This is a genomic window from Streptomyces sp. NPDC038213, from assembly GCF_055600495.1.
Window position 1 is genome coordinate 113502 of record NZ_JBVJYM010000001.1, and the last position, 54901, is coordinate 168402.

General features: G+C 73.6%; 54 protein-coding genes (2 of these 54 only partly in view). 22 read left to right on the forward strand and 32 right to left on the reverse strand.

Features of this window, described 5'->3' with window-relative positions; genetic code table 11:
* A protein-coding gene (locus tag ACZ7JZ_RS00490; RefSeq protein ID WP_470932413.1) for an isoprenyl transferase crosses the window boundary here: on the reverse strand, window positions 1-401 show its 5' portion. The gene continues 361 nt to the left of window position 1, outside the view; only the first 401 of its 762 coding nucleotides appear in the window; the start codon lies at window positions 399-401; its stop codon lies off the left edge, out of view.
* Between the two features lie 128 nt (window positions 402-529).
* Between ACZ7JZ_RS00490 and mgrA the strand changes: the two genes are divergently transcribed.
* On the forward strand, window positions 530-1567 hold the full coding sequence (gene mgrA, locus ACZ7JZ_RS00495; protein WP_470931631.1) for an L-glyceraldehyde 3-phosphate reductase: 1038 nt from the start codon (window positions 530-532) through the stop codon (window positions 1565-1567).
* 145 nt (window positions 1568-1712) lie between these two features.
* Here mgrA and ACZ7JZ_RS00500 read toward each other — a convergent pair whose 3' ends face one another.
* Entirely contained in the window at window positions 1713-2459 is a 747-nt protein-coding gene (locus ACZ7JZ_RS00500; protein WP_470931633.1) for a prepilin peptidase, read from the reverse strand.
* 188 nt (window positions 2460-2647) lie between these two features.
* On the opposite strand from ACZ7JZ_RS00500, the gene ACZ7JZ_RS00505 reads away from it, so the two are divergent.
* The 3 genes from ACZ7JZ_RS00505 to ACZ7JZ_RS00515 all read left to right on the forward strand — a co-directional run bounded on the left by ACZ7JZ_RS00505 (window position 2648) and on the right by ACZ7JZ_RS00515 (window position 5282).
* The gene (locus ACZ7JZ_RS00505; protein WP_470932415.1) at window positions 2648-3034 is read left to right on the forward strand and encodes a DUF192 domain-containing protein; all 387 of its coding nucleotides are present in this window, start codon (window positions 2648-2650) and stop codon (window positions 3032-3034) included.
* A 138-nt stretch (window positions 3035-3172) separates the two neighbouring features.
* Window positions 3173-3790, forward strand: a complete 618-nt coding sequence (locus ACZ7JZ_RS00510) for an SMI1/KNR4 family protein (protein ID WP_470931635.1) — start codon at window positions 3173-3175, stop codon at window positions 3788-3790.
* A gap of 208 nt (window positions 3791-3998) precedes the next feature.
* A complete protein-coding gene (locus ACZ7JZ_RS00515) occupies window positions 3999-5282 on the forward strand; it encodes an extracellular solute-binding protein (RefSeq protein WP_470931637.1) in 1284 nt (427 codons plus the stop codon).
* A gap of 100 nt (window positions 5283-5382) precedes the next feature.
* On the opposite strand, the gene ACZ7JZ_RS00520 is transcribed toward ACZ7JZ_RS00515, so the two are convergent.
* The 5 genes from ACZ7JZ_RS00520 to ACZ7JZ_RS00540 all read right to left on the reverse strand — a co-directional run bounded on the left by ACZ7JZ_RS00520 (window position 5383) and on the right by ACZ7JZ_RS00540 (window position 8823).
* Complete coding sequence (locus ACZ7JZ_RS00520) at window positions 5383-6045, reverse strand: DUF4328 domain-containing protein (protein WP_470931639.1); 663 nt, start codon at window positions 6043-6045, stop codon at window positions 5383-5385.
* Between the two features lie 121 nt (window positions 6046-6166).
* Window positions 6167-6796: a hypothetical protein gene (locus ACZ7JZ_RS00525; protein WP_470931641.1), complete on the reverse strand. Its 630-nt coding sequence runs from the start codon at window positions 6794-6796 to the stop codon at window positions 6167-6169.
* 88 nt (window positions 6797-6884) lie between these two features.
* Window positions 6885-7211 carry a nuclear transport factor 2 family protein gene (locus ACZ7JZ_RS00530; protein ID WP_470931643.1) on the reverse strand — a complete coding sequence of 109 codons (327 nt, stop codon included), beginning with the start codon at window positions 7209-7211 and terminating at the stop codon, window positions 6885-6887.
* Between the two features lie 162 nt (window positions 7212-7373).
* The gene (locus tag ACZ7JZ_RS00535; RefSeq protein ID WP_470931645.1) at window positions 7374-8162 is read right to left on the reverse strand and encodes a polysaccharide deacetylase family protein; all 789 of its coding nucleotides are present in this window, start codon (window positions 8160-8162) and stop codon (window positions 7374-7376) included.
* A 148-nt stretch (window positions 8163-8310) separates the two neighbouring features.
* A complete protein-coding gene (locus tag ACZ7JZ_RS00540; protein ID WP_470931647.1) occupies window positions 8311-8823 on the reverse strand; it encodes a hypothetical protein in 513 nt (170 codons plus the stop codon).
* Window positions 8824-9075: 252 nt separating this feature from the next.
* Between ACZ7JZ_RS00540 and ACZ7JZ_RS00545 the strand changes: the two genes are divergently transcribed.
* Together ACZ7JZ_RS00545 and ACZ7JZ_RS00550 are read left to right on the forward strand one after the other, a co-directional pair.
* On the forward strand, window positions 9076-9498 hold the full coding sequence (locus ACZ7JZ_RS00545) for a nuclear transport factor 2 family protein (protein ID WP_470931649.1): 423 nt from the start codon (window positions 9076-9078) through the stop codon (window positions 9496-9498).
* A gap of 218 nt (window positions 9499-9716) precedes the next feature.
* Window positions 9717-10574: a hypothetical protein gene (locus tag ACZ7JZ_RS00550; RefSeq protein ID WP_470931651.1), complete on the forward strand. Its 858-nt coding sequence runs from the start codon at window positions 9717-9719 to the stop codon at window positions 10572-10574.
* A gap of 78 nt (window positions 10575-10652) precedes the next feature.
* Here ACZ7JZ_RS00550 and ACZ7JZ_RS00555 read toward each other — a convergent pair whose 3' ends face one another.
* Window positions 10653-11177 carry an ATP-binding protein gene (locus ACZ7JZ_RS00555; RefSeq protein WP_470931653.1) on the reverse strand — a complete coding sequence of 175 codons (525 nt, stop codon included), beginning with the start codon at window positions 11175-11177 and terminating at the stop codon, window positions 10653-10655.
* Between the two features lie 279 nt (window positions 11178-11456).
* Here ACZ7JZ_RS00555 and ACZ7JZ_RS00560 point away from each other — a divergent pair, with 279 nt between their 5' ends.
* Both ACZ7JZ_RS00560 and ACZ7JZ_RS00565 read left to right on the forward strand, forming a co-directional pair.
* Window positions 11457-12308, forward strand: a complete 852-nt coding sequence (locus tag ACZ7JZ_RS00560; protein WP_470931655.1) for a helix-turn-helix domain-containing protein — start codon at window positions 11457-11459, stop codon at window positions 12306-12308.
* Between the two features lie 10 nt (window positions 12309-12318).
* Complete coding sequence (locus ACZ7JZ_RS00565) at window positions 12319-12510, forward strand: hypothetical protein (protein ID WP_470931657.1); 192 nt, start codon at window positions 12319-12321, stop codon at window positions 12508-12510.
* A gap of 62 nt (window positions 12511-12572) precedes the next feature.
* Here ACZ7JZ_RS00565 and ACZ7JZ_RS00570 read toward each other — a convergent pair whose 3' ends face one another.
* The 14 genes from ACZ7JZ_RS00570 to ACZ7JZ_RS00635 form a co-directional block, all read right to left on the reverse strand.
* Window positions 12573-13211, reverse strand: coding sequence for an OmpA family protein (locus ACZ7JZ_RS00570; RefSeq protein WP_470931659.1), 639 nt, complete (start codon window positions 13209-13211; stop codon window positions 12573-12575).
* A 4-nt stretch (window positions 13212-13215) separates the two neighbouring features.
* On the reverse strand, window positions 13216-13797 hold the full coding sequence (locus tag ACZ7JZ_RS00575) for a hypothetical protein (RefSeq protein WP_470931661.1): 582 nt from the start codon (window positions 13795-13797) through the stop codon (window positions 13216-13218).
* A gap of 24 nt (window positions 13798-13821) precedes the next feature.
* Window positions 13822-14427 carry a pilus assembly protein TadG-related protein gene (locus tag ACZ7JZ_RS00580; protein WP_470931663.1) on the reverse strand — a complete coding sequence of 202 codons (606 nt, stop codon included), beginning with the start codon at window positions 14425-14427 and terminating at the stop codon, window positions 13822-13824.
* Window positions 14427-14651, reverse strand: a complete 225-nt coding sequence (locus tag ACZ7JZ_RS00585) for a hypothetical protein (protein ID WP_470931665.1) — start codon at window positions 14649-14651, stop codon at window positions 14427-14429. The genes ACZ7JZ_RS00580 and ACZ7JZ_RS00585 overlap by 1 nt, the downstream gene beginning before the upstream one ends.
* Window positions 14652-14767: 116 nt before the next feature.
* The gene (locus tag ACZ7JZ_RS00590) at window positions 14768-15586 is read right to left on the reverse strand and encodes a response regulator (protein ID WP_470931667.1); all 819 of its coding nucleotides are present in this window, start codon (window positions 15584-15586) and stop codon (window positions 14768-14770) included.
* Window positions 15587-15621: 35 nt separating this feature from the next.
* Entirely contained in the window at window positions 15622-17118 is a 1497-nt protein-coding gene (locus ACZ7JZ_RS00595; RefSeq protein ID WP_470931669.1) for a sensor histidine kinase, read from the reverse strand.
* Between the two features lie 4 nt (window positions 17119-17122).
* Window positions 17123-18037 carry a DUF5936 domain-containing protein gene (locus ACZ7JZ_RS00600; RefSeq protein WP_470932417.1) on the reverse strand — a complete coding sequence of 305 codons (915 nt, stop codon included), beginning with the start codon at window positions 18035-18037 and terminating at the stop codon, window positions 17123-17125.
* A gap of 124 nt (window positions 18038-18161) precedes the next feature.
* Window positions 18162-19100, reverse strand: a complete 939-nt coding sequence (locus ACZ7JZ_RS00605; RefSeq protein ID WP_470931671.1) for a type II secretion system F family protein — start codon at window positions 19098-19100, stop codon at window positions 18162-18164.
* A gap of 104 nt (window positions 19101-19204) precedes the next feature.
* Window positions 19205-20542 (reverse strand): CpaF family protein, encoded by a 1338-nt coding sequence (locus ACZ7JZ_RS00610; RefSeq protein WP_470931673.1) that lies wholly within the window; start codon window positions 20540-20542, stop codon window positions 19205-19207.
* 5 nt (window positions 20543-20547) lie between these two features.
* On the reverse strand, window positions 20548-20973 hold the full coding sequence (locus ACZ7JZ_RS00615) for a TadE family protein (protein ID WP_470931675.1): 426 nt from the start codon (window positions 20971-20973) through the stop codon (window positions 20548-20550).
* A 1-nt stretch (window position 20974) separates the two neighbouring features.
* Window positions 20975-21277: a pilus assembly protein gene (locus ACZ7JZ_RS00620; RefSeq protein ID WP_470931677.1), complete on the reverse strand. Its 303-nt coding sequence runs from the start codon at window positions 21275-21277 to the stop codon at window positions 20975-20977.
* Window positions 21278-21384: 107 nt separating this feature from the next.
* Window positions 21385-22725 (reverse strand): AAA family ATPase, encoded by a 1341-nt coding sequence (locus tag ACZ7JZ_RS00625; RefSeq protein ID WP_470931679.1) that lies wholly within the window; start codon window positions 22723-22725, stop codon window positions 21385-21387.
* Window positions 22726-22732: 7 nt separating this feature from the next.
* Window positions 22733-23431: a Flp pilus assembly protein CpaB gene (gene cpaB / locus ACZ7JZ_RS00630; protein ID WP_470931681.1), complete on the reverse strand. Its 699-nt coding sequence runs from the start codon at window positions 23429-23431 to the stop codon at window positions 22733-22735.
* Between the two features lie 40 nt (window positions 23432-23471).
* Window positions 23472-24374 (reverse strand): hypothetical protein, encoded by a 903-nt coding sequence (locus ACZ7JZ_RS00635; RefSeq protein ID WP_470931683.1) that lies wholly within the window; start codon window positions 24372-24374, stop codon window positions 23472-23474.
* A 405-nt stretch (window positions 24375-24779) separates the two neighbouring features.
* Here ACZ7JZ_RS00635 and ACZ7JZ_RS00640 point away from each other — a divergent pair, with 405 nt between their 5' ends.
* Window positions 24780-26477: a chitinase gene (locus ACZ7JZ_RS00640; RefSeq protein WP_470931685.1), complete on the forward strand. Its 1698-nt coding sequence runs from the start codon at window positions 24780-24782 to the stop codon at window positions 26475-26477.
* Window positions 26478-26618: 141 nt separating this feature from the next.
* A complete protein-coding gene (locus tag ACZ7JZ_RS00645) occupies window positions 26619-27965 on the forward strand; it encodes a M14 family metallopeptidase (RefSeq protein WP_470931687.1) in 1347 nt (448 codons plus the stop codon).
* A 110-nt stretch (window positions 27966-28075) separates the two neighbouring features.
* Here ACZ7JZ_RS00645 and ACZ7JZ_RS00650 read toward each other — a convergent pair whose 3' ends face one another.
* Together ACZ7JZ_RS00650 and ACZ7JZ_RS00655 are read right to left on the reverse strand one after the other, a co-directional pair.
* A complete protein-coding gene (locus tag ACZ7JZ_RS00650) occupies window positions 28076-28483 on the reverse strand; it encodes a RidA family protein (protein WP_470932419.1) in 408 nt (135 codons plus the stop codon).
* 14 nt (window positions 28484-28497) lie between these two features.
* Window positions 28498-29361: an IclR family transcriptional regulator gene (locus ACZ7JZ_RS00655; RefSeq protein ID WP_470931689.1), complete on the reverse strand. Its 864-nt coding sequence runs from the start codon at window positions 29359-29361 to the stop codon at window positions 28498-28500.
* Window positions 29362-29491: 130 nt separating this feature from the next.
* On the opposite strand from ACZ7JZ_RS00655, the gene ACZ7JZ_RS00660 reads away from it, so the two are divergent.
* The 3 genes from ACZ7JZ_RS00660 to ACZ7JZ_RS00670 all read left to right on the forward strand — a co-directional run bounded on the left by ACZ7JZ_RS00660 (window position 29492) and on the right by ACZ7JZ_RS00670 (window position 33536).
* Window positions 29492-30817, forward strand: a complete 1326-nt coding sequence (locus ACZ7JZ_RS00660; protein ID WP_470931691.1) for an alanine racemase — start codon at window positions 29492-29494, stop codon at window positions 30815-30817.
* A gap of 10 nt (window positions 30818-30827) precedes the next feature.
* The gene (locus ACZ7JZ_RS00665; RefSeq protein ID WP_470931693.1) at window positions 30828-32411 is read left to right on the forward strand and encodes an N-acyl-D-amino-acid deacylase family protein; all 1584 of its coding nucleotides are present in this window, start codon (window positions 30828-30830) and stop codon (window positions 32409-32411) included.
* Between the two features lie 102 nt (window positions 32412-32513).
* A complete protein-coding gene (locus ACZ7JZ_RS00670) occupies window positions 32514-33536 on the forward strand; it encodes a YdcF family protein (RefSeq protein ID WP_470931695.1) in 1023 nt (340 codons plus the stop codon).
* Between the two features lie 109 nt (window positions 33537-33645).
* Here ACZ7JZ_RS00670 and ACZ7JZ_RS00675 read toward each other — a convergent pair whose 3' ends face one another.
* Together ACZ7JZ_RS00675 and ACZ7JZ_RS00680 are read right to left on the reverse strand one after the other, a co-directional pair.
* Window positions 33646-34992, reverse strand: coding sequence for a carbohydrate-binding protein (locus ACZ7JZ_RS00675; protein WP_470931697.1), 1347 nt, complete (start codon window positions 34990-34992; stop codon window positions 33646-33648).
* Between the two features lie 133 nt (window positions 34993-35125).
* Window positions 35126-36067 carry a LysR family transcriptional regulator gene (locus tag ACZ7JZ_RS00680; protein WP_470931699.1) on the reverse strand — a complete coding sequence of 314 codons (942 nt, stop codon included), beginning with the start codon at window positions 36065-36067 and terminating at the stop codon, window positions 35126-35128.
* Between the two features lie 639 nt (window positions 36068-36706).
* Here ACZ7JZ_RS00680 and ACZ7JZ_RS00685 point away from each other — a divergent pair.
* Window positions 36707-37918 (forward strand): pyridoxal phosphate-dependent aminotransferase, encoded by a 1212-nt coding sequence (locus ACZ7JZ_RS00685; RefSeq protein WP_470931701.1) that lies wholly within the window; start codon window positions 36707-36709, stop codon window positions 37916-37918.
* A gap of 115 nt (window positions 37919-38033) precedes the next feature.
* A complete protein-coding gene (locus ACZ7JZ_RS00690; RefSeq protein WP_470931703.1) occupies window positions 38034-38429 on the forward strand; it encodes an SCO4983 family protein in 396 nt (131 codons plus the stop codon).
* A gap of 64 nt (window positions 38430-38493) precedes the next feature.
* On the opposite strand, the gene ACZ7JZ_RS00695 is transcribed toward ACZ7JZ_RS00690, so the two are convergent.
* The gene (locus ACZ7JZ_RS00695; protein WP_470931705.1) at window positions 38494-38955 is read right to left on the reverse strand and encodes a hypothetical protein; all 462 of its coding nucleotides are present in this window, start codon (window positions 38953-38955) and stop codon (window positions 38494-38496) included.
* A gap of 157 nt (window positions 38956-39112) precedes the next feature.
* On the opposite strand from ACZ7JZ_RS00695, the gene ACZ7JZ_RS00700 reads away from it, so the two are divergent.
* From ACZ7JZ_RS00700 to ACZ7JZ_RS00715, 4 genes are all read left to right on the forward strand, one after another.
* On the forward strand, window positions 39113-40210 hold the full coding sequence (locus tag ACZ7JZ_RS00700) for a hypothetical protein (RefSeq protein ID WP_470931707.1): 1098 nt from the start codon (window positions 39113-39115) through the stop codon (window positions 40208-40210).
* 4 nt (window positions 40211-40214) lie between these two features.
* Complete coding sequence (locus tag ACZ7JZ_RS00705) at window positions 40215-41420, forward strand: toxic anion resistance protein (RefSeq protein WP_470931709.1); 1206 nt, start codon at window positions 40215-40217, stop codon at window positions 41418-41420.
* 89 nt (window positions 41421-41509) lie between these two features.
* Window positions 41510-43075, forward strand: coding sequence for a substrate-binding and vWA domain-containing protein (locus ACZ7JZ_RS00710; protein WP_470932421.1), 1566 nt, complete (start codon window positions 41510-41512; stop codon window positions 43073-43075).
* Window positions 43062-43664: a hypothetical protein gene (locus ACZ7JZ_RS00715; protein WP_470931711.1), complete on the forward strand. Its 603-nt coding sequence runs from the start codon at window positions 43062-43064 to the stop codon at window positions 43662-43664. The genes ACZ7JZ_RS00710 and ACZ7JZ_RS00715 overlap by 14 nt, the downstream gene beginning before the upstream one ends.
* 118 nt (window positions 43665-43782) lie before the next feature.
* On the opposite strand, the gene ACZ7JZ_RS00720 is transcribed toward ACZ7JZ_RS00715, so the two are convergent.
* A complete protein-coding gene (locus ACZ7JZ_RS00720; protein WP_470931713.1) occupies window positions 43783-45609 on the reverse strand; it encodes a phosphoenolpyruvate carboxykinase (GTP) in 1827 nt (608 codons plus the stop codon).
* Between the two features lie 230 nt (window positions 45610-45839).
* On the opposite strand from ACZ7JZ_RS00720, the gene trhA reads away from it, so the two are divergent.
* Window positions 45840-46490: a PAQR family membrane homeostasis protein TrhA gene (gene trhA / locus ACZ7JZ_RS00725; RefSeq protein ID WP_470931715.1), complete on the forward strand. Its 651-nt coding sequence runs from the start codon at window positions 45840-45842 to the stop codon at window positions 46488-46490.
* Window positions 46491-46515: 25 nt separating this feature from the next.
* Here trhA and ACZ7JZ_RS00730 read toward each other — a convergent pair whose 3' ends face one another.
* Window positions 46516-48609 carry a thioredoxin domain-containing protein gene (locus ACZ7JZ_RS00730; RefSeq protein WP_470931717.1) on the reverse strand — a complete coding sequence of 698 codons (2094 nt, stop codon included), beginning with the start codon at window positions 48607-48609 and terminating at the stop codon, window positions 46516-46518.
* A gap of 199 nt (window positions 48610-48808) precedes the next feature.
* Between ACZ7JZ_RS00730 and ACZ7JZ_RS00735 the strand changes: the two genes are divergently transcribed.
* Complete coding sequence (locus ACZ7JZ_RS00735) at window positions 48809-52252, forward strand: tetratricopeptide repeat protein (protein ID WP_470931719.1); 3444 nt, start codon at window positions 48809-48811, stop codon at window positions 52250-52252.
* Between the two features lie 282 nt (window positions 52253-52534).
* Here the strand turns inward: ACZ7JZ_RS00735 and ACZ7JZ_RS00740 are convergent, their stop codons facing one another.
* Entirely contained in the window at window positions 52535-52804 is a 270-nt protein-coding gene (locus ACZ7JZ_RS00740; RefSeq protein ID WP_470931721.1) for a hypothetical protein, read from the reverse strand.
* A gap of 2 nt (window positions 52805-52806) precedes the next feature.
* A complete protein-coding gene (mca, locus tag ACZ7JZ_RS00745; protein WP_470931723.1) occupies window positions 52807-53688 on the reverse strand; it encodes a mycothiol conjugate amidase Mca in 882 nt (293 codons plus the stop codon).
* A 172-nt stretch (window positions 53689-53860) separates the two neighbouring features.
* Between mca and ACZ7JZ_RS00750 the strand changes: the two genes are divergently transcribed.
* On the forward strand, window positions 53861-54265 hold the full coding sequence (locus ACZ7JZ_RS00750; protein ID WP_470931725.1) for a DUF4307 domain-containing protein: 405 nt from the start codon (window positions 53861-53863) through the stop codon (window positions 54263-54265).
* 40 nt (window positions 54266-54305) lie between these two features.
* Here ACZ7JZ_RS00750 and ACZ7JZ_RS00755 read toward each other — a convergent pair whose 3' ends face one another.
* A protein-coding gene (locus ACZ7JZ_RS00755) for an FG-GAP repeat domain-containing protein (RefSeq protein ID WP_470931727.1) crosses the window boundary here: on the reverse strand, window positions 54306-54901 show its final stretch. Its footprint extends 919 nt past the window's final position; the window shows 596 of its 1515 coding nt (coding positions 920-1515); its start codon lies beyond the right edge, outside the window; the stop codon is at window positions 54306-54308.

Consider the following 54901-nt stretch of genomic DNA (forward strand, 5'->3'; position numbering starts at 1 on the left):
GCCTCCTCGGCCTCCTTCAGCACCGACTGGGTCTGCGCGGGGAGGATGTCGAGGTTGCCGACGTGGTGGACCCGCCAGCGGCCGTCGGCGGCGAGCCCGCGGACGGTGTTCTCGATGATGTTCAGGAGGGGGCGCAGCTCGACCTCGGGCCGGTCCAGGTTGTCCGTGGAGAGCATCCACAGGGTGACGACCTCGACGTCCGTCTCGTCGCACCAGCCCAGAAGCTCGTAGATCTTGTCGGCGCCGGCCTGGTGGCCCTGCTCCGTGGTGCCGCCGGACATCTTTGCCCAGCGCCGGTTGCCGTCCAGGATGACGCCGATGTGCTTGGGTGCCGCTTCGTGGTCGAGGCGGCCTTCCACCCGGCGTGCGTACAGCCTGTACACCAGGTCGCGCAGCTTCACGATCTTCAAGCCCCTCCGTGCAGTGCCCCCGTGCGAATTGCGGTGTCCCCCCGACTGCGCCACATTACTGCGCGCCGGGAGACCTGACCCAACTCGGTCTGTCACAAGTCCGTGATAGGGAGGACAACGTGACTGATAACAATCCCTATCGGGCGGATGCCTCGCGCTACGACTCCATGGAGTACCGGCGCACGGGCCGCAGCGGCCTCAAGCTCCCCGCCGTCTCCCTCGGCCTCTGGCACAACTTCGGCGACGACAAGTCCCTGGAGTCCCAGCGGGCCATCCTGCGCCGGGCCTTCGACCTGGGCGTGACCCACTTCGACCTGGCCAACAACTACGGGCCGCCGGCCGGCTCGGCCGAGCTGAACTTCGGCAAGATCTTTGCGCAGGACTTCTCCTCCCTGCGCGAGGAGCTGGTGGTCTCCACCAAGGCCGGGTACCTGATGCACCCCGGGCCGTACGGCGAGTGGGGCAGCCGCAAGTACCTGCTGGGCTCGCTGGACAGCTCGCTGAAGCGGATGGGCCTCGACTACGTCGACATCTTCTACTCGCACCGCTTCGACCCGGAGACCCCGCTGGAGGAGACCATGGGCGCGCTCGCGTCCGCGGTCCAGCAGGGCAAGGCGCTGTACGTCGGCGTCTCCTCGTACTCCGCGGCGCAGACCGCCGAGGCGGTGGCGATCCTGCGCGGGATGGGCGTGCAACCGCTGATCCACCAGCCCTCGTACTCCATGATCAACCGCTGGACGGAGGAGGACGGCCTGCTGGACACCCTGGAGGAGGCCGGCATGGGCTGCATCTCCTTCGTGCCCCTCGCGCAGGGCCTGCTCACGGGCAAGTACCTGAAGGGCATCCCGGAGGGCTCGCGGGCCACGCAGGGCAAGTCCCTCGACCCGGGCCTGCTCTCGGACGAGGTCGTGCGCCGCCTCAACGGGCTCAACGACATCGCGGCCCGCCGGGGCCAGAGCCTGGCGCAGCTGGCGCTGGCGTGGGTGCTGCGGGACGAGCGGATGACCTCGGCGCTGATCGGCGCCTCCAGCGTCGCCCAGCTGGAGGAGAACGTGGCCGCGCTGTCGGGCCCGCCGCTGACGGACGGGGAGCTGGCGGAGATCGACTCCTTCGCGGTCTCCACCCCGGGGACGAACATCTGGGCCCAGCGGGGCTGAGGCCCTCCCGAGGGGCCCGCGAGGGGGCCGGACCGGCCCGGGCACGAAAAACGGGCCGGTCCGTGGGGGGGATACGGACCGGCCCGAGGGGGGGGTTCCACCATAACCCTTCGTAAAGCGTCCTGCGTGCACCGGCGCGCCGCGACTACGCTCCGAATCCGCCCAGGAGCACTCCGGTGAGGGCCCCGGCCGCCATGAAGGGGCCGAAGGGCAGGGCGGTCCTGCGGCCCGCCAGCCCCCGTGCGACCAGGGCGAGCCCGTACAGCGCGCCGTAGAGGAAGCCGAGGAAGGCGCCGGCGGCCCATACCCCCCAGCCGTACCACCCAAGAGCGACCCCCAGCGCGAGCGCCAGCTTGACGTCCCCGAAGCCCATGCCGTTCGGGTGGACGAGGAACAGCAGGAGGTAGCCCCCGCCGAGGGCGAGCCCGCCCAGCAGCCCGAGCCGCCAGTCGCCCGCGGCCCGGCCGGAGAGCGAGGCCAGGCCGAGCAGGGCCGTGACGGCGGCGGCCAGGGGCAGGGTGAGGACGTCGGGCAGCCGGTGGACCGCGCGGTCCACGAGGGCGAGCAGCAGGACGAAGGGCGCGAGCAGCACCCACACGGCGGCCTCGGGGGCCCCGCCCGCGGCCGCGGCGAGCAGCCCGCACACGAGGGCCGCGGGCAGTGCGGCGGAGAGCGGCGGGGGGCCGTAGCCGGAGGCGCAGGGGGTGCAGCGGGCGCGGCCCAGCCAGCCGGCCGCGGGGCCCGGGAGGCCGTGCCCGGCGGGGCAGGTGCGCCGCCACGGCTCGCCGGGGGCGACGGACAGCCGGTAGACGGCGCGCGGCAGCAGCAGTCCGGCCCCGGCGCCGTAGGCGACGGCGGCCGCGGTGGTCAGGAGGATGCCGGCGGTGCCCACGTGCCGACCCTAGGCAGCGGCCCGTACGCGGTCATGGGTCCGGGGGCCCAATCGCCCGCGGCCGCCCCCGGCGGGCCTGGGCACGGCCTAGCCTGGCGGCCACGGGCCGGGGCCGGGCTCGGGGCTCGGCTCGGGCTCGGCTCGGGGTCGGGGTCTCGTGGCGGGACTGGGGAGGGGTGCGGGTGCGGGTGCGGGGACGGCGGTGGAGGGACGGGGCGGGGGTCCTCGTGGTGGCGGCCGGGACCGGGGGGCCGGGGGTGCGGGTGCCGCTGGAGGTCGCGGCCTCGTACCGGGCGCGGACCCGCGGGCTGCTCGGGCGGGACGGGATCGAGGGGGCGCTGCTGCTGACCCCGGCGGGGAGCGTGCACACCTTCCGGATGCGGTTCGCGATCGACGTGGCGTACCTCGACCGGGGGCTGCGGGTGCTGGCGGTGCGGACGATGCGGCCGGGCCGGCTGGGGCTGCCCCGGCTGCGCTCGCGGCACGTCCTGGAGGCCGGGGCGGGGGCACTGGCCCGGTGGGGGGTGCGGCCGGGGGACGTGCTCGCGGTGGAGCCGGGGCCCGAGGGCTCCTGACGGCCGCTCAGCGGGTCCGGACGGGCCCGGCGGGCGCCCCGCGCGGGCGCCCCCGTCCGCGGGCCGGAAGGCGTCTGGGCGGGCCGGTCCGGCCACGGTAAGTTGGGGCGGTTGGGCACGGGCGTCAGGGGAGCGGGCATGGCGGAGAACGCGCGGATCGCGGCGCTGGAAGAGATCATGCCCGCACGCCACGGGGCCGACGAGCAGGTCGACTGGGCCGCCGCCGAGGCCGCCTGGGGTACGCGCTTCCCCGCGGACTTCGTCGCGTTCATGGCCCGGTACGGGGCCGGCCGGATCAACGCCGAGGCGAGCATCCTCGTACCGCTGCCGACGCCCGGACCGCAGTGGGACCCGGCCGACATGGTCGAGGAGACGGACAACGCCCGGCACACCTGGGCGGCCGGGGGCGGCCCGGCGGTGTTCGCCACCGATCCGCAGCACATCCTCGCCTGGGGGGTCACCGCGGGCGCCGACATACTGTGCTGGCACACCGGGGACCCGGATCCGGACCGGTGGCCGGTGCTGGTCTGCGGGCGGCACACGGCGGATCCGTTCACCGTGTACCCGTACGGCATGGCGGAGTTCCTGCACCGGCTCTTCTCCGACGAATTCGACGTGAACCCGGTCAGCATCACCTTCTGGGACGGCGGCCCGCTGAACTTCGTGCACTGGCGCGAGGCCCAGCGGCGCTGGCAGACCGGGCACAACCCGGAGACGGGCGAGCCGGACCCGTACGCGGGCGAGTTCACGGGCTGAGACGCCCGCCCGCACCCCCGTACCCCCTCACCTGTCGCGGTAGCCCTGTCTACGCGCGTCCGAATTGCCGTACCCATATCGGAAAACACCAGTCGGAAAAGCCGCAGTTGGAGCAAGGGCCATAACTGGGGTTCACCCGGGCCCATCCGGCGGAAAAGGAGCGAGAATTCCGGACGCAGTGTCCGAAACAAGATCAAGAGGAACGCACGTGCGACGAAGACACTCCGGCGCCACCGCCTCGGCGGCGGCGCTCGCCCTTCTCGGCACCCTGTCCGGCTGCGGCGGCTCCCCCGGCGCGGACGACGGCTCCACGCTCCGGCTCGTGGCCGCCGAGTACGGCACCGGTCCGGCCACCAGCTCCGCGAAGTACTGGGACGAGGTCTCCGCGGAGTTCTCCAAGGCCCACCCCGGCCTGAGGGTGGAGGTGCAGCTCTACCCCTGGGAGGACGTGGACCGCGAGGTCACGCGGATGGTGAAGGCCGGCGAGGCCCCCGACGTGGCGCTGATGGGCGCGTACTCCGACTTCGCCGCCGAGGGCCGCCTCTACGAGGCCGGGGACCTGCTGTCGGTGGCGGCCGAGGCGAACTTCCTGCCGCCGCTCGCCGATGCCGGATCGCTCGGCAACAAGCTGTACGGGCTGCCGTTCGTGGCCAGCACCCGGCTGCTCTTCTACAACGAGGAGCTGTTCGAGGAGGCCGGGGTCGGGGCGCCGGAGACCTGGTCCGACCTGCGCCGCGCGGCCGAGGCCCTCAAGGAGGACGGGGTGCGGACCCCGTACGCCCTGCCGCTGGGGCCCGAGGAGGCCCACGCCGAGGCCATGATCTGGGGGCTCAGCAACGGCGGCGGCTACGCCGACGGCACGGGCGGGTACAGCATCGCCTCGGAGCAGAACGCCCAGACCTTCACCTGGCTGAAGGACAAGCTGGTCGGCGCCGGCCTGACCGGCCCGGTCCCGCCGGGGAAGCTGAACCGGCAGGACGCCTTCGACGCCTTCCTGCGCGGCGAGGTCGGGATGCTGAACGGCTACCCGTCGCTGGCCCACGCGGCCAGGGCGAAGGGCATCCGGGTCGGCACGGTGGCGATGCCGGTGGCGGACTGGCTCGCGGACGGCGAGACCCCGCCGACGATGGGCGTGGCCGACTGGATGATGGCGTTCAAGCAGAACGGCAAGCGCGAACAGGTCGGCAAGTTCCTGGAGTTCGTCTACGGCGACAAGCCGCTGAAGGAGTTCGCCGAGCGGTACCACATGCTGCCGTCCACCGTCAGCGCCGCGCGCTCGCGCACGGGCGGCGGCGGTCTGGACGCGAGCGACCAGCAGTTCCTGACGGCCCTGTACGGGGCCCAGCTCTACCCGGTGAACAAGCCGTCCTGGCTCCAGGTCAGCGACACCATCAAGCGGAACATCGGCAAGGCCGTGGAGCCGGGGGCGGACCCGCGGGCCGTCCTGGAGGACATCGCCGAGCGCTCCCGCGAGATCACCCGCACCAGCTGACCCGCCCCGCCTCCCCTCCTGCCGGGGCATCGACCCGACCACCCGGCAAGGGCCCGCCCGACCCGCACCCACAAGGTGCCCGGGGCGGCCCCCCGCCCCCTCAGCCGGCTGCGACGGCCCGCCGGGCGCTGCGCGCGGCGATGACCAGGCTCTGCATTGCACTGAGCTTCCAGACGACCACGGCGGTGGTGGCGAGCGCGAGGAGGTCCATGGCTCCGATCCCGACGAGGACCAGGGCCCCTGACTGACCGCCGATCCCCGCTTCCAGCTCCGCGGCGCTGCCGTCCGCGAGGAAGAGAACGTCGTGCACGAGCGAGCGCGCTCCTGCACACACCCACCAGACCGTCACCGGCCGCGTGGACTTGAACGGTGCGGAGGCCCGCCAGACCTCCCGGGTCACCTGGAACGCCAGCCACAGGTTGAGCAGGGGGACGAGCCAGAAGACGATGCCCCAGCTCAGGCTGCACCAGAAGAAGCGCGGCCGGAGCGCCTCGGCGTTGATGCGTACCCTCATGAACCAGACCAACAGCAGCCAGAAGCTCGCGGAGTGCGCCGCGACGTAGTAGTTCTCGGCTTCAGCCGGGAGCAGCTGCGCCATCCACCCTGTTGCGCTCCGGAGGGTCTGCGGTTCCAGCAGGTACAGGAGCAGACCGGCCACCAGGAGGCACGCGCTCGTGAAGAGGGCCGCGGCCAGCCCCAGCAGGGCGGCGGCGGTGGCGACCCACGGCGAGCGCAGGTCCTCCTCGGTCGGTCTGATCTTCACGGCGGTCCCCCGGGCGCGGCGGTGCAGCGCGGTGCGCTGCGGGATACCTGCACGCGGAGCGGTGGAACAGGCGTGCGGGCACCTTATGCGACGCGCCCGGGAGGGCCGCCGGGGGGCCCGGTCAGTGGCTGAGGGCGTCGCGGAAGGACGTGCAGGAGGAGTTCCAGCGGAGCTCGCCGCCGACCGAGGCGGCGTCGCCCGCTCCGCCCGTGCGGGCGATCTGCCACCGCACGGTGTACGTGCCGGTGTCGCAGCCGACCGTGCGGCCGAGCGGGACGGTCTTCTCGCCGGTCGCGGCCCGGTCCGGCTTCGGCTCGTGGAAGCGGGCGACCTCCGCGCCCTTCGGGTCGCGCAGCACCGCGTGGAGGGTGACCGGGTGCCTGCCCTTCTTCTCGGTGATCCCCTTCTTGAGGATGGCCGAGGTGGCGACCTCGTACGAGAAGACGAACTTGGGCCGGTAGACCAGGGTGTCCAGGTCCGGGGTCTTGCCCGCCCACTCGGGGGCCGCGGACGGGCCCGGCTTGTCCTTGAGCTTGTAGTCCATGCCCGGGTGGAAGCGGAACTGCCCGCTGAGCTTGTGCCGGTCCCCCTCGGTCCACGCGGACTTCATGGCCTGCCCGCCCCCGGACGGGTCCTGGAGGTACGAGGTCCCGGGCCCGGAGGGGCCGCCGGCCGCCTGCGAGAGGGCGGCGGGGACGAGGGCCGACAGGGCTGCCGCGGTGACGAGCGCGGCGCTGCGGATGCGGTTCATGCCCTGGCTCAACGGCTCCGCGCGGCGCCGTGCAACGACGCCGCGCGCGCATTCACCCGTACGGGAGGCCCGGCCGCGGGGTGCGGCGTCAGGCCTGGCCGGTCTCGAAGCGGCTGATCCTGCCGTCGCCGTCCACGGTGAAGGACCAGCGGGTGCGCATGGCGCCCCAGGTGTCGTTGCGGTAGTCGACGACCAGGGAGCGGCCGCCGTCCGCCTCGCTCTCGACGTCCATGTGGCCCGCGGAGGAGAACACCTCGCGGTCCGTCCAGTCCTTCACGTCCCGGTCCGAGCCGTCGTCGGACATGGTGGCGCCCGGGGTGAGGAGGGCGAAGAAGGCCTCCTTGTCGTGGGCGTTGACGGCGGTGACGAAGGCGGCGACGGCCGGGTCGGACAGGTTCTCGGGCGCGATGCTCACGGGGGCTCCGGGGGGGGCGGGGAGGGAGGACTGCTGCCGGGATCAGGGAACACCCCGGGGGCGGTGCACCGTACGACCCTCACCCGTTCGCCCGCCGCCGCGTGTCCCGTCGCCCCCTCCGCCCGTACCGCCGCGCCTCCCCGTACCTCCGGAGCCCCCGGCTCAGGGGGTGGTGCGGACCGGGAAGCCGGTCGCGTAGCCCTGCTCCTTGAGCCAGGGGACGACCCGCTCCAGCGCCGCGACGGTCTGGCTGCGGTCGCCGCCGCCGTCGTGGAAGAGGATGGTCGGGCCGTTGCCGATCTCGTTGCGGACGGTGTTGACGATCGCGTCCGCGCCCGGCTTCTCGAAGTCCTTGGTGTCGACGTTCCAGCCGAGGGGCCGCATCCCCGCCGCGGCGGCGATCCGCCGGCTGTCGGGGGTGAAGGCCCCGCCGGGCGCCCGGTAGTACTCGACCTTCGCCCCGCCCCCGGCGGCGTCCTCGATCATCTTCTTCGCGGCGAGGATCTGCTGCTGCTGGTAGGCGACGGGCTTCTTGTCCATGCCGGTGTCGTGGGACACGGTGTGGTCGCAGAGCCGGTGGCCCTCGGCGACGACCCGCTTGACGAGCTCGGGGTGGGCCCGCGCCTGGGGTCCGACCATGCAGAAGACGGCCTTGACCCCGTTCTCCTCGAGGAGGTCGAGGACCCGGGGGGTCCAGCGGGGGTCGGGGCCGTCGTCGATGGTGAGGTTGACGGCCTTCCCGGCGGTCTCGGAGGCGTGCGCGATCCCCTCGGGGACCTTCGCCGGCTTCCCGCGGGGCGCGGCGGCGGGCGGGGCCGCCTGCCGCTCCCGCACCACGGGCCCGTGCACGACGCCGTTCCCCGTCAGCTCCGCCGCTCCCCATACCGCACCGGTCAGCGCCAGCGCCGAGGCGAGGACGGTCAGGTGCGCGCTGTACTGCTTCAGTCCCATGAGGTCCCACTCCCCGCTGACGCTCTGACAACTCCCGGAGAAGAGGACGTTATGCGCAGCAGGAAGGTTTCCCCCAATTCGGACTTAACGCGGGCCATAGGGACGTTGGACCCGTCACACCGGGGAGGCGGCGCGCTCGGGCCCCGGGTCAGGCGTGGTCGATGCGGTAGGCGACCGGGCCGGAGGCGCCCGCCTCGCCGGTCAGGCTGAGGTCGAGGACCTCCGGGATGCCGGTGACCACGCGGCGCGAGATCCGGCCGCGGCACTCCGCCGTCCACTCGGCGTCCGGGACGGCCTCGATGCGGATGCGGACCCGGCCGCCGCCGAGGCAGGCCACGGTGACCTGGTAGGGGCCGGGGAGCCAGGACTCCTTGACCGTGGTGCTGCGCTGGGACAGGTCGGCCACCCCCGCCATGACGTGCGGGTCGCCCTCGCCGCGCACGGCCGCCATCCGGTCCACTCCGATCAGCCGCTCCACCTGCTCCTTCGCGGCCGAGTCGAGGGCCGCGGAGCCGCCCGCCCCGGACTTCGCGCGCGGGGTGCCGGAGGCCCCGGCGGTACCTGCGGCGGACCCGGCGGGCGCCGGCTCCGGGGCCGCGCAGCCGGTGAGTACGGCCGCGAGGAGGGGGACGGCGACGCGGAGGACGAAGAACGGGGCCATGGGGGAAAGCTAGGGGCGATCGGCGCCGGGCGGGAGGGTGCGGGCGATCTTCTGAGGAGGATCTGAGGGAGGGGGCGGGGAGGGAGGGCCCGGGGGTCGGGGCGGGAGAGCCCGGGGGCTCCGGAGGGAGGTACCGGGGGGAGGGACCGGACCAGCCTGAGAGGGGTCGAGTCCGGGGCGGACTTGGTCAAGCCGCTTGCTCACGTGGCGAGTTGGGGGGGCGTACGGGTCCGGGCTCGCTAGCGTGGCGGCATGATGACTGGACCCGAGCTCGTCCGGGCCTACCTCGACGGCCTGGCGGCCGGGGACGAGGAGGCCGTCCTGAAGCTGTTCGCCCCGGGCGCGGTGGTGCATTCGCCGCTCTACGGGCCGACACCCGCCGAGCTGTTCTACCCGGCCCTGTTCGCCGACACCCGCAAGTCCGAGCTGGTCCTGCTGGGGGTGATGGAGGGGCAGACCACGGACGGCAAGCCGATGCTGTCGTTCCTCTTCCGCTTCGGCTGGATCCTGGCCTCGGGCCAGAACATCCCCTTCGACTGCGTGGACGTGGCCGAACTCGCCCCGGACGGCAGGATCTCCTCCCTGCGCCTGGTCTACGACACCGCGAACGTCCGCCCCGCCTTCGAGCAGGTCACCGGATCCTCCTGGCGCCCGGTGACCACCGGGGCGGCTTGAGCGGGTCCGGGGCGGACCCGGGTGCGGACTCGGGGTGGCGGGGGCCCTGCTTCCGTACCGGCGTCCCTGAGCCGTAGCCGCACACCGCTCCACCGCACCGCCCCTTCCCGGCAAGGCCGTTGAGCGGCGGGGGCGTTCGCGGGGCGCGGCGGCCGGGCCGCCGCTATCGTCAGTCCGGACCTGCGGCCGAGGGGGCACGGGCGGCGGAGGAGCCGGGGGTGGCGGTGGCCGGGAGTTCGCGTCGCGGCGGTGGGGGCGGGGGCGGCGGGTGCGCCTCCCTGCTCGGGTTCCTGTTCGCCGGGTACATGCTGTGCCTGCCCGCCTGCATCCCGCTGCTGGCCGAGCTCCCGGCGGACGGCGAGCGGCCCGTGCTGCACCCGAGCCCCGCGCTGTGGGTCGTCTCGGTGCTCACCGCCGTCCTGCTCGCCTGGATGGCGGCCGGGCGCGGCACCCCGAAGCCGGGGCGGCTGCTCCTGCACACCGGGCTGTTCCTCGGGACGGCGGCCCTCGCGGTGCTCGGCGGGCACGTGCTCGGGGGGCTGGTCGAGGAGAGCATCGCGGAGGGGCTGGGGAAGGACGTCGACGCCGAGGGGCGGGAGTTCCTCTCGAACCTCGTCACCGCGCTGTTCGAGATCTGCGCGGCCGGGATCGCCGCCGCGGTGGTCTTCGGCGCCGTCCGCCGCCGGTTCCCGCTGCCGGCCCCGTCCTGGCCGGTGGACGGCGGCCCGTACGACCGGCCGCGCACCCTCCATCCGCAGCCGGGGGAGGTCTGGCTGGCGCACGTGCCGTTCCGGGAGAACCCTTCGGAGGGCAGCAAGCACTACTGCGTGGTCGTCCAGACGCACCCCGGGCACGCGGACGTCCTGCAGATCACCTCGAAGGACAAGGACGGCAAGCCCGAGTACCTGCGGATGCCGAACGACGGCTGGGACTTCCACTCCGGCCGGCGGCACTGGGTGGAACTGCGCCGGGCGCCGCGCGCGGTGCCGTACGGGATGTTCATGAAGGCGCGGCCGCAGGGGAGTTGCCCGGAGCGGGTCTGGTGGGAGATCTCGCGGGTGCACCTGGGGGGCTGAGCCGCCGGCGGGTGGGGCGAGGCCCGCCCGCCCCCTCCAGTGCGCCCGTCGCGCCGACCCCCGTCTCGACCGTCGCCCTTACGCCCTGAAGTCGTAGAGGACGGCACCGGTACGCGGAAGATCCACCCACGTACGGGTCCCCGCCGCCGGACCGGACGCCTCCCCGTACCCCCACTTCCCCCGGCACTCCCGCACCACGCACCCGAGGAACCTCAGCGCGGCCCGCCGCCGCAGGTCGCAGGCCGCGGCCAGCCGGGGGTTCCCGTGCACCCGGTGCGCGTCGTACGCGGTCAGCCGCAGGGCCTCGCCGCGGTAGCGCACGGAGAGGTACAGCTCCTCCCCAGGACTCATCTTCCAGGCGGCCGCGACGAGTTCACCGGTGACCAGCAGCGCCGCGTCCGCCAGCCCCTCCAGCCGGTGCACCCGCAGAACGGCCTCCACCGCCCGGCGCGCCACCAGCCCGCTGGACGGCACCCCCGGCAGCGTCAGGCTGCACGAGAGCGCATCCCGCGGCGGCGGCTCGAACCCCCGCTCCGGCGGCGCGGGGGCGCAGTGGGTGTACGGATTCGGCGGGGTGAGCGGGACCGGACTGGTGCTGAGCATGGCGGACTCCTCGTACGTGGCCAAGTGGACTGACACTGCGCTGAGTTCGACGCGCACGGATGGCTTACGCGGACGGGGGTCGTGGCCCGTCGCCGGGCCGGGGGGCAGCCCCGGGCATGCTGCGGCAATGCACTTCAACTCCGTTGCGCATGCGGTGCGTCACTAACCGTAGGGCTCGCGGTGCGCAATTGTCCACCAGCTCGGGTGGATGTACGCGGCCTGCTCACCGGCCGTCAGGACAAGGCAGACTTCGGAGGCACGGACAAAGGAGGGAGTCCCATGGGGGCCAGGTCATCGCCGACCGAACGGCAGCGGCGGCTCGGGGCGGAGGTCCGCCGGATGCGCATCTCCGCGGACGTCTCAGCCGAGGTTGCGGCAGGCCTGCTGGGCGTGAGCCGGTCTCAGCTGTCGGCCATCGAGCAGGGTTCCCGGGCGATCACGGAGGAGCGGTTGCGCACCCTCGCGTGCAACTGCGCAGTGATGGACGACCGCTACCTCGAAGCGCTGGTCGCGATGTCCCAGCCGCCCGGCAAGCAGTGGTGGGACCGCTACCGCGGCTCGCTTCCGGCCGGACTGCTCGACGTGGCGGAACTGGAGGCGCACTCCCCGCACCTGCGGACCTCCCTGACGGTGCACGTCCCCGGCCTGCTCCAGACCTCGGACTACATGCTTGCCATCTTCCGCGTGGCCGTCCCGCCCCTGCCCGAGCACGAGGTCGCGCTGCGCCTCGCCTTCCGCGCCGAACGGCAGCGGCTTCTCGACACGGCCAGTCCGCCGCGGTTCACGAGCGTCGTCCACGAGGCGGCCCTGCGCATGCAGTTCGGTGGCGCGAAGGTCGCCCGGGCACAGCTCGAACACCTCCTCGCCCAGTCCGAACGGGACCACATCACCCTCCTGGTGCTGCCCTTCAGCGCGGGCGCCTTCCCGGGCTCGGGCCAGACCCTCTTCTACGCGGACGGACCCGTCCCGCAGCTGGACACGGTCCAGGTCGACAGCACGCACGGCCCCGAGTACGTGCACGGGGAGGCCCAGCTCGCCAAGTACCGGGCGCATCTGGCGCACCTGCGGGAACTCGCGCTCACGCCCGAGGCCTCCCGGGACTTCATCCGCCGACTCGCCCGCGAACTCTGAGGAGACAGCCATGCCGGACATCGACTGGGAAGATCCGTACTGCGCCGAGGGAAACGCCTGCTACCGCATCGGGGTCGACGGGGACGGAAACAGCTACATCGCCGTGGCCGGTGCCGAGGAGGAGCACCTCACCGACACCGCCGAGGCCCTCCGCCAGCTCATCCGCGACATCAAGGCGGGCAAGGCGGACCACCTCCTCTGACGGGGGCCGGCGCCGGTGCGCGGGAGCTGCTCCGCACCCCCGCCGGCCCGCCGGCGGCTGCTCTACTGCGCCCCGCGCGGGAAGGAGATCTCGACGCGGCGGTTCTTCTTGCGGCCCTCCTCGGTCGCGTTGTCGGCGATCGGGTAGTCCTCGCTGTAGCCGCGGATGTCGAACGCGATCCCGGGCTGGAGGGTCTTGGACAGCTCGCGCTGCACGGCGTCGGCCCGCTCCTTGGACAGCTTCTTGCCGTGCTCGTACGTACCGAGGTTGTCGGTGAACCCGAAGACGCGGACGCGGGTCGCGCGGGCCTTGTTGATCTCGGCGGCGATGGCGCGGATGCGGGCGTTGGCCTGGGCGTTGAGGGTGGCGCTGTTCTTGGGGAACAGCACCTCGGCCTGGAGGGCGAGCATCACGGTCTCGTTGGTGTCCTGCCGGCGCTCCTCGCCGCCGAGGTCTTCGACGACCTGCGCGATGTCGAGGACCTTGGGCGGGGCGAGGGTGCCGCCCTGGGGCAGTTTCAGGCCCGGCGAGTTGGAGTCGATCTCCACGGGGGCGGTGGCGGAGGGCTCGGTGCCGGGGGGTACGGCGCCGGGGGTCTCGTCGGCGCGGGCGGTCGTCGCGCCGAGGATGTGGGCACCGGAGATGACGAGCACGGCGGCGAGGGTGGTGACGGCCAGCCGGTGTGGGGGCGTCGGGGTCATGGCGTCACCCGGAGATCTTGATGGTGGCGGTGGCGAAGGTGGGGAGGGTGAAGTCGACTTCGTTCGTTCCCTCGGGAGGGGCCGGGAACTGCATGAACACGCTGATGGCCTTACCCGGCGGGATGACACCCAGCCCGGTGGTGCAAAGGCAGCGACCGTCAGTATCCCGCAAGACGTAATACCGCTTCTTCCCTGCTTTGTCGACAAGCGTGGCTCCGGCAACGGAGTGCGGGTTCTTCAATACGATCTGAGGCTCCAACCCAGCCCACGGCATGGTGTTCTTACCTTCAGCACCCTTATTGGTCACCGTTCCACTGACGGTGACGAACCCTCCTCCATCACGAACCGCCTCACTGATGGCTAGAACAACACTCCCCGCCCCTTCAACCTCGGCAAGCTTCACATCCGGGTCCGCTTGGGCGCTCGGCTCATTGGGGGTTTCCGTCTTGATCGGCGCAGAGGTTGCAGGGGGTTTCGCCTCCGGTTTTTCCGCATCGGTGCCGCAACCCGTGGAGAGAGAAAGACCTGCGGCCACTACTGCGACGAGAACTCCCCGCCGCGCTTTCTTCATAGACCCAAAGCTCATCGGATGGATTTCCTTCTCTGCTCTTCAGTCAACCAATTTCACGGCGAAGAGGGTGCGCACGAGGTCTTTCCATAGCTCACCCACATCAGGGTCTAGCGGGCTGACCTCCACGATTTTTCCACCGCAGTCGATTACGAGGGGATCCGTCGGAACTTCGGGTTTGGGCCCCACACTGCAGTCTCTGGGTTCGATAACCGCGCGGGCCCTAGCCTTCGCACGTTGGGCACCGAGGCCCGGAACAGCGGGGTTTTTCGCACTGCGGTTGCTCTGCACTTCAACTTGCACCGCAAAATCTACGACTTCACACCGCTGCACACTCGCTTCGTTTCGCGAGGCGAACTCACCCGCGCCATCACATGCGCGGTCAGGCCTGAAAAGTCCACCCCGGAAGAATTCGATCACATCTTCCCATTCCAGATCCCCTGGATCACCATCGCCCCACGGGGGAGTATCCCTCATAGCCTGAGCCCCACCCAACGCCGCAGCGTCAGCCGCACCCTGGGCACTATTACGCAGATCCCCTGCCTGTCCTGCCGCCAAAAATACAAGCACAACAAAGAGCAGGCTCGCCACCATCCAGAGATAGATGGGGAAAGCCTGCCCACTGTCAGCCCGGCGCCTTGGAGTCATTATCCGGAAGTGATGGCCGTGACCAGACTCGAAATGCGCGCACTGATTGCCCCGCCGATCCCCGTGGCCATGATTGCCCCGATGATCGCCACGACCACCAGAATGATCCCCAGGTATTCGAACGCCGTCTGCCCCCGGTCGCGCGTCCCGTTCGTGTAGCGACGGCGCAGGGCCGAGACTGCTGTGTTTGCCCAGCCGTTCACCCGCACAGTGGCCTTGAGCATGGGATACCCCTCCAGGTCCGGTGTCGCTGTAGACCGACGCACGGTATGCCCCGTTCCACACCTCTCCCGAGGGTCCCTGGGCCCATCCGCGGGCCCAAAGGCCGCGCGGCCGCGCCCTACGCATGGCGCACCAGGCCCGTCGGCGCCGTGCCCAGCCAGAGCGCTATCGCCTCGCTCCGGCTGCTGCTGTGCAGCTTGGCGAAGATGCGGTTGATGTGGTTCTTCACGGTCTTCTCGCTGATGAAGCAGGCCGCGGCGATCTGCTGGTTGCTCATCCCGGATGCGATCAGGTCCATGACCTCCCCCTCCCGCGAACTCAGCCCGAAGCGCACGTGGTTACCCGTCCCTGGGAGAGACTGTGCCACAGGAGGTTGCGTCTGCGAAGGGGTTTGGCGGGGAATTCCGGGGAGTGGGACGAGGGCGGCGCCGGCCGCCGGGGCGGACCGCACCTGGCGCAGGAGGGCGGTCGCCGCGGAGGTGGACAGGTGGGCGCGCCCCTCGGTGACGTCGCGTACGGCGCGGACCAGCTCCTCCACCGTGAACTCCCCGTGGACGAGGTACCCCCCGGCGCCGAGCCGCAGCGCCTCCCGTACGGTCTCGTCCTCGCGGCTGTACGTCAGCATCATCACGGCCGTGAGGCGGGCCAGGTGCGGGAGGACGGTCAGGCCGTCGACCCCGGGCATGCGGACGTCCAGCAGGACCACGTCCGGGCGGAGTTCGCGGACCTGGCGGAGGGCTTCGCGGCCGTCGGCCGCCTCGCCGACCACCCTGAGGTCCGGGCGCAGCTCCAGCAGGGCGGTGAGCCCGGCCCTGACGACCGGGTTGTCGTCGGCCACGACCACCCGCAGGTGCGGGGGCTGCTCCGCGGGGCGGGCCGCGGCTGCGGCTGCGGCTGCGGCCTCGGCTTCGTACGGCGTGGGCGGCAAGGGCTGCATGGGTGGGGGCTCCTCTCCGGCGGGGGGTGGGGGTGTCATCGCGGTTCCTCGGGGGGCGGTGTGAGGGCGGTGACGGGGAGGTCCAGGCGGATTTCGGTGCCGGGGCCGGTTCCGGGTGCTGCGGTGGGTCTTCCGATGCGGAGGCGGGCTCCGGTGGCGGCGGCGCGCTCCGTCATGCCGATCAGGCCGAAGCGGCCCGTGTCGCGGAGGGCGCGGAGGGTGGCGGGGCCGGGCGCGGGGTGGGGGAGGCCGCGGCCGTCGTCCGTGATGCGGATGCGGAGGGTGCCGTTGTCGGGGTCGCCCTCCACGCCGGCCGTCACCGTGGCCCGGGTGGCCCCGGCGTGGCGGTGGGTGTTCTCGAGGGCCTCGGCGGTGATGGCCAGCAGCTGGCGGGCCACGGCGTACGGGATCTCGGGGGGCGGGGTGCCGGTCGGGCGGAACTCGGCGGGGAGGCCGGTACGGGCGGTGAAGGCCGTTGCGCACGAGGCGAGTTCGGTGTCGATGCGGACGCCGACGGCGTCGAGGTCCGCTTCGCGGCGGAGGTCGGCGAGGAGGTCGCGGGACTCCGCCGCCGCGCGGCGGGCCGCACCGGCCACCAGGGCGGCCTGGCGCTCCACGGGGGTGGGGGGTCGGCCCGGGGCCGGCGGGGTTGCTGCGGCGGTGGCCGCGAGGCCTTCTGCGGCCAGGGCCAGGCCGTGGAGGGTCTTGGCCACGGAGTCGTGCATCTCCCGTGCCAGGCGGGCGCGTTCGGCGGCCACGGCCTCGGTGACGGCCAGTCGGGCGCGGGTCTCGGTGAGGGCGTGGCTCGCGGCGCCGAAGCGGAACATGAGGGTGCGCAGGGAGACCCCCGCGGCGCCCGCTATCAGGCAGAGGGCGGCCAGGAAGAGGTCCGCCTGCGTCGGGCCGGGGTTGTGGGCCGCGGCGGTGGCGGCCGTGGCGGTGGGAGGGCCGGGGGGCGCGGTGAGGGCGCCCACGCCCAGGACGATCAGGGCCTGGAGGGCGGCGTAGACGGCCGAGCCGCGCCAGCCGTAGACGAGGCCCGCGAGGAGCGGGGTGCAGAGGGTGACGAAGCCGAGGGGCGAGCGGGGGGTGGCCGTGACGAGGAGGAGGGTGCCGAACAGCATGTCGACGGCGAGGACCCAGGGGTGGCGCAGGAGGTACGGGCCGAAGCGGTCCCAGTCGCGGAACAGGACGTACGAGCCCATGAAGGTGACGAGGACGGCTCCGCCGACGAGGTAGGCGGGGAGGCCGGGGGCCGTGCGGCCGAGCGCGAAGGGGGTGCCGAGGGCGGTCATGGCCAGGCGGAAGCCGAAGGCCTGGCGGCACAGGGCCTGGAGGGCGTTGACCTGGATCGACAGGGGCGGGGGCGGTGTGGGCGGGGTCGCGGCCGGGGCCGGAGCGGCTGCGCCGCGGGCCGTTCCGGGGCTCCGCCCCGGACCCCGCGCCTCAAACGCCGGCGGGGCTGGATTTCGCCCCGTCCGGGGTTCGCCGGAGGAGGCCCCGCCGGCGTCCGTCCCGACCGTGCCCGTCACCGGGTCAGCCGCCCGTGAAGGAGTCGAGGTCCACGTTCGTGCCGTAGACGAAGCCGCAGATCAGGAGGATCAGGGTGCCGGGGAGCATGAAGGTGGTGACGGCGAAGGTGGCCTTGGGGACGGCGCGGGCGGCGCGGCGGCGGGCGTTCTGGGCGTCGGTGCGGCGCATGTCGTCGGCGATCTGGATCAGGGTCTCCACGATCGGGGAGCCCAGTTCCTCGCCCTGCTGGAGGGCGGTGACGAACTGGGCGACCTGCTCGGAGTCGTTGCGGCGGCGCAGTTCGTCGAAGGCCTGGCGGCGGCTGACGCCCATGTCCATCTGGCGCAGGGTGATGCGGATCTCGTCCGCCCAGGGGCCGTCGTACTTCTCCGCGACGCGCTCCAGCGCCTGCCGGAAGCCGAGTCCGGCGCTGACGACCACCGCCAGGACGTCGAGGAAGTCCGGCAGGGTCCGCTCGATGTGGTCGCGGCGGACCCGGACCGCGGACCACAGGCCCACCTCGATCCAGAACAGCGCGAACGCGACCATCAGGGCTGCCAGGACCAGTTGGCCGCGCATCAGCATCGAGAGGGCGCCGAGGGTGCCCAGGGCCCCGTACACGGCGCGGCGGGCGGCGTAGCGGTCGATGGTGAGGCCGTGCGGGTTGCCCGCCATGTCGATCTGCTTGCGTTTGCGGGCCACCCGTTTGGGGCCCATCATCCGCAGCACCGCGGGCGCGTACCGGATGCCCATGCGGTCGACCAGGGAGCCGACGGCGGTGGTGCGGGTGGCGCCGACCTCCAGGGCGAGGGCGAGGTCGGAGGGGAGTTTGGTGTCGGCCCGGTAGAGGCGGATGCCGTGGAAGGCGCCGAGGACGCACAGGGCCAGGGCCAGGGCGAGTCCCGGTGCGACGAGTCGGGCGGCCGGGCCCTCGGTCAGGTCCAGGCTGAGGTGCAGGTGCAGGTGCAGATTCAGGTTCGGATCGGGGGTCGGGGTCGGGTTCACGGGCGGATCGCTCCCTTCTGCGGCCCGGCGGGTCGGGACGGCTCGGACACGGGACGGCTCAGACGTCGATCTTGGAGAGGCGGCGGACCAGGGCGAAGCCGAGCGTGTACAGGCCGATGGCGACGATGACCGCCGTCTGGCCCACGAAGGCGCCCGTCATGCGGTCCAGCGCCCCCGGCAGGACCGCGTCCACCATCAGCAGGGAGCCGACCCCGATCACCGGGATCGCGTACGCCGTCACCGTCACCTGCGACAGCTGGGTCTTCACCTCGCGCCGCGTCTCCTTGCGCTGTTCGAGGGTGACGGTGAGGTTGCGCAGGGAGCCGACGATGGCGCCGCCGGCCCGGTTGGACAGGACGAGGGTGGTGACGAGGACGACCAGCTCGCGGGAGGGGAGCCGTTCGGTGAGCTCGGTGAGGGCGTCGTCGACGGAGCGGCCGACGGCCAGGCTGTGGGAGACCCGGGCCAGCTCCTCGCCCGCGGGCGCCTCCAGCTCCTCGGCGGCCAGGCCGATGGCCGTACGGAGGGCCAGGCCGGCCTGGGTGGCGTTGGCGAGGATCCGGGAGAGCTCCGGGAGCTGGTTGATGAACTTCTCGGTCCGCTTGGCCCGCTGCCAGTTCAGGAAGGCGTTGGCGGCCCACAGCCCGATCAGTGCGGCCACCGGCCCGAAGAAGGACGCGAGGAAGGAGGCCGCCACCAGCCAGGTCCCGGCCACCCCGGCGAGCATGTAGGCGAAGTACTCGCCGGGGGTGACGTCGAGGCCGGTGGCGGCGAGCTTCAGCTCCAGGCGGCGGCCCAGTGCGGTGCGGCGCAGCCGGCGGTCCAGTGTGCGGAACCGGCGCCTCCGCCCCGTGGGCTCGGCCTGGCCGGTGGCCGACAGCCGCTCGATCAGGGCCGCGCGTTCGGCCCGCCCCTTGGCGTACGCGTGCGCGCCCGCGACCACGAGGAGGCACCCGAGGAGGGTGGACCCGAGGGTGAGGAGCACCAGGTTGTTCATGGCGGTGGCTTCGGCTTCCTGTCCGTACGTACGTTCCGGGGGCGGCGGGGTCGGGATCGGCGGATCGGGGCGGTAGGCGCGGTCGGGATCGGCGGGGCGGCGGCTCAGCGGGTCGTGCGCACCGCCAGCTGGAGTTCCGAGTCGGCCACGCCGAAGGCCGGCGGCACGGGCTGGTTGTGCATGTAGAGGCGGTCGGCGACGCGGCGCGGCAGCGGGTAGTACTCGAACTGCCCGTACACGCGCCCGTCGGCGGCCATCGGCTGGGCGGCGTACCGGCAGACGGTGATGATCCGGAAGGGTTCGCGGCCGTGGGAGTCGAGGATGGCGATCTCGGTGATCCGGCGGGAGCCGTCCGCGAAGCGGGTGAGCTGGACGACCACGTGCACGGCGCTGTTGATCTGGTCCTGGAGGGCCTCGAAGGGGACCTCGACCTCCGACATGGAGGCGAGGGTCTGGAGGCGCATCAGGGCGTCCTCGGCGCTGTTGGCGTGGACGGTGGCGAGCGAGCCGTCGTGGCCGGTGGACATGGCCTGGAGCATGTCGAGGGTCTCGCCGCCGCGGACCTCACCCACGATGATCCGGTCGGGGCGCATCCGCAGGGAGTTGCGGACCAGGTCGCGGATGGTGATGCGGCCGTTGCCCTCCACGTTGGGGGGGCGGGACTCCAGGCGGATCACGTGGGCCTGCTGGAGCTGGAGTTCGGCGGAGTCCTCGATGGTGATGATCCGCTCGTGGGCGGGGATCAGGCCGGAGAGGGCGTTGAGGAGGGTGGTCTTGCCGGTGCCGGTGGCCCCGGAGACGATCACGTTCAGCTTGGCCTGCACGAGCCCGGAGAGCAGGAAGAGCATCTGCTCGTCGAGGGAGCCGAGCCCGATCATCTCGTGGAGGGTGAAGGCCCGGGGGAAGCGGCGGATGGTGAGGGTGGCGCCGGTCAGGGACAGCGGCGGGATGATGACGTTGACGCGCTCGCCGCTGGGCAGCCGGGCGTCGACCATCGGATTGGCCTCGTCCACGCGGCGGTTGACGGTGGAGACGATCCGCTCGATGGTCTGCATCAGCTGCTCGTGGGAGGCGAAGCGCAGCGGCAGCTGCTCGACGCGGCCGGCCCGCTCCACGTAGATGCGGTCGGGCCCGTTGACCATGATCTCGGAGATGGAGGCGTCTTCGAGGAGGGGTTCGAGCACGCCGAGGCCGAGGGCCTCGTCGACGACCCGGCGGATCAGCTGGGAGCGCTCGACGGTGGAGAGGACCGGCCCCTCGCGGCTGATGAGGTGCCCGAGCACCCGCTCCAGGCGGGCGCGGCGCTCGGCGGGCGCCAGGGAGGACATCTCGGCGAGGTCGATCTCCTCCAGCAGCTTGGTGCGGTACGACGCGACGAGGTGGCCGTCCTCGCGGGCGGCGTGCGGGTCCTCGGGCGTGTGGACGCGGGCGCGCAGGCTCATGCGGGTCAGTCCTCCTCGTCGTACGGCATGGTGGCCGAGCGGGTGACGGCCCCCAGCGAGAAGCCGGGGACGATGCTCGGCACGGTCACCGTCGCCGTGTACGTGACCTCGTCGCCGGCCGGTCCGCCCGAGAGCCGCGGGTCCAGCCAGCCGCTGACGGCGGCCGTGCCGGCGGCGGCCCCGCCCTCCCCGTGCAGGGAGTCCATGCGGGCGGCGGTCCGGGCGGCGGTCCCGGCCTGCTGGATCGCGTACCCGGCCAGGCCCACCTGGATGCCGAGGACGGCGATGAGGAGCAGGATCGGCAGCCAGCCGAGGAACTCGACGGCGACCTGGCCCCGGTCCCGGTCCCGGAACGGTCCGCGGAACCCGCCCCGGTCCCTGCCCGCGCCCCTGGCCCGGCAGCCGCCCCGTCGGGTCTTCTCGGTGTCCACGTCAGTCCACCTCCTCCTTGACGGCGGCGGCCTTCCCGGTGATCGTCAGCGGGAGGTTGAACACCCCGGGGGCCAGGACGGGTACGGTCAGCCGGACCGTCGCGCTCACCACCGGGTCGCCTCCGCAGCTCGTGGCCACCTCCCACGCGCTGCCCACGTGCCGGCTCGCCGCCGCCCCGCAGTCCTCCCCCACCGCCCCCGCGCGCGCCGCCTGGTCGGCGGCGTTGCCTGCGAGGCTGAAGGTGTAGCCCACCACCGCGCACTGCCAGAGCACCGTCAGGATCAGCAGGATGTACGGGAACATGCCGAGGAACTCGAAGGTGGTGGACCCGCGGTCCCGGCCCGCCGGTCTTCGGCGGCCCGCTCCCCTACGCCCCGTCCGGAACCCCGCTCCCGCTCCCACGCCCGTGCTCACTCCGGCCTCCGTTTCCACCGTCCGAGCCCCACGGACCCCCGGTCCGCGCCGCGCAGGGCGAGCTGGCCGGCCCGGCGGCCCGCCGGGAGGGCGGGTGCCGCCCCGGCGGCGGGGCCGCCCGCGGCGCCACCGGGCCCGCCCTCCTGGCCGGCGGCCGCCTCCTCCGGGCTCCTCAGCAGTCCGAGCTCCCCCGCGACGGTCCACAGGGCCTGCTTCACCGAGGACTTGTTGTCGAGGTCCTGGACCCGGCCCGCGTCCACGACCGCCTGGAGCTCCTTGTACGCCGCCGGGACCGGTGTCCGCGCCACCCGCGTCCCGGCGATCTTCTCGATCAGGGCGGGCTGGATCTCGGTGTGCTTGGACCAGCGGTTGACCAGCACGGTGGTCTCCTCGGCCTTGCGGACCTGGAGCCGCTCCCAGAGCCGGACCATCCGCTTGGCGGCCCGTACGGCGAGCACGTCCGGGGTGGTGACCAGCACGGCCGTGTCGGCCATCTCCACGGCGGCCGCGTTGGAGCCGTCCATGTGGGTGCCGCAGTCGACCACCACCAGCTCGTAGCGGTTGCGCAGGGCGCTGAGGATCTGGCGGGCGGCCCGGTCGTCTACCTCCTCGCCGCGCTCGCCGTCCCCGGGGGCCAGCAGCAGGGCGAGTCCGGTCTTGTGCTCGTACACCGCGTCCTGGAGGACCCGCGGGGAGATGTCCTGGATCCCGGCGAGGTCGGCGGCCGAGCGCCGGAACTGCACGTCGAGGTACGAGGCCACGTCCCCGGCCTGGAGGTCGAGGTCCACGAGGGCGGTACGGCGTCCCGCGGCGGCCGCTGCCAGGGCGAGCTGGACGGCGCACAGGGTGGTGCCGACCCCGCCCTTGGCCCCGCAGACGGCGACGACCCGGCCGCCGGGCCCGGTGGCGGTCTCGGCGCCGCGGCCCAGGTGGCGGCGGACGCCCGCGGACCACTGGGCGGCGGACTGGACGCGGGCGGCCAGCTCCTCGTACGAGAGCGGGAGGGCGACCAGGCCGCGGGCCCCGGAGTCCATGGCGGCCGAGAAGAGGGCCGGGCCGGCGTCGGAGCCGACCAGGACCACGCCGACCGCCGGGAAGCGCAGGGCGACCTCGCGGATCAGCTCCAAGGCGGGCACCGGGCCGATCCGCTCGTGGACGAGGACCACCTCGGGCAGCTCGTCGAGGGATTCGGCGGCCAGCCGGGCCAGGGTGTCGAGGAGGGTGGTGGAGTCGGGGACCGGCGGGGCGGGTTCGGCCGCCGGGAGCTGGCTGAGGAGGGTGGTGATGGAGCGGGCGGCGTCGGGGTCGCCGACCGCGGGCAGGATGCGGGTGCTCATACCGGCCTCACTTGTCCCCGTCGAGGGTGTACCTGCGGTCTCCGGGCGCCACGCCGGGCTCGTCGCCGGGGGCGACCAGGGCCAGGCGGACGTGCTCCGCGAAGGACGCGCCGTAGGAGACGCGCTGGGTGTCCTTGTGGCTGATGGCGAAGGTGACCGGGACGGTCTCCTCGTCCCCGCGGCGGCCGTCGCCCTTCTCGCCGCCGGTCAGGGTGCCGACGCTGATGACGCGGGCGCCCGCGACGAGGGTGACGACCAGGCCGTCGGTGGACTTCTGGCCCTTGAACGAGCCGATGATGTTGACCCGGTCGCCGGGGCGGACCTTGCCGCCGACCCCGGTGGACGCGTCGATCATGACGGCCATCTCCTGCTCGCCCTTCCTGAGCCCGGGCAGGTCGGTGATCATGTCGGACTGGAGGAGGGAGCCCTTCTTCAGCGGGGTGAGGGTGGTCTTGCGGCGCAGCACCGACAGGTCGCGGACCGCGGTGCCGGACAGCCAGCGCTCCGGGATCCGGACCTGCTCGAAGTCGCTCTCGTCCAGTTCGCCGTACGGGGCGATGTCCCGGGCGGCGCGGTACGCGGTCACCTCGGGCCCGACCTTGGAGTTGACGTCGCCGATCACGGACAGCACCCCGGCGAAGGCGCCGAGCGCGCACAGCACGGAGAGCACGAGCAGGACCACACCGCGCCGCTGACGTGAGTTCATGAGCCGGACTACCTCGCCGTTCGTTCGTCGATCGGGTCGATCAGGTGGCGGTCGGGGACAGGGGGGCGGCGAGCGGTGCGGCGCAGAAGCCGCAACGGTCGCCTATCAGTTCGAGTCCGCACCAGCGGCAGTCCTCGCGCCGGACGGAGGCGACGAGCTGGTAGAGGACGGAGATGTCGGGGATGCCGGCGGCGAACTCCACCAGGCGGGAGGTGGCCCACCAGGCGGCCGAGCCGGCGGGCAGCGGGCATTCGAGGACGCCCTGCACCCGCCAGGCGGGGGCCAGTTCGGCGGCCACCCACTCGGAGGCGAGCTGGCCGCGGGCGAAGAGGAGCTGGGTGCCGTACTCGGGGCCGGGCGGGATCTCCGTACGGGCGTGCCCGCCGCCGGCCGCCCGTCCTCCGCCGCCTCCCCCGCCGCCGCCTCCGCCTCCGCCGCTGAGCTTGGCCAGGTGCGGGCGGGGGTGGGCGAGGACGGCGAACTGCGAGCCCGGCAGCCAGGACTTGGCGTGGGTCTTCAGGTCCACGGGTACGCGGTCCAGCCGGGAGACGGTGCCGAGCAGGGCGCCCGCGTAGACGTAGTGGGACAGGAGCCGGGCCGCGGAGGCGATCACGCCCGGGCTGAAGTCGCAGGCGGACAGCTGGCGCAGCTGACGCACCAGCAGGGCCACTCCCAGAGGCGGGAGGTCGATGTCAAGGAGTGCGATCCGGTCACTCTCCAGGATCGCCCGGACGGTGTGCACGCGGCGGGCGAAGGCGACCGGAAGGGAGGACGGGAGGAGGACGAGCACGTACCCGTGGGTGTCGAGGAGGGCCGTCATCTCGGCTACGGAATCCTCCAGTCCGGCCTCCTGCGGCGGGCGCAGGGCGACGGCCGGCGGGGTGTGCCGGTCGGCGGCGGGCAGCACCAGGTCTTCACTGGTCACAGCGATGGCGATCGGCATGTGAATCCCCCACTCACCCCGTGCTGCACGGCCGCGCGCAAGGCTGCGCGACCGCAAACGATCACTGCGCGGCCCTCCTGCCCCAGCACCTTATCCGCGCCTTAAGCCTCCGGGCAGGGCCTTGTTGTTTCCCGCTGGGCCCGATTTTCGGTCGCTGGCTGATTTACCTCTGCCAATTCGCCATCAAATCCGGTCACTCTCGACACCGCCGCCCCGCCGGTACGAGATGTCGGTACGGACTCTTGACACCGGCATTGGTCTGGACCAACTTGGGTGCGGGCACCCCCAGTTCACCCCATCCGTCTCCCCGCACGCCCCCCCTCCCCACACTCCCCCCACTTCCCCCACCCCCGCAGCACCGCGCCCCGCCCCGTCCCCCCGTTCCCTCCCCCCACCGGAGCCCCCGTGAACCGCATACGCTCCCTCTCCTTCCTCGCCGCCGGCGCCCTCGTCGCCACCGGCCTGACCGCCCTGGCCACCGGCACCGCCCAGGCCGCCGACACCGACGTCGCCCGCAACGGCGGCTTCGAGTCCGGGCTCACCCACTGGACCTGTACCGCCGGCAGCGGCGCCGCCGTCTCCTCCCCCGTCCAGGCGGGCGCGGGCGCCCTCAAGGCCACCCCCTCGGGCCAGGACAACGCCCGCTGCTCGCAGCAGGTCACCGTCAAGCCCAACTCCACGTACACGCTGAGCACCTGGGTGCAGGGCAGCTACGTCTACCTGGGCGCGAGCGGCACCGGCACGCAGGACGTGTCCACCTGGACCCCCGGCTCCGGCGGCGGCTGGCAGAAGCTGTCCACCAGCTTCACCACCGGCGCGAACACCACCCAGGTGACCGTCTACACCCACGGCTGGTACGGCCAGCCCGCCTACCACGTGGACGGTTTCAGCGTCTTCGGCCCGGACGGCGGCGGCCCCACCGACCCCGGCCCCACGATCCCCGGCGCCCCCGCGGGCCTGACCGTGGGCGGGGCCACGGCCTCCTCGCTGAACCTGTCCTGGAGCGCCGTACCCGGCGCCGTGGGCTACCGCGTCTACCAGGACGGGGTGCAGGTCGCCGAGGTGGCGGGCACGAGCCACACCCGCACCGGGCTGGCGGCCTCCACCGCGTACGCCTTCCAGGTGACCGCGTACAACGCGGCCGGCGAGGGCGTGAAGTCCGCCCCGCCCGTCACCGGCACCACCACCGCGGGCGGCGGCAACCCGGGCAACCCGGCCGTGCCGAAGCACGCCGTGACCGGCTACTGGCAGAACTTCAACAACGGCGCGACCGTCCAGCGGCTCTCGGACGTGCAGGACCAGTACGACATCATCGCGGTCTCCTTCGCCGACGCCACCTCCCGGCCCGGCGAGATCACCTTCAACCTGGACTCGGCGGGCCTGAACGGCTACACCGTCGCCCAGTTCAAGGCCGACATCGCCGCCAAGAAGAGCGCGGGCAAGTCCGTGATCCTCTCCATCGGCGGCGAGAAGGGCACGATCACCGTCAACGACTCCGCCTCGGCGGCCAACCTGGCCAACTCGGCCTGGGCGCTGATGCAGGAGTACGGCTTCAACGGCATCGACATCGACCTGGAGAACGGGCTCAACGCCACGTACATGACCCAGGCGCTGCGCGCGCTGTCCGCGAAGGCCGGGCCCTCGATGGTGCTCACGATGGCCCCGCAGACCATCGACATGCAGTCGCCCTCGAACGGCTACTTCAAGACGGCGCTGAACGTGAAGGACATCCTGACCGTCGTCAACATGCAGTACTACAACAGCGGCGCGATGCTCGGCTGCGACGGCAAGGTCTACTCGCAGGGCTCGGTGGACTTCCTGACCGCCCTGGCCTGCATCCAGCTGGAGAACGGGCTCGACCCCTCGCAGGTCGGACTCGGCCTGCCGGCCTCCCCGAGCGGGGCGGGCAGCGGCTACGTCTCCCCGGCGGTCGTCAAGAACGCCCTGGACTGCCTGGCCCGCGGCACCGGCTGCGGCACCTTCAAGCCCTCGAAGACCTACCCGGCCCTGCGCGGGGCCATGACCTGGTCGACCAACTGGGACGCGAAGGCAGGAAACGCCTGGTCCAACGCGGTGGGTCCGCACGTGCACAACCTGCCGTAGGCGGTAGCTGTGGGGGCGGCTCCGCGCGGCGGCGCACCGGGCGCCGTGGCCGGAATCGGGCTCTTGACCCGGACATGTCACGAGCGCACGCTGTGCGCGTCCGCACGGAGCCACCCCCACACTCCACACCCAGGAGCACGCATGCGGCTACGCATCCGCGGCAGCCGAGGACGGAAGGCCGCCACCATGGCGGCCGTACTGGCCCTCGCGCTCGGCGCACCCGCCCTCGGCGCGAACGCCACGGCCTCGGCCCCCCAGAAGCCCTCCACAGCCACCCAGGACGAGGCGATCGTCCAGTACACCGTCCACGGGCCGGCCTCGGTCTCGGCCCGTACGGCCCTGCTCGCCTACGGGGTCTCGATCGACGAGGTGGACGACCACTCGGTGGTCGTCAGCGCCGACACCATGCAGGCGCGGAAGCTGCGCGAGCGGGGCTACAAGCTCACCGCGCTGCCCGCCCCGCCCCAGCGCAACGCCCCCGGGGTCGCGGCGGCCCCCTTCGACTTCCCCTCGGCCGACTCGCGCTACCACAACTACGCCGAGATGAGCGCCGTCATCGACCAGCGGATGGCGCAGTACCCGAACATCATGAGCAAGCGGGTGATCGGCAAGTCGTACCAGGGCCGCGACCTGGTCGCCATCAAGATCAGCGACAACGTGGGCACCGACGAGGCCGAGCCCGAGGTCCTCTTCACCGCCCACCAGCACGCGCGCGAGCACCTGACCGTCGAGATGGCGCTCTACCTGCTGCGCGAGTTCGGCGAGGACTACGGGACCGACGCGCGGATCACCAACATGGTGAACAACCGCGAGATCTGGATCATCCCGGACCTCAACCCCGACGGCGGCGAGTACGACATCGCCTCCGGCTCCTACCGGTCCTGGCGCAAGAACCGGCAGCCCAACGCCGGCTCCTCGTACGTCGGCACCGACGAGAACCGCAACTGGAACTACAAGTGGGGCTGCTGCGGCGGCTCCAGCAGCAGCAAGAGCTCCGAGACCTACCGCGGCTCCGCGGCCGAGTCGGCCCCCGAGGTCAAGGTGGTCTCCGACTTCGTGCGCAGCCGGGTCGTCGGCGGCAAGCAGCAGATCAAGACCGGCATCGACTTCCACACGTACAGCGAGCTGGTGCTGTGGCCGTACGGCTACACGTACAACGACACCGCACCCGACCTGACCGCCGACGACCTCGGCGCCTTCAAGGCCGTGGGCCAGAAGATGGCGGCCAGCAACGGCTACACGCCGGAGCAGTCGAGCGACCTCTACATCACCGACGGCACCATCGACGACTGGCTGTGGGGCGCCCACAAGATCTTCGGCTACACCTTCGAGATGTACCCGAGGAGTTCAAGCGGCGGCGGCTTCTACCCGCCCGACGAGGTCATCGAGCGCGAGACCAGCCGCAACCGCGACGCGGTGCTCCAGCTGCTGGAGAACTCGGACTGCATGTACCGCTCCATCGGCAAGGAAGCGCAGTACTGCCGCTGACGGCCGCCGGCCGGTAAGGCCCGGCCGGCACCGGCCCTGCTGAAACACCCCGGGCGGACGAGGGGGGCGCCGGAGGAACCCGGCGCCCCTTTTCCGCTGCCCGGCGGGCCTCAGCCCAGCACGGCCAGGGCGTCGATCTCGACCAGGAGGCCGGCCGGGAGGCCCACGTAGACGGTGGTGCGGGCGGCCGGGACCTCCTTGAGGTGCTCCTCGAAGTAGGCGTTGTAGATCTCGTTCATCTCGGCGAAGTGCGCGGTGTCGGTGAGGTAGACGCGGATCATCACCACGTCGTCCCAGGTCGCGCCGCCGGCGGTGAGCACCGAGCGGACGTTCTCCAGGGTCTGGAGGGTCTGCTCGCGCAGGGTGGGGCCGGCGGGGGTGGGCGGCTGCCCGTCCACGTGCGGCAGGAAGCCGACCTGGCCGGCGACCTGGAGGATGTTCCCCTTGCGGACGCCGTGCGAGAACCTCGCGGGCGGGGCGGTGTGGGTGGCGGGGGTGACGGCGGTCTTCCCGGTCACCGGGGTCTTCTCGGTCACTGCGGTCCTTCGTGCTCGGCGGGGCCTGCGGGGTCGCTTCCGGGTCCGGAGTCCGTTCCGGCGCCGGTTCCTGTTCCGGATTCCGTTCCCGGTTCCGTTCCCGTTCCGGCTGCGGGTGCGGTCTGGCCGGCGTAGTCGCGGCTCAGGGCGGCCGCGGTACGGCGTACCAGCGGGAGGAGTCCGAGGAGGGCCTCCGCGTCCACCAGGGCGGAGGGGGCCGAGAGGGAGACGGCGGCCGACGCCCGGCCGTCCGGGCCGCGGACGGGCGCGGCCACGCAGTGGACGGTCTCCTCGTGCCCGCCGGGGTCCACCGCCCAGCCCTGCGCCCGTACGGTCTCCAGCTCGCGCAGGAAGGCGGCGGCGTCCGGGGTGGAGCGGGCGGTGTAGGCGGGGTAGTCGAGCCGGGCGGCCAGGGCGCGGCGCTCGGCGGCCGGGAGGTCGGCCAGGATCACCTTCGCGACGGCGGCCACGGTCATGGCCACGGGCCGGCCGATCCGCGAGTACATGCGGACCGGGTAGCGGCTGTCGATCTTGTCGAGGTACAGCACCTCCCCGTCCTGGTGGACGGCGAGGTGGACGGTGTGCCCGGTGCGCTCGTTGAGCTCGACGAGGTGCGGGTGGGCGATCCCGCGCAGGTCCAGCTGTTCGACGGCCTCGGCGGCGAGGGTGAAGAAGCGGGCGCCGAGGCGGTGGCGCCCGTCGGGCTGGCGGTAGACGAACCCGTGCTCGTGGAGGGTGCGCAGCAGCCGCATGGCGGTGCTCTTGTGCGCGCCGATCTCGGCGGCGACCTGGCCGAGGTCGGCCGGGCCGCGGGCCAGGAGGGGCAGGATCGCCAGGGCCCTGCCGAGCGACTGGCTCATGGGCCGTCCTTCCGTCTCCGCCGGGCCGGGGGCGGGGCGTTGACCCGCCGTCATGCGGGATGTTAGACAGCGTGCGGCGGCATGCGCAATGCGTGTTGCGCACTGTGCAACACAAGGGCTGGAGGCAGGGATGGCCGAGGACACGGGCCGGGAGCTGGTGCGCGAGCGCGTGGCGGAGCTCGGGCGGGAGCGGGTGGACCACCGGTTCAAAGGGCTGCCGCCGGACGCGGAGGCCGCTGGGCTGTCCGTGGCGGAACTGGCCGCGGAGCGCCGCGACCTGTTCACCGGCGGGTTCACCACCCCCGTGCTGACCCTCGACGGCCCCGCCCTGGAGCACAACCTCGCGGCCCTGGGCGCGTACGCCGGGCGGCACGGGCTGGCCTTCGCCCCGCACGGCAAGACCTGCATGGCCCCCGCCCTGTTCGAGCGCCAGCTCGACCACGGGGCCTGGGGGATCACCGTGGCGATGCCCCACCAGGCGCGCGTGTGCCGGGCCTTCGGGATCCGACGGATCTTCCTGGCCAACGAGCTCGTGGACCCGGCCGCCCTGCGCTGGGCGGCCGCCGAGCTCGCGGCCGACCCGCAGTTCCGCTTCCTCTGCTACGTGGACTCCGTCCGCGGGGTCGGGCTGATGGACGCGGCCCTGCGCGGGCACCTGCCCGCGGACCGCCGCCTGGACGTGGTCGTGGAGCTCGGCGCCGGCGACGAGGGCCGTACGGGCGCCCGTACGGAGGCCGACTGCACGGCCGTCGCCGACGCCGTCGCCGCCACCGGCACCCTGCGGCTGGCCGGCGTGGCCGGGTACGAGGCCACCATGCCGGGCGCGGACGCGGACTCCGTCCGGGCCTGGCTGCGCCGGCTGACCGCCCTGGCCGCCGCGTTCGACGGGGCGGGCCGGTTCACCGGCACCGGGCTGGACGAGATCGTGGTCAGCGCGGGCGGCAGCGAGTGGTTCGACGCGGTGGCGGAGGTGTTCGCGGAGGTCCCCGCCCTGTCCCTGCCGGTGCTGCGGCTGCTGCGCTCGGGCGCGTACGTCTCCCACGACCACGGCTGGTACGAGGGGCTCACCCCCTTCAACCGGATCCCCGCGGAGGGCGGTCTGCTGCCCGCCTTCCGGCTCTGGACCCAGGTCGTCTCCCGCCCCACCCCCGGCCAGGCCTTCGTCAACGCGGGCAAGCGCGATATCGCCTACGACCTGGGGCTGCCCCGGGTCGTGGCGGTGCGCAGCGGCCGGGACGGGGCCGTGCGGCCGGTGCCGGACGGCGCCGGGATCACCGTGGAGAAGCTGTCCGACCAGCACGCCTGGCTGCGGACGGAGGAGGGCGCGGAGCTGGAGGTCGGCGACTGGGTGTGCCTCGGCATGGCCCATCCGTGCACGATCTTCGAGAAGTGGCCGCTGATCCCGGTGGTCGGGGCCGACGGCTCCGTCGGCGACTACGTCCGCACCTTCTTCTAGGGCGCGGGCCGTGGACCTCGTCCTGCGGGGGGCCCGGATAGCCGACGGCACCGGCGCCCCCTCGTACCGGGCCGACGTGGGCATCCACGAGGGCCGGATCGCGGTGATCGGGCGGAGCCCGGGCGCCCTGCCCGGCGGCGGGCGCACCACGCTCGACGCGGACGGGCTGGTGCTCGCCCCCGGCTTCGTGGACATGCACGCGCACAGCGACCTCGCCCTGCTGCGCGACCCCGACCACAGCGCGAAGGCCGCGCAGGGGGTCACCCTGGAGGTGCTGGGCCAGGACGGGCTGTCGTACGCGCCGGCCGACGGCCGCACCCTCGAAGGGGTGCGGGCCGCCGTCTCCGGCTGGAACGGCGACGGCTCGGACGTGCCCGGCGGGATCGGCTGGCGCACGGTCGGCGGCTACCTCGACCGGCTCGACCGGGGCATCGCCGTGAACGCCGCCTACCTGGTCCCGCAGGGCACCGTGCGGGCGTACGCCGTGGGCTGGGAGGACCGGCCCGCGACCCCGGCGGAGCTCGACCGGATGCGGCAGCTGGTGGCCGACGGCCTGGCGGACGGGGCGGTCGGCATGTCCTCCGGGCTGACCTACACCCCCGGGATGTACGCGCCGGACGCCGAACTCGCCGAACTGTGCCGGGTGGTGGCCCGCTACGGCGGCTACTACTGCCCCCACCACCGCTCCTACGGGCGCGGGGCCCTGCGCGCGTACGCGGAGATGGTGGAGCTCGCCCGGTCGGCGGGCTGCGCCCTGCACCTGGCCCACGCCACGATGAACTTCCCCGAGAACGAGGGCCGGGCCGGCGAGCTCCTGGAGCTCCTGGACGGGGCCCTGGCCGCCGGGGCGGACATCACCCTCGACTCGTACCCCTACACGCCCGGGTGCACCACGCTGGCCGCCCTGCTGCCCTCCTGGGCCCACGAGGGCGGCCCGGCGGCCCTGCTGGAGCGGCTCGCGGACCCGGCGGCGGCCGAGCGGATCCGGTACGCGCTGGAGGTGACGGGCTCGGACGGCTGCCACGGGGTGCCGGTCGACTGGTCCTCGGTCGAGGTCTCGGGGGTGGCGGACGCCGCGGACGCGGGGCTCTCGGCGCAGGTCGGCCGGCGGATCCCGGACTGGGCGACCGCCCGCCGGCTGCTGCTCGCGGACCGGCTGGGCGTGACCGTGCTCCAGCACGTGGGCCACGAGGAGAACGTACGGGCGATCATGCGGCACCCGGCGCACACCGGGGGCTCCGACGGCATCCTCCAGGGCGCGAAGCCGCACCCGCGCGCGTACGGGACCTTCCCGCACTACCTGGGCCGGTACGTGCGCGAGCTGGGCGTCCTGTCGCTGGAGGAGTGCGTGGCGCACCTGTCGGGACGGCCGGCGGCCCGGCTGCGGCTGCCGGACCGGGGGCGGGTCCTCGAGGGCTACCGGGCGGACCTGGTGCTCTTCGACCCGCGGACGGTGGCGGCGGGCTCGACGTACGCGAACCCGCGCGCGCTGCCGTCCGGGATCCCGCACGTGCTCGTCGACGGGCGGTTCGTGATCCGCGAGGGGCGGCGCACGGACGTCCTGGCGGGGCGGTCGGTACGGCGGACGGGGTGAGAGCGGGGGCAGCCGCTGAGCGGGCGGGGCGTGCAGACGGGGCCGGGCGGGCCGCGGTCCGATGATCGTCCCGCCCCGCACCCGGCCCCTACGATGGGCCGCATGGCCGTCTTCGCCCTGCCCGTGCTCTTCTTCGTGCTGTTCTGCCTCAGCGCCCGGGAGGACCGCCGCCGCTTCCGCAACGCCGTCCTGCTCGGCCTCACCTGCCTGACCGGCTCCGCCGCCCTCGTCGCGCAGGCCGCGACGCTCCCGGCGCCGATCCCCCTGCTGACCGTCCTCGCGGCCCTCGTCCTCCCGGCCCTCGGCACGGTCGCCCTCGGGGTCTACCTGGTCGCCAACGGCATCACCATGGTCCGCAAGGAGGGCCGCAGCCCGGCGAACCTGCTCTCCCTCGCCGCCGGGCTGGCCATCTTCACGATGATCGGCCTGCTGCTGTTCGTACGGGACTCCGGCACCCCCGTGCTCGACGGGGTCGTCCTGACCCTGACGGCGATCGCCGCGTACGTGTCCTTCGTCTTCCTCTGCTTCCTCGGCTACGCCTGGCTGTACGGGCGCATCCGGGTCCGCGGGGACGTGGACTACGTGGTCGTGCTCGGCTCCGGGCTGATCGGCGGGGAGCGGGTACCGCCCCTGCTGGCCTCCCGGCTGGAGAAGGGCCGGCAGATCCACCTGGCCCAGACCGGCCGCGGCGGCCGGCCCCCGCTGCTGCTGACCTCGGGCGGGCAGGGCCCGGACGAGAAGCTGCCGGAGGCCGCGGCGATGGCGCGCTGGCTGGCGGAGCGGGGGGTGGCGCGCGAGCACCTGCGCGAGGAGGACCGCTCCCGCACGACCACCGAGAACATGGCCTTCAGCCGGGAGCTGATGACGGCGGAGGCGGGCCCGGGCTACCGCTGCGTGGTCGTCACCAACGACTACCACGCCTTCCGGGCCGCGATGACGGCCCGCCGGGAGGGGGTCAACGGGCAGGTGCTCGGCTCCCCGACGGCCCGGTACTTCCTGCCGAGCGCGACGATCCGCGAGTTCGTGGCCGTCTTCTGGGAGCACCGGGCGGTCAACCTGTCCGTCTGCGGGCTCCTGGCCCTGCTGGGCGCGCTGGCGACCCTGGCCGCCGTCCAGTGGGTCTGAGCCCCGGGGCCCGGACCCCCGGGCACGGACCCCGGACGCGCCACACCGCGGCTCCCCCCTCTGGAGCCGCGGTGTGGAGTACCGGGTCAGGCCCGGGTGCGGGCCCGGGTCACAGGCGCTGCCAGAGCGCCGGGACCACCGGGGGCTCCCAGCCGGTCTGCGCCTGGTGCCCCTGGATGCAGCGGTAGCCCGCACCGCCGTACGTCACCGTGTCGCCGGCCTTGTAGACCCCGCCGGCCTTCCAGGTGCCGCCGGGCTCCGGCTCGGGCTCCGGCTCGGGGCCGGGACCGCTGCCGGTGGTCTTCAGGGTCAGCCCGTAGTTCTGCAGGAGCGGGTTGAGCGGCTGGAAGAAGGTGGTGCCGCCGCTGGAGCAGTTGCCGGAGCCGCCGGAGGTGACGCCCTGGGCCTGGCTGCCGGAGATGTACGAGCCGCCGGAGTCGCCGGGCTCGGCGCAGACGGTCGTGCGGGTCACGCCGGAGATGGTGCCCTCGGGGTAGGTGACGCTGGTGTTGTGCTGCGAGACGGTGCCGCAGTGCCAGCCGGTGGTGGAGCCGGAACGGCAGATCGAGGCGCCGACGGGCTGCAGCACCGAGCCGGTGACCTGGACGTTCGCCCCGCCGCTGCCCTTCACGTACGGGGTGGAGGTCCACTGGCTGTTGGCGGCGACCCAGGCCATGTCGCTGCCGGGGAAGACCGAGCCCTGGAAGGAGCCCTGGGCCACCCGGTTGAACCCGGACGTGGTGGTGCCGGCCCGGCCGCAGTGCCCGGCGGTGGCGAAGCCCTGCGTGGTGCCGCGGGTGACGGCGAAGCCGACCGAGCAGCGTCCGCTGCTGCCCATGTAGTACGCGTCGCCGCCCCGGATGTCGTACAGCGGGCGCGGGGCCTCGGCGGTACGGACGATCCGCACGTCGGCGGCGCGCAGCCCGGCGCGGCGGACCACGGCCCGCCCGGCCCCGGCGCGGGTCTCCTCGACCACGAGGGTGTTGGCGCGGGTGTCGACGTACCGGACGGGGGTCTCGGCGGTCGCCGCCCGGTCCACGGCGGACTTGGCGGACTCCAGGGCGGCCAGGGTGCGGCCGACGACCTTCGCGGAGGCGCCCGCGGCGCGTATCGCGGCGGCGTCGGCGGCGCGGGCGGTGGCCACGGTGAGGCGGCCCGACTCGGCCCCGTCGACCCAGGCGCCGGCGAAGGCGCTGCCGAGCTGCTGGCGGAGCCGGGCGGCGACGGCTCCCGCCTCGGCCTCGTTCCCGAGCCGGGTCACGGCCTGCGCCCGGGTCAGCCCCAGGTCGCGCTGCATGGCCGCGAGCACCTCGGGCTGCGCGGACGCGGCCCCGAGGGCCACGGCGGCCGACTTCACACCGGGCGCGGCGGCCTGCCCGGCGCCCTGCATCCCGGCCACCACCATCCCGGCGGCGGCAAGGGCGGTACACGCCACACGGACGTGTCGTCGAAGCATGGGGGATCTCCTCGTGGGGGGTGGGGATGGGGAGGTGCCCTCACGCTACGACCCCGAACTCCCCCCACCCAGCTCCCACTTGACCCCTCGCACGGTGTTATGGCCACGACCCCGCTCCCCCCCTTCGTCCCCCTCAACCCGACAGCGGGGCCTCGCGGGCCGCGCTGCGGTGGAGGGCGGCGGTGTGGGCCTCGCGGGCGTGGGCGATGACCCGGGGGGCGCGGGGGGCGGCGGGGGCGGCCGGGTGCCAGCCGAGGAGGTGGCGCCAGAGGAGGGGGGAGCCGGTCAGGGGGCGGGTGACCAGGCCCGGGGTGGCGGGGAAGCTGGCCCGGCACAGGCCCACGGCCCGGCCCACCTGCACGAGGTGCACGCAGGAGGCGGTGTCGGCCTCGTACACGCAGGCCGGGGTGAAGCCGGCCCGGACGCAGGCGGCGGCGAAGCAGTCGCCGAAGCAGCCGTCCCCGGGGACGTCGGTCCAGGCCTCGGCGGCGAGCTCGGCGAGCTCGATCTCCGTACGGGGGGCCAGGGGGTGGTCGGCGGCGAGCATCACGTACACGGGGTCCCGCGCCACCTCCGCCCAGGCCAGCCGGCCCTCCTCCGGCGGGGCGCTCTCCCCGCACACCCCGACCAGCGCGAAGTCGAGCCGCCCCTCCCCCACCGCGGCCGCGATCCCGCGCTCCGACCAGGAGGTGTACGTGGTCACGGGCGCGCCGGGGTCGGCGGCGGCGAGCCGGTCGACGAGGCCGCCGAGCAGGGGGCCGTGGGTGCCGCCGAGGCGGTAGCCCGGGGAGGCGGAGCCGCCTGCGCCGGCCGCGAACCGGATGGCCTCCTCCTGGAGCTCGCAGACCGCGGGCAGCACCACCCGGGCCCGGTCGAGCACGAGCTCCCCGAGGGGGGTGGCGCGCACCCCGTCGCGCCCGCGCTCGAACAGCGCGCCGCCGAGGGCCCGCTCGATCCGCTTCAGCTGGGCACTGAGGGCCGGCTGCGCCAGGCCCAGCGCGGTGGCCGCCCTCGTCAGGGAACCGGCTTCGGCGATGGCCCGGATCGTCTTGAGGTGCCTCAACTCCAAGTCCATACCAAGAGCTTGGTTCAGACCACTGCCCGAGCGCTACGCCTGTGCGCGAGCCGCCTGACCCGCTACGCGGGGCTGTTCCCCTACCCTCCCCCAGACTCCGTCCGGGGGGACCCCCTCTTCCCTATACCGGGGGCAGGCCCCCGGACCCCCGGACCGTGCGCTCCGCACCCGGTGCGCTCAAACGCCGCGCGGGCTTGATTTTGCTGCGGTTCGCTGGAACGTGCCGCTCAGCGGCAAAACCCAGCCCCGCCGGCGTTTGAGGCGCGGGGTCCGGGGCGGAGCCCCGACATCCAGCCCCGCCGGCGTTTGAGGCGCGGGGTCCGGGGCGGAGCCCCGACATCCAGCCCCGCCGGCGTTTGAGGCGCGGGGTCCGGGGCGGAGCCCCGGGAACGGGAAGGGGCGGGGTGGGGAACAGGCCCCGCGCAGCGGAGCCCGGGCCGCACAGTGACGAGCGCAACACCAGGGCCGGGGCGCGGCGACCGCACGACGGAATCCGCAGGTGCGGGGCAGGCGGGGGCAGCGGATTCCAAGGGTGCGGCAGAGGCCCGCCCTCGGTTCGCGCGAATCGGGATATATCACCGACCCCCGACCGGCGGAAAAGAAGCCCCGGCCCCGCAGCCCGGCCCGTAAGCTCCCGTCATGCAGGTGATCCAGTCAACGAAGCTCGCCAATGTCTGCTACGAGATCCGCGGCCCCGTGCTCGAAGAGGCCATGCGGCTCGAAGCGGCAGGTCATCGCATCCTCAAGCTGAACACGGGCAACCCCGCGGCATTCGGTTTCGAGTGCCCCCCGGAGATCCTCGAGGACATGCTCCGCAACCTGGGCAACGCCCACGGCTACGGGGACGCGAAGGGGCTGCTGTCCGCGCGCCGCGCGGTGATGCAGCACTACCAGACCAAGGGCATCGACCTGGACGTCGAGGACATCTACCTCGGCAACGGGGTCTCCGAGCTGATCCAGATGTCCATGCAGGCCCTGCTGGACGACGGCGACGAGGTGCTCGTCCCGGCCCCCGACTACCCCCTGTGGACGGCCTCGGTCAGTCTCGCCGGCGGTACGGCCGTGCACTACCGCTGCGACGAGCAGTCCGACTGGATGCCCGACCTCGCCGACATCGAGCGGAAGATCACCGACCGCACCCGCGCGATGGTGATCATCAACCCGAACAACCCCACCGGCGCGGTCTACGGCGACGAGGTGCTGCGCGGCCTGACGGACATCGCCCGCCGCCACAACCTGGTCGTCTGCTCCGACGAGATCTACGACCGGATCCTCTACGACGGCGCCACCCACACGAACACCGCCGCCATCGCCCCCGACCTGCTGTGCCTGACCTTCAACGGGCTCTCGAAGAACTACCGCGTCGCGGGCTACCGCTCCGGCTGGATGGCCGTCTGCGGCCCGAAGAAGAACGCCTCCTCGTACATCGAGGGGCTCACCATCCTCGCGAACATGCGCCTGTGCGCGAACATGCCCGCGCAGCACGCCGTGGCCACCGCCCTCGGCGGCCGCCAGTCCATCGAGGACCTGGTCCTGCCGCACGGCCGGCTGCTGGAGCAGCGCGACACGGCGTACGAGCTGCTGACGCAGATCCCGGGCATCAGCTGTGTGAAGCCGAAGGGGGCGCTGTACCTCTTCCCGAAGCTGGACCCCGCCGTCTACAAGATCAAGGACGACCGGCAGATGGTCCTGGACCTGCTGCGGGCCGAGAAGATCATGGTGGTGCACGGCACCGGGTTCAACTGGCCCGAGCCCGACCACTTCCGGATCGTCACCCTGCCCACGGCCAAGGACCTGGCGGACGCGGTCACCCGGATCGGGAACTTCCTCGACGGGTACGGGCAGCCGTAGCCGCGCCTGCGGCCGCACCCGCGGCCCTACCTTCAGCCGCCAGATTCTGGACTGAGCTCTACTTTAGAACCGATCCAATGTAGGCTGGGCCTCCTGACCCCGCAGGAGGCCTCCCATGTACGAACCCAGCCGCACCAAGCCGGCCGCCCGCACGGCCGGCCGCGACGGGTGCGCCGAGGACTTCCCGCACCGCAGCCGCGGCGAGGAGCTCGACATCCAGCTCGCCGGCCACCTCGCCGCCCTGCTCGCGATCACCGACGAGCTCCGCCTCGACGGGCCCGCCGAGGAGATCGCCCGCCAGGTGTCCCGGCTGCGCGGCGCCCCGCCCGCGCGGCACGCCGGCCACACCCGCGGGGCGGCGGACCACGGCGAACTGCACCGCAGGGCGCACGAGGTCGCCGCCCGCGCCCTGCTCGTCGCCGCCTCCCGGCCCGACACCACCGTCGCGATCCTCGCCGCCGGGCGCATGGAGGCGCACGCCGCCGCGCTGCCCCTCGCCGCGGCCTCCTGACGGGCCCCGGTCCGGGGCCGCGGAGGCCTCGGACCGGGTGCCACCCCCTCCGCGGGCGTCCGCGTCACGGCCCGGCCGCGGCCAGCTCCACCCCGCTCAGCCCGCACCACGGCACCACCCCGGCCGGCCAGACCGGCCCCACCGCCGCCGCGACCGCCGTCGCCCCCGGCGCCAGGTCCGCGACCTCCGTCCGCCCCGGCTTCCCGGCGGCCGGCGGCTCCCCGGGCCCGCTCCCGCGCCGGAAGTCCACCGTGACCACGTACGTCGCCGCGAACTCCCGGCGGCTCGTGACCCGGATGTCCGCGACCACCCGCCGGGTGCCCGGCTCCACCCGGCAGCCGGTCAGCGTGACGTCGCGCGCCGCGGGGACCGGCGGGGCCGGTGCGGGGGCGGGCGCGGGCGGTCCGATGGCCGCCCAGGAGTAGAGCACGAAGGGGGCGAACACCAGCAGCGCCGCCACCAGCACGAGGGCGACCTGCCAGCCCCGCCAGGGACCCGGTCCGGGACCGGGGCTGTCGTACGACATGGGCCGATCATTCCCAGCCACGGGCGCCCCATACCCCCCGCCCGGCGCGGACCGCTCCCGCCCCGCCACCGACGGGCTGCCGAACAGGGACCGATTCGCCACCTGACGTTCATTCAACCCCGCCTGGAATGTGGGTTTCCGCGAGCACGCTGCCCCCGTGAAACGCATCGTGGGTATCGCCCTGGCGATCCTGCTGATCGGCGGCGTGGCAGTGGCCGTCATCGCGGGGCGCGGAGGACAGGGCCTGGGCGGAACGGCAACGAAGACCGTCCGCGGAGTGATCGGGTCGGAGAAGAGCGGCTTCTTCGAGGACCCGGAGGTGGTGGAGGCCCTCGCTGCCGGGGGCTACACCGTGGAGACGGAGACCTCCGGATCCTGGGCCATGGACCGGCTGCCCCTCGAGGAGTACGACTTCGCCTTCCCGAGCAGCGGCGAGCCGGCCCGCGAGGTCCTGCGCAAGGCCGGGCTCCGCGACAGCGCGGCCGCCCATCCCTTCTACTCGCCGCTCGTGGTCCTGACCCGGCCCGACGCGGCCCGGGTGCTCGCCGCCAACGGCCTGGTGCGCATGACCGGCCGCAGCACCGGCACCCTGCGCATGGGCCCCTATCTGGACGCCGCCCGCGCGGACCGCACCTGGCAGCAGCTCAAGGGCTCGGCCCCGTACGCCGAACTCACCGGCACGGTCTTCGTGAAGACCACCGACCCGGCCGCGTCCAACTCGGGCGCCCTGTGGATGGCCGCCGCCTCCTGGGTCGCCAACGGCGGCAGGACGGTCGCGGACGACGCGGCCGTGGCGGCCGTCGGGCCGCTGCTCCACAAGCTGTTCTCCGTACAGGGCGCCCTCGCCCCCAGCACCGACGAGCCCTTCCGGGACTTCGTCAGCGGGGCGGGCAACCCCCTCATCCTCGTGTACGAGTCCCAGGTGGCCGCCCTGCTCCAGCAGGGCGGGAACCCCGCCGACCACGCCGACATGGTGGTCCTCTACCCCGACACCACCGTCAACAGCGACCACACCCTGGTCGCGCTGGACCCCGGCGCCGAACGGCTCGGCAAGCTGCTGAGCACGGACGGGGAGCTGCGCAGGCTCGCCGTCCGGCACGGGTTCCGCCCCCAGGGCGCCCGGTCCGAGTTCACTGCCGCGACCGCCCCGCACGCCGCGTACCTCAACCAGGAGCTCAAGGGGGTCCGCCAGGTCGACGCACCGACCCTGCCGGTCCTGCGCGCGCTCGCCCAGCGGGCCAAGGCAAGGAGCTGACCCCGTGACCACCCCGGAGAACCCGCCGCTCGTCCTGACCGCCCCCGAGCCCGTACCGGCCGTCCGCCCGGAACAGGCCGCCGGGCTGGTCCCCCTCGCGGACGGGGTCCACGAGGAGATGGCCCGCCGCGCCGGGGAGTACGTCGCCTCCCTGGCCGGACTCGACGTCCGCTCCCCCGAGTTCGCCGGCCGGCTCGGCGAGGTGGCCGGGCTCGGCTCCGCCGAGATCCGCGCCGCCGCCCAGCAGTCGAACCGGATGCTCGACCGGGCCGTGCGCTCCCTCGACGGGGGCCGGGCCGGAGCCGGGGGCGGGGAGGCCCAGGAGCGGGTCGCCCGCTCCCTGGTCGAACTGCGCCGCACCGTCGAGGACCTCGACCCCCGCGACACTCCCGCCCGGGGGGCCCGGCGGCTGCTCGCGAAGCTCCCCGGCGGGAACCGGTTCCGCGACCACATCGCGCGGTACGCCTCCTCGCAGGCCACCCTCAACAGGATCGTCGGCGCCCTGCGCGGCGGCCAGGACGAACTGCGCCGCGACAACGCCGCCCTGCACACCGAGCGCACCCGCCTCTGGGAGACCATGGGCCGCCTCCAGGAGTGCGCCGTCCTCACCGCGGCCCTCGACACGGCCGTCGGGCAGCGCATCGCCGAAGCGGGCGCCGCCGACCCCGCGCAGGCCGACGCCCTGCGCGCCGACCTGCTCTTCCCCGTCCGGCAGAAGCACCAGGACCTGCTGACCCAGCTCGCCGTCTGCGCCCAGGGCTACCTGGCCATGGACGTCGTACGCCGCAACAACGACGAGCTGATCAAGGGCGTGGACCGGGCGGCCGCCACCACCGTCTCCGCCCTGCGGACCGCCGTGATGCTGGCCGCCGCCCTCGACCACCAGGGCCGCGTCGTCGAACAGGTCGACGCCCTGCGCTCCACCACCGAGGACCTGATCCGCGGGAACGCCGAGATGCTGTCCGTGCGCAGCGCGGAGATCCAGCGGATCGCCGCCGACCCCGCCGTGGGCGCGGAGACCCTGCGGACGGCGTTCGCGGAGGTCTACCGGACCCTCGACGCCATCGACTCCTTCAAGGTGCGGGCCACCGAGAGCATGGCCGCCACCGTCGAGTCCCTGACCGGTGAACTCCGGTCCGCATCAGCCCACCTGGCCCGCAGCCGCACCGCCGGACCCGCGTCCGGCATCCTCGACGGAGGCAGCGCATGAACCTCTGGGACACCTCCTCCCCGCGCCTGCGCCGCGAGCGCTGCGGCGGCCACCAGCTGCTGGCCCTCGCCGCGGCCTCGGGGCTGCTCATGGCGGCCGCCGCCTGCACCGCCGAGGAGGACCCCGGGCCGGAGGAGACCGCGTACCGGCCCGGCCACCTGCGGATCCTGGCCTCCAGCGAGCTGTCCGACATGAAGCCGGTCCTGGAGGAGGCCCGCAAGGCCACCGGGATCACCGTCAGCCTCAGCTGGACCGGCACCCTCGAAGCGGCCGAACTGGTGGCCGGCGGCGGCGCCTCCGGGCGCTACGACGCCGTCTGGCTCTCCTCCAACGACTACCTGCGGCTGCGCCCCGGGGCCGCCGCGCAGCTGGCCTCCGAGACCCCGCTGATGTCCTCGCCGGTGGCCCTCGGGGTCAAGCCCGAGGCGGTGGCGCGGCTCGGCTGGAAGCCCGCCGAGGTGACCTGGTCCGCGGTCCACCGGGCCGTCACCGAGGGGCGGCTGACCTACGGGATGACGGACCCGGTGCGCTCCAACTCCGGTTTCGCGGCGCTGGTCTCGGTGGCGTCCGGGCTGTCGGGGGCGCAGGCCGCGCTGACCGACGCGGACGTACGCAAGGCCGCGCCGAAGCTGAAGGAGTTCTTCGCCGGGCAGAAGCTGACCTCGGGCTCCTCCGGCTGGCTGGCCCAGGCGTACGCGCGCCGCGGGACGGTGGACGCCCTCGTCAACTACGAGTCCGTCCTGCTGTCCGCCAACCGCGACCTCGCGGCGGCGGGAAGGAGCCCGCTGACCGTGATCCGGCCGCGCGACGGGGTGGTGACCGCGGACTACCCGCTGACCATGCTGGCCTCCTCGCCCGCCGGGGCCCGCGCCTCGGGCCGCGCCCTGACCGCGTACCTGCGCGGGGCGGCGGCCCAGCGGGCCATCACCGGGCAGACCTTCCGGCGCCCGGTGACCCCGGGGGTGGCCCCGGCGGCGGGGCTGGCCGCCGAGAAGCGGCGGGAGCTGCCCTTCCCCGGCAGCCGCTCGGTCGCGGACGGGCTGCTGGCCTCGTACGAGAACGAACTGCGCCGCCCCTCGCGGACGGTGTACGTGCTCGACACCTCGGGCTCGATGGCGGAGGACGGCCGGATCGGCCGGCTGCGCGAGGCGCTGTCCGAGCTGACCGGCACCGGCTCCTCCGCACCCGGGCAGCGCTTCCGGGACCGCGAGGAGGTCACCCTGCTGTCCTTCGGCTCGCACGTGAAGTCCGTGCGCACCCACCTGGTGCGGCCCGGGCGGGCGGGCGCGGCCCTGGACGGGATCCGCGCGGACGTCCGCGCGCTGCGGCCCGAGGGCGGTACCGCCGTGTACAGCAGTCTGGAGGCCGCGTACCGGCACCTCGGCAGCGGCGGGGGCCGGGAGGCCTTCACCTCCATCGTGCTGATGACGGACGGGGAGAACACCCGGGGGGTGGGCGCCGGACACTTCGACTCCTTCTTCGAGCGGCTGCCGGCCGCGCAGCGCGACACCCCCGTCTTCGCGGTGCTCTTCGGGGACTCCGACCGCGAGGAGCTCACGCACATCACCGAACTGACCGGCGGGCGCCTCTTCGACGCCACCGGCGACCGGGGTTCCCTCGACGGGGCCTTCGAGGAGATCCGTGGCTACCAGTAGGGCGCTCGCGTACCTGGAGTCGAAGAAGAACCTGGCCGGCTGCGCCTGCGGGCTGGCGGGGGTCGGGCTGACCCTCGCCGGGGCCGCCGGGGCCTACTGGCCGGTGGTGGTCGCGGGCCTGTACGGGGCGGGCGCGCTGCTCGCCCCGCCGGAGCGGGTGCCCGTACCGGACTTCGACGCCCACGAGGAACTGGGCGTGCTGCGCGGGGACTTCGCGCGGCTGCGCACGTACCTGGACGAGGTGGAGCTGCCGCCCGCCGCGGGCGGGAGGCTGGCGGAGCTGCTCGCCCTGTACGGGGGCCTGCTCGAACCGGGCTGGGTGGCCGGGGTGCTGGCCGCGGACGGGGAGGCGGTGCACCGGCTGGCGCGGGCGGTGCGGCTGGACGTGCCGGAGTGCGTGGACGCGTACCACCGGGCGCGGTGGTGGCACCGGATCCAGCCGGGGGGCGAGGCGCCGGAGCGCCATCTGGAGCGGCAGCTGGGCGCGCTCTTCGGCGAGGCGGAAAGCCTGACGGCGGACCTCCGTGAAACGGAGGCCCGCCGTCAGCAAACGCACACGACTTATCTGGAAGAGCGCGAACGCTCCTGACAGACCTGACAAACCGGTGCTGCGGTGGGCGCCGCTTGGTCGGGGGCTCCCACAGCGGTGGGGGCCGCTTGGTCGGGGGCTCCCACGTCTATCTCCGCCGCTGGTGGCGGGCCCGGTGCTAGCCGAGCCGCTCCACCAGGGCGTGGTACTCGTCCCACAGCTCCTTCGGAGTGTGGTCGCCGTAGGTGTTGAGGTGCTCGGGGACCAGGGCGGCCTCCTCGCGCCACACCTCCTTGTCGACGGTCAGGAGGAAGTCCAGGTCCTCGGCCGGCAGGTCGAGGCCGTCCAGGTCGAGGGAGTCCTTCGTCGGCAGGACGCCGATGGGGGTCTCGACGCCCTCGGCGGTGCCGTCGAGGCGGCCGACGATCCACTTCAGGACGCGGCTGTTCTCGCCGAAGCCGGGCCACACGAACTTGCCCGCGTCGTTCTTGCGGAACCAGTTGACGTAGTAGATCTTCGGCAGCTTGGCCTGGTCCTTGTCGGCACCGACCTTCACCCAGTGACCCATGTAGTCGCCCATGTTGTACCCGCAGAAGGGCAGCATGGCGAAGGGGTCGCGGCGCAGTTCGCCGACCTTGCCCTCGGCGGCGGCGGTCTTCTCGGAGGCGATGTTCGAGCCGATGAAGACGCCGTGGTTCCAGTCGAAGGACTCGGTGACCAGCGGGACGGCGGAGGCGCGGCGGCCGCCGAAGAGGATCGCGGAGACCGGGACGCCCTTGGGGTCCTCCCACTCGGGGGCGATCGTCGGGCACTGCGCGGCGGGGACGGCGAAGCGGGCGTTCGGGTGGGCGGCGGGGGTGCCGGACTCGGGGGTCCAGGCGTTGCCCTTCCAGTCGATGAGCTGGGCGGGCGCCTCCTCGGTCATGCCCTCCCACCACACGTCGCCGCCGTCCGGGGTCAGCGCGACGTTGGTGAAGACGGTGTTCGCGTACATCGTCTTCATGGCGTTGGCGTTGGTGTGCTCGCCGGTGCCGGGGGCGACGCCGAAGAAGCCGGCCTCGGGGTTGATCGCGTAGAGGCGGCCGTCCTCGCCGAAGCGCATCCAGGCGATGTCGTCGCCGATGGTCTCGACGGTCCAGCCGGGGATCGTGGGCTCCAGCATGGCGAGGTTGGTCTTGCCGCAGGCGGACGGGAACGCGGCGGCGACGTAGCGCGCCTCACCCTGCGGCGGGGTGAGCTTGAGGATGAGCATGTGCTCGGCGAGCCAGCCCTCGTCGCGGGCCATGACGGAGGCGATGCGCAGGGCGTAGCACTTCTTGCCGAGCAGGGCGTTGCCGCCGTAGCCGGAGCCGTACGACCAGATCTCGCGGGTCTCGGGGAAATGCGAGATGTACTTGGTGGTGTTGCAGGGCCACGGCACGTCCTCCTGGCCCTCGGCGAGCGGCGCGCCGAGGGTGTGGACGGCCTTGACGAAGAACCCGTCGGTGCCGAGCTCGTCGAGGACGGCCTGGCCCATGCGGGTCATGGTGCGCATCGCGACCGCGACGTAGGCGGAGTCGGTGATCTCGACGCCGAGTGCGGACAGCGGAGAGCCGACGGGGCCCATGCAGAAGGGGACGACGTACATCGTCCGGCCCTTCATGGAGCCGTGGAAGATGCCGTTCTCACCCGTGAAGAGCTCCCGCATCTCGGCGGGGGCCTTCCAGTGGTTGGTCGGGCCCGCGTCCTCGGCCTTCTCGGAGCAGATGAAGGTCCGGTCCTCGACGCGCGCGACGTCGGAGGGGTCGGAGGCGGCGTAGTACGAGTTCGGGCGCTTCGCCGGGTCGAGCTTGCGGAAGGTGCCCTTCTCGACGAGCTCCCCGCACAGGCGCTCGTACTCGGCCTCGGATCCGTCGCACCAGACGATGGTGTCGGGCTGGGTGATCGCCGCGATGTCGTTCACCCAGGAGATCAGCTCCTGGTGCTCGGTCGGAAGGGTGGTGGGAGCCGCGTTGTCGCGCGCCACGATTGCTCCTTGTAGAGGGGTTTTGAGATGTATGCCCCTTGGGGGCTGCGACCCGGACGCTGCGCGCTCCGCTCATCCGGTGTCGACCGCACTCATCTGATCATCCGGTGCGTGTGCGCATATGTCCAGAGGGCCTCTCACGTGAGCATCGCCACTTCCGTCAATCTTCCGTAAAGCGCACTATCGGGGCGCAGGGCGGAAACCTACGGACCCGTAGGTAGCATGTGGCCATGACTTCACTCGCTCCCGCCAAGCCGGTGATGCGCGGCTGGCTGCACGCCGGGATGTTCCCCGCGGTACTGGTCGCAGGGCTGGTCCTGATGGCGTTCACCGATTCCACGCGGGCCCGGGTGGCGTGCGGCGTCTACATCCTGACGGCGTGCCTGCTCTTCGGAGTGAGCGCGATCTACCACCGCGGCACCTGGGGTCCGCGGGGCGAGGCCGTGCTGCGGCGGCTGGACCACGCCAATATTTTTCTGATCATCGCAGGGACGTATACCCCGCTGACGGTGCTGCTCCTCCCGCCGTCCACCGGACGGACGCTCCTGTGGGCGGTGTGGATCGCCGCCGCGGCGGGCATCGCCTTCCGGGTCTTCTGGGTCGGCGCCCCGCGCTGGCTCTACACCCCCTGCTACATCGCCATGGGGTGGGCGGCGGTCTTCTTCCTCCCCGACTTCCTGCGCACGGGCGGCCTCGCCGTCCTCGTCCTGGTCGTCGCCGGAGGCCTGCTGTACAGCGTGGGAGGGGTCGTCTACGGCATGAAGCGCCCCGACCCCTCCCCCCGCTTCTTCGGCTTCCACGAGGTCTTCCACTCCCTGACCCTGGCCGCCTTCGTGGCCCACTACGCGGGCATCTTCCTGGCCGCGCACCAGTACGCGTAGCGGAAGCCCCCCGCTCCGCCCGCCCTCAGGGGCGTACGGGTCCCAGCTGGCCCGCCAGCTCGGCGGGGTCCGTGGTCGGCCGCGAGCAGACGAAGTGCCGGCAGACGTAGGCCGCGGGCACGCCGTCCACGAGGGTCCGGCCGGCCAGCAGCGGGAACTCGGGCTCGGCGCCCGCCCCACCAGTCCCGGCTCCCGTCCCGGCCTCCGCCGCGGCCGGTGCGCCCACCGCGACCACGGCCCCCGGGGCCGCGCCCAGCAGGGCCGTCCGGTGCAGGGCCGCCGTGGCCGGGTCCTGCGGGTGCCCGGCCACGGCGACCTCCCGCGGCCCGTCGAGCAGCGCCTCCGTCACCGCCAGCCCCCACCCGATGAACCGCGGGGCCCGCGGACCCAGGGCCTGTACGACCCCGAGCGCCCGCTCGGCCGCCGTCCGGTGCGCCTGCGACCCGGTGTGCGCCGCGTACGACAGCAGCGCTCCGGCCGCGGCCGTCCACCCGGAGGGCGCGGCGTTGTCGGTCGGGTCCTGCGGGCGGCGGATCAGCTGCTCGGCGTCGTGCGCGGTGTCGTAGAGGGTCCCGTCCTCAGCCGCGAACCGGTCGAGTACGAGGTCCAGCAGGAACCCGGCGAACTCCAGCCACACCCCCTCCCCCGTCACCGAGGCCAGCGCGAGGAACCCCTCCGCCACGTCGGCGTAGTCCTCCAGCACCCCGGCATGGGCCCCGACCCGGCCGTCCCTGCTGGTCCGCGCCAGCCGGGCACGGCCCGCGGAGGCGTCGAAGTGCACCCGTACCAGCAGGTCGGCGGCCTCGGTCGCGCGCTCGACGAGGTCGGGGCGGTCGAAGAAGGCGCCGCACTCGGCGAGCGCGGCGATGGCGAGCCCGTTCCACGCGGCGACGACCTTGTCGTCCCGGCCCGGCGCCGGCCGCAGGTCCCGCGCCGCGAGGAGCCGCGTGCGGATGTCCGCGACCCGGCCGGCCTCCGCCACCGGCCCGTCCTGCGGGAGCTGCAGCACCGAGGAGCCGTGCTCGAAGGTGCCCTCCTCCGTCACCCCGAACAGGCCCGCGGCCAGCTCCCCGTCCGCCTCGCCCAGCACCTCGCGCAGCTGCGCGGGCGTCCAGGCGTAGTACGCCCCCTCGACGTGCCTCCCGCTCGCCGGGTCCTCGCTGTCGGCATCGAGCGCGGACGCGAACCCTCCCTCACCGGTCCGCAGCTCCCGCACCATGAAGTCCGCCGTCTCCAGGGCCACCCGGCGCGCGGTAGCGGATCCGGTGGTCCGCCACAGGTGCGCGTAGGCCCGGCACAGCAGGGCGTTGTCGTAGAGCATCTTCTCGAAGTGCGGCACCACCCACTCCGCATCCACGGAGTACCGCGCGAAACCGCCCCCGAGCTGGTCGTAGATCCCGCCGCGCGCCATGGCCTCACAGGTGTCGGCCGCCATCTGCAGCGCCCCCTCGGAGCCCGTGCGGGCGTGGTGGCGCAGCAGGAACTCGACCACCATGGACGGCGGGAACTTGGGCGCGCCGCCGAACCCGCCGCTGCGGGTGTCGTACTCCCGCGTCAGCCCGAGCAGCGCCGCCGCGGCCTCCTCGGCCCCGGGCACCTGCGCCTTCCCGTAGTCCAGCCGCCGCCCCGCCAGGTCCCGCACGATCCGCCCGGCCACCTCGGCGACCTCCCCGCGCCGCCCCTCCCAGGCGGTCCGCACCCCTTCGAGCACCTGCATGAAGGAGGGCATCCCGTGGCGCGGCTCGGGCGGGAAGTACGTACCGAAGTAGAAGGGCTCCCCCTCGGCCGTCATGAACACGGTCATCGGCCACCCCCCCTGCCCGGTGGCCGCCTGCACCGCCTCCATGTACACGGCATCGACGTCGGGCCGCTCCTCCCGGTCGACCTTCACGTTCACGAAGTGCTCGTTCATGTAGGCGGCGGACAGCTCGTCCTCGAACGACTCGTGCGCCATGACGTGGCACCAGTGGCAGCTGGAGTACCCGACACTGAGCAGCACCGGCACCCCCCGCTCCCGCGCCTCCGCGAACGCCTCGGGCGACCAGGGCCACCACTCGACCGGGTTGTCGGCGTGCTGGAGCAGATAGGGGGAGGTCTCGTCAGCAAGGCGATTCGGCATGGGTGCCATCCTGCCGCACGGCCCCCGCCCCACCCCTCCGGGCCGTACGTCCGTGCCCCACATGGCGGACGGCGGCGCCCGGGCCCGAAAGCTCTGGAGTTCCTCAACTCCGTTGGTTGTGCACAGGATTCGCTGCGCTGAGGGGTATCCCTCTGGAGACTGGTGCTTCCGGACGGGCTGAGCGGCGGAGGGGATGCGGATGCGGGACGTGCATCGCGGGGAAGCCGAGCGGGTGGTGGAGCGGGCCGTGGCCGAGGAGGTGCGGCGGTCCGGGGGGCGGGTGGAGCACGGGGTGCTGCTCGCGCGGGCGCGGGAGGCGCTGGACGGGATGGCGGCCGCCGCCGGGCCCGAGTACGCGGCCTGGACGCGGGCGCTCGACGAGGCGGCGGCCGGGGAGGAGTCCATCGCGGAGGCCTTCCGGCGCGGGAACGCCTCGACGGCGGCGCTGGTGACGGCGGTGGCCGCGGTGGCGGCCTTCGGGGCGGACCTGGCGCTGGGCATGGACACGGGGCCGGCGCTGGGCGCCGGTGCGGTGGTGGCCGTGGCCGGGGCGGCGGCGACCGTCGCGAAGGTGACCGCGTCGCACTGGCCCGCGGCGCACCGGCGGGCGGGGGCGCTGAGCCAGCCCGGGGGTTCGGAGCAGCTGAGGCTGCAGTGGCTGACGGCGCTGGAGGTGCGGGGCGTACGGCCGTTCCTGGACCAGGAGCGGGCGGTGGCGGCGGCGCGGCCGGTTCCGGTGGCGAGACGTACGACGGCGGGGGCGGGGGGCGCGGCGGCGGCCGGGGCAGGTGCCGGGGCTCCGGCCGGCGGCGGGGCGGACGGGTCTGCGGGCGGGTACTCCGGCGGCGGGCTGCTGCCGGGGGCCCGGGGCGGGGAGCGGGCGGCGGCGGCGGGCGGAGGTGCGGGCGTCGAAGCGGGTTCCCGGTCCGGGTCCGCGTCCAGGTTCGGAGCCGGGTCCGGGTCCGCTTCCGGCCAGGGCGGCGGCGGTGGGCTGCCGCGGCTGCGCGGGGCCGACCGGAGTGCGGCGGCGCGGCGGCGGAGTGTGCTGGAGCAGTCGTTCGGGCAGTTGCCCGAGCCGGTGGGGCCGTTCGCGGGCCGCCGGGACGAGCTGGCGCGGATCGTGCAGTGGGTGCAGGCGGCGCGGGCGAGTACGCAGACCCGCCCGGTGGTCGTGGTGCTGTACGGGGAGCCCGGTGTGGGCCGTACCGCGCTGGCCGTGCGGGCGGCGCACCGGCTGCGGGACCAGTTCCGCGGGGCCTGCGTGGTGGACCTGCGCGGCGGGGAGCTGAGCGGGGAGGTTCCGCTGCCGACCCGCGAGGCGCTGCTGCACCTGCTGAACCGGCTCGGTGCACCGCGCGAACAGCTGCTGTTCCGGGAGCGCTCCTCCGCGGAGCAGCAGGTGCGCAGGCTGGCGGAGCTGTACCACCAGCACCTCCAGGGGCTGCCGGTGACGGTGGTGCTGGACGATGCGGTGGACGCGGCGCAGGTGCGGCTGCTGGTGCCGGAGCGCTCGGACAGCCTGGTGCTGGTGACAGCGCGGGAGCGGCTGGAGCTCCCGGCGGACACCCCGGCGTGGGTGCACCACCTGGAGGTGGCACCGCTGCCCGCCGGGGAGGCCGAGTCCGTGCTGCGGACGGCGGTCGAGGACGCCCGCGGCAGCGTGTACGACGAGGAGGCGCTGGCCTCGATCTTCCGGTTCACGGGCGGGCTGCCGCTGGCCCTGCGGCTGACGGGCCCCCTGCTGGGCACGCACTCGGCGCGCCGCTTCGAGGTGCACCTCGCCGAGCGGCTGGGCTCGCTGGACGTGACCGAGCGCGCGCTCGACCTGTCGTACGCGCACCTCCAGGAGCCCGCGCGCCGGCTGCTGCGCCGGCTGCCGCTCGCGGGCCGGGTCTCGCTGGGCGCGGCCGCCGCGGCGGCGCTCGCGGAGACGGAGGAGCCGGAGGCGCTGCGGCTGCTGGCCGGGCTGGCGCGGGCAGGGCTCGTGGACCGGGTGCGCGGGGAGCGGTACCGGCTGCACGACGCGGTGCGCGCGTACGCGGCGGTGAAGCTGCTCGCGGAGGAGGACAGCACGGAGGTCGCGGCCGCACAGGAGCGGCTGATCCGTACGTACGCGCAGCTCGCGGACGCGGTGATCCGGATGGTCGACGGGAAGCGGTCCACGCGCGCGGACCAGTTCGGCGGGCACGGTTTCTCCTCGCTCGACGCGGCGCTGCGCTGGCTGGACGAGGAGTCCAGCTTCATCACGGCGGCGCTGCGCCATGCGCAGGGCGTGGACCAGCGGGCCGTGCTCGACCTGCTGGGCGCCCTGTGCGACTACTGCCTGCTGCGCGGGGACCTGTACCGGCTCGGCGAGATCAACGAGCTCACGCAGGCGGTGGACCAGGGGCTGCTGGCGCGTTCGGTGCAGTGGCGCACGGGCATCGCGGCCCGCCAGCTGGGCGAGCTGGACAAGGCGCGCTCCACGCTGACGTCCGTGGTGGACCTGTACATGGAGGCGCAGCACGAGGCGGGGGCGGCGCGGGCGCTGTGCTCGCTCGGCATCACCCTGCACCACCAGGGGCAGCTGCGGGAGGCGGCGGCGAAACTGCGCGAGGCGCTGGACCTCCAGGCGGCCGAGGAGCTGGCCGGCGACCGCGGCTGGACCCTGCACGCGCTGGCGGCGGTGGAGCGCGACCGGGCCCTGCTGGGCGAGGCGCGCTCGCTCCTGGGCCGGGCGCTGGAGCTGCACCGGGAGAACGAGTCCCTGCACGGCGAGGGCTGGGCGCACTTCCACCTGGGCCAGGTGTACGTGCGGCTGGGCGACGTACCGGCGGCCGAGGGCGAGCTGCGGCGGGCCCTGGAACTGGCGGGCCGGACCCGGGACGCGCGGGCGGAGGCCTGGGCGCTGACGGAGCTGGCGCGGGCCCGGCTGGTGGCCGGGGACCCGGGCCCGGCGGAGGAGGGGCTGCGGGCGGCGCTGGCCCGGCACGAGGAGGCGGAGGACGCGCGGGGCGAGGCCTGGACGCGGTACTACCTGGGGCAGGCGCTGGAGGAGCACGGCCGGCGCGACCAGGCGGTACGGGAGCTGGAGCGGGCCCGGACCATGTTCTCGCGGATGCGGGACGTGTACGGGCTGGCCTGCGCGCGGCACCACTCGGGTCGGCTGACCCGGGACCTGCGGGCCGCGCAGACCGGCAACCTGCGCAACTCCGGTTTCGCGCGGCAGCTGCTCGTCGACGCGCGGGCCGACTTCCACCGGATCGGGCTGGCGCACGGGGAGGCGTGGACCTGCCTGGAGCTCGCGGTGATCGACGCGGGGAACGCGCGGCTCGGGCAGGCGGAGGCGCTGTGCGACGAGGCGGTGGCGCTGTTCGGGTCGTACGGGGATGCGCGGGGCGGGGACTGGGCGCGGTTCCTGCGGTGCACGCTGCTGCCGTACACGGCGGCGGAGGGGGTGGCCGCCGGGGTCGCGGCGGCGCGCGCGGAACTCGCCGCGCTGGCGGCTTCGCCGCACGGGGCGCGGGACGGGGTCCTTGCGGACGCGGTCGACGCCTACGCCGTCCTCCTGGCCCGGGACCCTTCCCCGTCCCCGGACTGGCCCGCCTGGACCCTCCGCCTGACGCCCGGCCGGCACGCGCGGGATGTGGTGGGGGCGGGGTAGGGCGGGGGCAGTCGGGCCGCTGCGCGGAGCTCTCCCCGACCCTCCCCCAGACTCCGTCCGGGGGGACCCCCTCCTTCCCGATACCGGGGGGCAAGCCCCCGGACCCCCAGGCCGTACGCTCCGCGCCCGGTGCGCTCAAACGCCGCGCGGGCTGGATTTGCGCAGCAAATCCCAGCCTCGCCGGCGTTTGAGGCGCGGGGTCTGGGGCGGAGCCCCAGGAACGGGAAGGGGCGGGGTGGGGAAGAGGCCCCGCGCAGCGGAACCGGAACCCGACCCCCAGGGTCAGGAAGCGGACGGCTTCGGCGGGGTCGGTCCGGCCGCCGCAGCCGCGGCACCCGCACCCGCACCCGCACCGGCCCCGGCCCCACCCTCAGGGACCTCTTCGAAGTTGACCCGCCCCATGTGCCGGTTCATCGACTTCATCAGCGCCCACACACCCACCGCAAGGGCCGCGAAGACGATGAACCCGAGGATGCCGGGGGTCACCTTGTTCTTGTCGAAGGTGTCCCCCGCCAGCGGGACGAGCTGGATCAGTGCGTGAGTAGCGCTCATGGCTACGCATTCTCCCGGATGCCCGCGAAGAGGTCGTCCTCGGGGAGGGATGTCGGCACGAGCGACTTCACGAGCTCGTACTCCTCCGTGGGCCAGATCTCCTTCTGGATCTCCAGCGGTACGCGGAACCAGCCCCCGTCGGGGTCGATCTGCGTGGCGTGCGCGATGAGAGCCTTGTCACGGATCTCGAAGTACTCCCCGCACGGCACGTACGTGGTCAGCGTCCGCTCGTTGCGCCCGAACTCCTCCCAGCGCTTGATCCACTCCCCGTACGGCGACTCCATGCCCCGCTCCAGCAGCCCTTCGTGCAGGGCGAGGGTGCGCGGCTTGTTGAAGCCCTGGTTGTAGTAGACCTTCTGCGCCTGGTGGACCGGCCCGAACTCCGCCTCGGGGTACTTCTCCGCGTCGGCAGAGCCCTCGAAGGCCACCATCGTGATCTTGTGGGTCATGATGTGGTCGGGGTGCGGGTACCCGCCGTTCTCGTCGTACGTGGTGATGACGTGCGGGCGGAAGGAGCGGATGGAGCGCACCAGCGAGCCGGCCGCGCGGTCCACGTCCTCCAGGGCGAAGCAGCCCTCGGGGAGCGGGGGCAGCGGGTCGCCCTCGGGCAGGCCGGAGTCGACGTACCCGAGCCATTCCTGCTTGACGCCCAGGATGGCGCGGGCCTCGTCCATCTCCTTGCGGCGGACCTCGTGGATGTTCTCCTCGATGTACTTGTCGCCCTGCAGTTTGGGGTTGAGGATCGAGCCGCGTTCCCCGCCGGTGCAGGTCACGACGAGCACGTCCACTCCCTCGGACACGTACTTGGCCATGGTGGCCGCGCCCTTGCTCGACTCGTCGTCGGGGTGGGCGTGGACGGCCATCAGTCGAAGCTGCTCAGTCAAGACTCGATCCCTCGGTGATGAGCGGTGTGGACGGGCTTCTATAGTGACCGAACCGGGGGGCCGAAAATTCCGGCGGGCCACATGTCCGCAATCCGGAAGTGCCCGGCTGATCGGGAAGTGCCTGGTGGTGCAGGTGGTCCCCGGGACGAGCCCACCTGTGAGAGGACAGTCGATGGACGCGGTACGCGAGAGCCTCCCCGAGGGCCGCTACGGGCGGTCGGCGGACGAGCGCGCCGACCGCAACCTCAAGATCGTCGGCTCGGTCCTCGGCGTCGGCCTGCTGGCCCTGGTCGGCTGGTTCGGCTACGACTACGTGGGCGGCCAGACGGTCAGCGGCGAGGTGATCAAGTTCCAGGTGGTCTCCGACTCGGAGGTCGAGGTCCACCTGGAGGTCCGCAAGTCGGACCCGGCGGCGAAGGGCACCTGCACCCTCAACGCCCAGGACGTCGACCACGGCGACGTCGGCCGCGCGGACTTCCCCTTCGACGCGAACAGCAAGCGCATCGACGAACTCGTCACCCTCAAGACCACCTCCCGCGCCACCACCGTCGAACTGGTCGGCTGCCAGTCCCGCTGACCCCGGCCGGCAGCGGCCGCCGACCGGGGCCCGGACCGGATCAGAAGATCCCGGTGATCGCGGTGCCCCAGCCACCCGTGCCCACGAGCTGCGGCAGGCGGGGGGCGGTCGCCGCGCCCGGGTAGAAGAGCAGGCAGCCGGTCGGGCAGGTGCGGGTGGCCGCGGTCCCCGCGGCGTCGACGTAGCCGACCTTCAGGGTGGCGCTCGCCGGGGTGGTCGCCCACAGGTCTCCGGCCGCGTCGCCCGCCTTGGGCTGGAAGCGGCGGTACGTGACCTGGCCGCCGTCCGGATCGCTGTAGGAGGCCGTCACCACGGTGCCCTGCGCATTGCCGGGGGAGGCCAGCAGCGGGCGGTGGGCGGCGGACAGGCGCGCGGCGCCGTAGGCGGTGCGGGCGCCGAGGGTGAAGGCCCCGCGCGCGACCCGGCCCGGGTGGAGGTGGAGCGCGCCCGTGGTCTTGTCCCGGGTCAGCAGGTCGGGCACCTTGTCGCCGTTCTGGTCGCCGACGGCCAGGACGGTGGCGTTCTTCCAGCCGGAGGGGCTGACGGCGGTGCGGCGGGCGAGGTCGAAGGGCGCCGCCTGGTGCGCGGAGCCGTCGGCGAGGGTCCGGCCGGCATACAGGTACAGACCGGAGTCCG

Coding starts and splice junctions, on each gene's coding strand:
- ACZ7JZ_RS00540 (WP_470931647.1), bottom strand. CDS start 8,823: ATGGCCCCGTTCTTCGTCCTCCGCGTCGCCGTCCCCCTCCTCGCGGCC.
- ACZ7JZ_RS00570 (WP_470931659.1), bottom strand. CDS start 13,211: ATGACCCCGACGCCCCCACACCGGCTGGCCGTCACCACCCTCGCCGCC.
- ACZ7JZ_RS00645 (WP_470931687.1), top strand. CDS start 26,619: ATGCGGCTACGCATCCGCGGCAGCCGAGGACGGAAGGCCGCCACCATG.
- ACZ7JZ_RS00525 (WP_470931641.1), bottom strand. CDS start 6,796: ATGAACCGCATCCGCAGCGCCGCGCTCGTCACCGCGGCAGCCCTGTCG.
- cpaB (WP_470931681.1), bottom strand. CDS start 23,431: ATGAACTCACGTCAGCGGCGCGGTGTGGTCCTGCTCGTGCTCTCCGTG.
- ACZ7JZ_RS00510 (WP_470931635.1), top strand. CDS start 3,173: ATGGCGGAGAACGCGCGGATCGCGGCGCTGGAAGAGATCATGCCCGCA.
- ACZ7JZ_RS00740 (WP_470931721.1), bottom strand. CDS start 52,804: ATGAGCGCTACTCACGCACTGATCCAGCTCGTCCCGCTGGCGGGGGAC.
- ACZ7JZ_RS00585 (WP_470931665.1), bottom strand. CDS start 14,651: ATGCTCAAGGCCACTGTGCGGGTGAACGGCTGGGCAAACACAGCAGTC.
- ACZ7JZ_RS00690 (WP_470931703.1), top strand. CDS start 38,034: ATGTACGAACCCAGCCGCACCAAGCCGGCCGCCCGCACGGCCGGCCGC.
- ACZ7JZ_RS00675 (WP_470931697.1), bottom strand. CDS start 34,992: ATGCTTCGACGACACGTCCGTGTGGCGTGTACCGCCCTTGCCGCCGCC.
- ACZ7JZ_RS00610 (WP_470931673.1), bottom strand. CDS start 20,542: ATGAGCCTGCGCGCCCGCGTCCACACGCCCGAGGACCCGCACGCCGCC.
- ACZ7JZ_RS00620 (WP_470931677.1), bottom strand. CDS start 21,277: ATGTTCCCGTACATCCTGCTGATCCTGACGGTGCTCTGGCAGTGCGCG.
- ACZ7JZ_RS00575 (WP_470931661.1), bottom strand. CDS start 13,797: ATGAGCTTTGGGTCTATGAAGAAAGCGCGGCGGGGAGTTCTCGTCGCA.
- ACZ7JZ_RS00750 (WP_470931725.1), top strand. CDS start 53,861: ATGGACGCGGTACGCGAGAGCCTCCCCGAGGGCCGCTACGGGCGGTCG.
- ACZ7JZ_RS00670 (WP_470931695.1), top strand. CDS start 32,514: ATGGCCGTCTTCGCCCTGCCCGTGCTCTTCTTCGTGCTGTTCTGCCTC.
- ACZ7JZ_RS00735 (WP_470931719.1), top strand. CDS start 48,809: ATGCGGGACGTGCATCGCGGGGAAGCCGAGCGGGTGGTGGAGCGGGCC.
- ACZ7JZ_RS00605 (WP_470931671.1), bottom strand. CDS start 19,100: ATGAACAACCTGGTGCTCCTCACCCTCGGGTCCACCCTCCTCGGGTGC.
- ACZ7JZ_RS00660 (WP_470931691.1), top strand. CDS start 29,492: ATGGCCGAGGACACGGGCCGGGAGCTGGTGCGCGAGCGCGTGGCGGAG.
- ACZ7JZ_RS00635 (WP_470931683.1), bottom strand. CDS start 24,374: ATGCCGATCGCCATCGCTGTGACCAGTGAAGACCTGGTGCTGCCCGCC.
- ACZ7JZ_RS00680 (WP_470931699.1), bottom strand. CDS start 36,067: ATGGACTTGGAGTTGAGGCACCTCAAGACGATCCGGGCCATCGCCGAA.
- ACZ7JZ_RS00685 (WP_470931701.1), top strand. CDS start 36,707: ATGCAGGTGATCCAGTCAACGAAGCTCGCCAATGTCTGCTACGAGATC.
- ACZ7JZ_RS00625 (WP_470931679.1), bottom strand. CDS start 22,725: ATGAGCACCCGCATCCTGCCCGCGGTCGGCGACCCCGACGCCGCCCGC.
- ACZ7JZ_RS00590 (WP_470931667.1), bottom strand. CDS start 15,586: ATGCAGCCCTTGCCGCCCACGCCGTACGAAGCCGAGGCCGCAGCCGCA.
- ACZ7JZ_RS00565 (WP_470931657.1), top strand. CDS start 12,319: ATGCCGGACATCGACTGGGAAGATCCGTACTGCGCCGAGGGAAACGCC.
- ACZ7JZ_RS00655 (WP_470931689.1), bottom strand. CDS start 29,361: ATGAGCCAGTCGCTCGGCAGGGCCCTGGCGATCCTGCCCCTCCTGGCC.
- ACZ7JZ_RS00535 (WP_470931645.1), bottom strand. CDS start 8,162: ATGGGACTGAAGCAGTACAGCGCGCACCTGACCGTCCTCGCCTCGGCG.
- ACZ7JZ_RS00580 (WP_470931663.1), bottom strand. CDS start 14,427: ATGACTCCAAGGCGCCGGGCTGACAGTGGGCAGGCTTTCCCCATCTAT.
- ACZ7JZ_RS00560 (WP_470931655.1), top strand. CDS start 11,457: ATGGGGGCCAGGTCATCGCCGACCGAACGGCAGCGGCGGCTCGGGGCG.
- ACZ7JZ_RS00695 (WP_470931705.1), bottom strand. CDS start 38,955: ATGTCGTACGACAGCCCCGGTCCCGGACCGGGTCCCTGGCGGGGCTGG.
- ACZ7JZ_RS00730 (WP_470931717.1), bottom strand. CDS start 48,609: ATGCCGAATCGCCTTGCTGACGAGACCTCCCCCTATCTGCTCCAGCAC.
- ACZ7JZ_RS00710 (WP_470932421.1), top strand. CDS start 41,510: ATGGCGGCCGCCGCCTGCACCGCCGAGGAGGACCCCGGGCCGGAGGAG.
- ACZ7JZ_RS00555 (WP_470931653.1), bottom strand. CDS start 11,177: ATGCTCAGCACCAGTCCGGTCCCGCTCACCCCGCCGAATCCGTACACC.
- ACZ7JZ_RS00545 (WP_470931649.1), top strand. CDS start 9,076: ATGATGACTGGACCCGAGCTCGTCCGGGCCTACCTCGACGGCCTGGCG.
- trhA (WP_470931715.1), top strand. CDS start 45,840: ATGACTTCACTCGCTCCCGCCAAGCCGGTGATGCGCGGCTGGCTGCAC.